This window comes from Agrobacterium sp. 20P9.1.2 (assembly GCF_057799395.1).
Map to the genome: position 1 here is coordinate 689543 of NZ_JBYOKI010000002.1, position 57671 is coordinate 747213.

General features: G+C 57.9%; 50 protein-coding genes (1 of these 50 cut by a window edge). 32 read left to right on the forward strand and 18 right to left on the reverse strand.

Going from position 1 to position 57671, the window contains the following annotated elements; all coding sequences use genetic code 11:
* Positions 1–19: 19 nt before the first annotated feature.
* Positions 20–1438, reverse strand: a complete 1419-nt coding sequence (locus AC27VJ_RS09020; RefSeq protein WP_488683731.1) for an FAD/NAD(P)-binding protein — start codon at positions 1436–1438, stop codon at positions 20–22.
* Positions 1439–1798: 360 nt separating this feature from the next.
* On the opposite strand from AC27VJ_RS09020, the gene repA reads away from it, so the two are divergent.
* The 18 genes from repA (at position 1799) to AC27VJ_RS09110 (ending at position 19535) form a co-directional block, all read left to right on the forward strand.
* Positions 1799–3013, forward strand: a complete 1215-nt coding sequence (repA, locus tag AC27VJ_RS09025) for a plasmid partitioning protein RepA (RefSeq protein ID WP_353577219.1) — start codon at positions 1799–1801, stop codon at positions 3011–3013.
* A complete protein-coding gene (gene repB, locus AC27VJ_RS09030) occupies positions 3010–4023 on the forward strand; it encodes a plasmid partitioning protein RepB (RefSeq protein WP_113086742.1) in 1014 nt (337 codons plus the stop codon). The genes repA and repB overlap by 4 nt, the downstream gene beginning before the upstream one ends.
* 193 nt (positions 4024–4216) lie before the next feature.
* A complete protein-coding gene (gene repC / locus AC27VJ_RS09035; RefSeq protein WP_488683732.1) occupies positions 4217–5494 on the forward strand; it encodes a plasmid replication protein RepC in 1278 nt (425 codons plus the stop codon).
* Between the two features lie 97 nt (positions 5495–5591).
* Complete coding sequence (locus tag AC27VJ_RS09040) at positions 5592–6206, forward strand: biliverdin-producing heme oxygenase (protein ID WP_488683733.1); 615 nt, start codon at positions 5592–5594, stop codon at positions 6204–6206.
* 99 nt (positions 6207–6305) lie between these two features.
* Positions 6306–7295 (forward strand): Bug family tripartite tricarboxylate transporter substrate binding protein, encoded by a 990-nt coding sequence (locus AC27VJ_RS09045; RefSeq protein ID WP_488683734.1) that lies wholly within the window; start codon positions 6306–6308, stop codon positions 7293–7295.
* Between the two features lie 288 nt (positions 7296–7583).
* The gene (gene rutA / locus AC27VJ_RS09050; protein WP_488683735.1) at positions 7584–8675 is read left to right on the forward strand and encodes a pyrimidine utilization protein A; all 1092 of its coding nucleotides are present in this window, start codon (positions 7584–7586) and stop codon (positions 8673–8675) included.
* Positions 8672–9412, forward strand: coding sequence for a pyrimidine utilization protein B (gene rutB, locus AC27VJ_RS09055; RefSeq protein WP_353577224.1), 741 nt, complete (start codon positions 8672–8674; stop codon positions 9410–9412). Before rutA ends, rutB begins: the two co-directional genes overlap by 4 nt.
* A gap of 26 nt (positions 9413–9438) precedes the next feature.
* Complete coding sequence (gene rutC, locus AC27VJ_RS09060) at positions 9439–9825, forward strand: pyrimidine utilization protein C (RefSeq protein WP_488683736.1); 387 nt, start codon at positions 9439–9441, stop codon at positions 9823–9825.
* Positions 9826–9846: 21 nt separating this feature from the next.
* On the forward strand, positions 9847–10632 hold the full coding sequence (rutD, locus tag AC27VJ_RS09065; protein ID WP_488683737.1) for a pyrimidine utilization protein D: 786 nt from the start codon (positions 9847–9849) through the stop codon (positions 10630–10632).
* Between the two features lie 15 nt (positions 10633–10647).
* Positions 10648–11232 carry a malonic semialdehyde reductase gene (locus AC27VJ_RS09070; protein WP_488683738.1) on the forward strand — a complete coding sequence of 195 codons (585 nt, stop codon included), beginning with the start codon at positions 10648–10650 and terminating at the stop codon, positions 11230–11232.
* Between the two features lie 25 nt (positions 11233–11257).
* Positions 11258–11782: a flavin reductase gene (locus AC27VJ_RS09075; RefSeq protein ID WP_353577227.1), complete on the forward strand. Its 525-nt coding sequence runs from the start codon at positions 11258–11260 to the stop codon at positions 11780–11782.
* Between the two features lie 218 nt (positions 11783–12000).
* The gene (locus AC27VJ_RS09080) at positions 12001–12702 is read left to right on the forward strand and encodes a FadR/GntR family transcriptional regulator (RefSeq protein WP_488683739.1); all 702 of its coding nucleotides are present in this window, start codon (positions 12001–12003) and stop codon (positions 12700–12702) included.
* A gap of 75 nt (positions 12703–12777) precedes the next feature.
* Positions 12778–13752, forward strand: coding sequence for a sialic acid TRAP transporter substrate-binding protein SiaP (locus tag AC27VJ_RS09085; protein ID WP_488683740.1), 975 nt, complete (start codon positions 12778–12780; stop codon positions 13750–13752).
* Between the two features lie 60 nt (positions 13753–13812).
* Positions 13813–14388 carry a TRAP transporter small permease gene (locus tag AC27VJ_RS09090; RefSeq protein WP_488683741.1) on the forward strand — a complete coding sequence of 192 codons (576 nt, stop codon included), beginning with the start codon at positions 13813–13815 and terminating at the stop codon, positions 14386–14388.
* Between the two features lies 1 nt (position 14389).
* Positions 14390–15796: a TRAP transporter large permease gene (locus tag AC27VJ_RS09095; protein ID WP_353577231.1), complete on the forward strand. Its 1407-nt coding sequence runs from the start codon at positions 14390–14392 to the stop codon at positions 15794–15796.
* 63 nt (positions 15797–15859) lie between these two features.
* On the forward strand, positions 15860–16909 hold the full coding sequence (locus AC27VJ_RS09100; protein ID WP_488683742.1) for an L-idonate 5-dehydrogenase: 1050 nt from the start codon (positions 15860–15862) through the stop codon (positions 16907–16909).
* Positions 16910–16927: 18 nt separating this feature from the next.
* Positions 16928–18124, forward strand: coding sequence for a mannonate dehydratase (gene uxuA / locus AC27VJ_RS09105; RefSeq protein ID WP_488683743.1), 1197 nt, complete (start codon positions 16928–16930; stop codon positions 18122–18124).
* 4 nt (positions 18125–18128) lie between these two features.
* Positions 18129–19535, forward strand: coding sequence for a mannitol dehydrogenase family protein (locus tag AC27VJ_RS09110; RefSeq protein WP_488683812.1), 1407 nt, complete (start codon positions 18129–18131; stop codon positions 19533–19535).
* Between the two features lie 126 nt (positions 19536–19661).
* Here AC27VJ_RS09110 and AC27VJ_RS09115 read toward each other — a convergent pair whose 3' ends face one another.
* On the reverse strand, positions 19662–21548 hold the full coding sequence (locus tag AC27VJ_RS09115; RefSeq protein ID WP_488683744.1) for an MFS transporter: 1887 nt from the start codon (positions 21546–21548) through the stop codon (positions 19662–19664).
* 501 nt (positions 21549–22049) lie between these two features.
* Between AC27VJ_RS09115 and AC27VJ_RS09120 the strand changes: the two genes are divergently transcribed.
* Together AC27VJ_RS09120 and AC27VJ_RS09125 are read left to right on the forward strand one after the other, a co-directional pair.
* Entirely contained in the window at positions 22050–23084 is a 1035-nt protein-coding gene (locus AC27VJ_RS09120; RefSeq protein WP_353577236.1) for an aspartate-semialdehyde dehydrogenase, read from the forward strand.
* 193 nt (positions 23085–23277) lie between these two features.
* Entirely contained in the window at positions 23278–24093 is an 816-nt protein-coding gene (locus AC27VJ_RS09125; RefSeq protein ID WP_113086760.1) for a lytic murein transglycosylase, read from the forward strand.
* An 81-nt stretch (positions 24094–24174) separates the two neighbouring features.
* On the opposite strand, the gene AC27VJ_RS09130 is transcribed toward AC27VJ_RS09125, so the two are convergent.
* From AC27VJ_RS09130 to AC27VJ_RS09140, 3 genes are all read right to left on the reverse strand, one after another.
* Positions 24175–24816: a carbonic anhydrase gene (locus AC27VJ_RS09130; RefSeq protein WP_113086761.1), complete on the reverse strand. Its 642-nt coding sequence runs from the start codon at positions 24814–24816 to the stop codon at positions 24175–24177.
* A gap of 75 nt (positions 24817–24891) precedes the next feature.
* Positions 24892–25767, reverse strand: coding sequence for a pyridoxal kinase PdxY (gene pdxY, locus AC27VJ_RS09135; RefSeq protein WP_488683813.1), 876 nt, complete (start codon positions 25765–25767; stop codon positions 24892–24894).
* Positions 25768–25892: 125 nt separating this feature from the next.
* Positions 25893–26540, reverse strand: coding sequence for a GntR family transcriptional regulator (locus tag AC27VJ_RS09140; protein WP_488683745.1), 648 nt, complete (start codon positions 26538–26540; stop codon positions 25893–25895).
* 255 nt (positions 26541–26795) lie between these two features.
* Between AC27VJ_RS09140 and AC27VJ_RS09145 the strand changes: the two genes are divergently transcribed.
* From AC27VJ_RS09145 to AC27VJ_RS09165, 5 genes are read left to right on the forward strand one after another with little or no spacing between them, the layout of a single operon-like run.
* Complete coding sequence (locus tag AC27VJ_RS09145; RefSeq protein ID WP_113086763.1) at positions 26796–28037, forward strand: NRAMP family divalent metal transporter; 1242 nt, start codon at positions 26796–26798, stop codon at positions 28035–28037.
* A 10-nt stretch (positions 28038–28047) separates the two neighbouring features.
* Positions 28048–28815 (forward strand): LamB/YcsF family protein, encoded by a 768-nt coding sequence (locus tag AC27VJ_RS09150; protein ID WP_488683746.1) that lies wholly within the window; start codon positions 28048–28050, stop codon positions 28813–28815.
* A 9-nt stretch (positions 28816–28824) separates the two neighbouring features.
* Positions 28825–29634 (forward strand): putative hydro-lyase, encoded by an 810-nt coding sequence (locus tag AC27VJ_RS09155; RefSeq protein ID WP_488683747.1) that lies wholly within the window; start codon positions 28825–28827, stop codon positions 29632–29634.
* Between the two features lie 7 nt (positions 29635–29641).
* Positions 29642–31261 (forward strand): 5-oxoprolinase subunit B/C family protein, encoded by a 1620-nt coding sequence (locus tag AC27VJ_RS09160; protein WP_488683814.1) that lies wholly within the window; start codon positions 29642–29644, stop codon positions 31259–31261.
* Complete coding sequence (locus AC27VJ_RS09165) at positions 31258–32982, forward strand: acetyl/propionyl/methylcrotonyl-CoA carboxylase subunit alpha (RefSeq protein WP_488683748.1); 1725 nt, start codon at positions 31258–31260, stop codon at positions 32980–32982. The genes AC27VJ_RS09160 and AC27VJ_RS09165 overlap by 4 nt, the downstream gene beginning before the upstream one ends.
* 214 nt (positions 32983–33196) lie before the next feature.
* Here AC27VJ_RS09165 and AC27VJ_RS09170 read toward each other — a convergent pair whose 3' ends face one another.
* Complete coding sequence (locus AC27VJ_RS09170) at positions 33197–33589, reverse strand: response regulator (RefSeq protein ID WP_488683749.1); 393 nt, start codon at positions 33587–33589, stop codon at positions 33197–33199.
* Between the two features lie 158 nt (positions 33590–33747).
* Here AC27VJ_RS09170 and AC27VJ_RS09175 point away from each other — a divergent pair, with 158 nt between their 5' ends.
* Positions 33748–34317 (forward strand): GNAT family N-acetyltransferase, encoded by a 570-nt coding sequence (locus AC27VJ_RS09175; protein ID WP_488683750.1) that lies wholly within the window; start codon positions 33748–33750, stop codon positions 34315–34317.
* Positions 34318–34400: 83 nt separating this feature from the next.
* Here the strand turns inward: AC27VJ_RS09175 and AC27VJ_RS09180 are convergent, their stop codons facing one another.
* Both AC27VJ_RS09180 and AC27VJ_RS09185 read right to left on the reverse strand, forming a co-directional pair.
* The gene (locus AC27VJ_RS09180) at positions 34401–36872 is read right to left on the reverse strand and encodes a glycoside hydrolase family 3 C-terminal domain-containing protein (protein WP_488683751.1); all 2472 of its coding nucleotides are present in this window, start codon (positions 36870–36872) and stop codon (positions 34401–34403) included.
* Between the two features lie 72 nt (positions 36873–36944).
* Positions 36945–38228 carry an MFS transporter gene (locus AC27VJ_RS09185; RefSeq protein ID WP_488683752.1) on the reverse strand — a complete coding sequence of 428 codons (1284 nt, stop codon included), beginning with the start codon at positions 38226–38228 and terminating at the stop codon, positions 36945–36947.
* A 182-nt stretch (positions 38229–38410) separates the two neighbouring features.
* Here AC27VJ_RS09185 and AC27VJ_RS09190 point away from each other — a divergent pair, with 182 nt between their 5' ends.
* Together AC27VJ_RS09190 and AC27VJ_RS09195 are read left to right on the forward strand one after the other, a co-directional pair.
* Positions 38411–39070: a TetR/AcrR family transcriptional regulator gene (locus AC27VJ_RS09190; protein ID WP_488683753.1), complete on the forward strand. Its 660-nt coding sequence runs from the start codon at positions 38411–38413 to the stop codon at positions 39068–39070.
* Between the two features lie 116 nt (positions 39071–39186).
* Positions 39187–41295 carry a carboxy terminal-processing peptidase gene (locus tag AC27VJ_RS09195; protein WP_488683754.1) on the forward strand — a complete coding sequence of 703 codons (2109 nt, stop codon included), beginning with the start codon at positions 39187–39189 and terminating at the stop codon, positions 41293–41295.
* A gap of 120 nt (positions 41296–41415) precedes the next feature.
* On the opposite strand, the gene AC27VJ_RS09200 is transcribed toward AC27VJ_RS09195, so the two are convergent.
* The 8 genes from AC27VJ_RS09200 to AC27VJ_RS09235 all read right to left on the reverse strand — a co-directional run bounded on the left by AC27VJ_RS09200 (position 41416) and on the right by AC27VJ_RS09235 (position 50732).
* On the reverse strand, positions 41416–43698 hold the full coding sequence (locus AC27VJ_RS09200; RefSeq protein ID WP_488683755.1) for an FdhF/YdeP family oxidoreductase: 2283 nt from the start codon (positions 43696–43698) through the stop codon (positions 41416–41418).
* Positions 43699–43889: 191 nt separating this feature from the next.
* Positions 43890–44969 carry an LLM class flavin-dependent oxidoreductase gene (locus tag AC27VJ_RS09205; RefSeq protein WP_488683756.1) on the reverse strand — a complete coding sequence of 360 codons (1080 nt, stop codon included), beginning with the start codon at positions 44967–44969 and terminating at the stop codon, positions 43890–43892.
* Positions 44966–45976: a C-terminal binding protein gene (locus AC27VJ_RS09210; RefSeq protein WP_488683757.1), complete on the reverse strand. Its 1011-nt coding sequence runs from the start codon at positions 45974–45976 to the stop codon at positions 44966–44968. Before AC27VJ_RS09210 ends, AC27VJ_RS09205 begins: the two co-directional genes overlap by 4 nt.
* A gap of 19 nt (positions 45977–45995) precedes the next feature.
* The gene (locus AC27VJ_RS09215) at positions 45996–46898 is read right to left on the reverse strand and encodes an ABC transporter permease (protein ID WP_488683758.1); all 903 of its coding nucleotides are present in this window, start codon (positions 46896–46898) and stop codon (positions 45996–45998) included.
* Positions 46891–47721 carry an ABC transporter ATP-binding protein gene (locus AC27VJ_RS09220; RefSeq protein WP_488683759.1) on the reverse strand — a complete coding sequence of 277 codons (831 nt, stop codon included), beginning with the start codon at positions 47719–47721 and terminating at the stop codon, positions 46891–46893. Before AC27VJ_RS09220 ends, AC27VJ_RS09215 begins: the two co-directional genes overlap by 8 nt.
* 83 nt (positions 47722–47804) lie before the next feature.
* The gene (locus AC27VJ_RS09225; RefSeq protein ID WP_488683760.1) at positions 47805–48845 is read right to left on the reverse strand and encodes an ABC transporter substrate-binding protein; all 1041 of its coding nucleotides are present in this window, start codon (positions 48843–48845) and stop codon (positions 47805–47807) included.
* Positions 48846–49094: 249 nt separating this feature from the next.
* On the reverse strand, positions 49095–50006 hold the full coding sequence (locus AC27VJ_RS09230) for a transglycosylase SLT domain-containing protein (protein WP_488683761.1): 912 nt from the start codon (positions 50004–50006) through the stop codon (positions 49095–49097).
* Between the two features lie 63 nt (positions 50007–50069).
* Positions 50070–50732 carry an SDR family NAD(P)-dependent oxidoreductase gene (locus tag AC27VJ_RS09235; protein ID WP_488683762.1) on the reverse strand — a complete coding sequence of 221 codons (663 nt, stop codon included), beginning with the start codon at positions 50730–50732 and terminating at the stop codon, positions 50070–50072.
* A 226-nt stretch (positions 50733–50958) separates the two neighbouring features.
* On the opposite strand from AC27VJ_RS09235, the gene AC27VJ_RS09240 reads away from it, so the two are divergent.
* On the forward strand, positions 50959–52629 hold the full coding sequence (locus AC27VJ_RS09240) for an FAD/NAD(P)-binding protein (protein ID WP_488683763.1): 1671 nt from the start codon (positions 50959–50961) through the stop codon (positions 52627–52629).
* On the opposite strand, the gene AC27VJ_RS09245 is transcribed toward AC27VJ_RS09240, so the two are convergent.
* Entirely contained in the window at positions 52630–53370 is a 741-nt protein-coding gene (locus AC27VJ_RS09245; RefSeq protein ID WP_488683764.1) for an MOSC domain-containing protein, read from the reverse strand. It lies immediately after the preceding gene.
* Positions 53371–53440: 70 nt separating this feature from the next.
* On the reverse strand, positions 53441–54769 hold the full coding sequence (locus AC27VJ_RS09250; RefSeq protein ID WP_488683765.1) for an aminotransferase-like domain-containing protein: 1329 nt from the start codon (positions 54767–54769) through the stop codon (positions 53441–53443).
* Positions 54770–54869: 100 nt separating this feature from the next.
* Between AC27VJ_RS09250 and AC27VJ_RS09255 the strand changes: the two genes are divergently transcribed.
* The 3 genes in view from AC27VJ_RS09255 to AC27VJ_RS09265 are tightly spaced (at most 54 nt apart) and all read left to right on the forward strand, a layout consistent with a single transcriptional unit that may run on beyond the window.
* Positions 54870–55832 (forward strand): substrate-binding domain-containing protein, encoded by a 963-nt coding sequence (locus tag AC27VJ_RS09255; protein WP_488683766.1) that lies wholly within the window; start codon positions 54870–54872, stop codon positions 55830–55832.
* Between the two features lie 54 nt (positions 55833–55886).
* Positions 55887–56777, forward strand: coding sequence for an ABC transporter substrate-binding protein (locus AC27VJ_RS09260; RefSeq protein WP_488683767.1), 891 nt, complete (start codon positions 55887–55889; stop codon positions 56775–56777).
* Positions 56774–57671 carry the 5' portion of an amino acid ABC transporter permease gene (locus tag AC27VJ_RS09265; RefSeq protein ID WP_113086782.1) on the forward strand. 26 nt of this gene lie beyond the right edge of the window, so the window shows 898 of its 924 coding nt (coding positions 1–898); it begins with the start codon at positions 56774–56776; the stop codon falls past the right edge of the window. Before AC27VJ_RS09260 ends, AC27VJ_RS09265 begins: the two co-directional genes overlap by 4 nt.

Here is a 57671-nt window from a genome sequence, read left to right on the forward strand (position 1 = left end):
AACGAAACCTAAGCGGCATTTACATTTCACCACTTCGTATGGACAAATCTGTATGTTCCGGAAGAGCCTGCGCGTGAGACTTGGCTGAAAGTTCGGCTATCTCTTCAGCCACTTTGCGAGTCTGTATTCTTATGTCAGGCACAGCAGTAATTTCCCAAAACTGCCCCGCTGTCAAGGCACCCACTGCAAACAACCCCTGCCGCGTATCACCCTCACAGGACAGAACGCGGGAATGATCGTCCACACGAATGCCCAATCCAAGTGCATCCGTGTCGAGCATATTTTGTTTCTGCATATCCTGCAGCAACGGTGAATGACCAATCCCGGCGCGCTCCATACCGGTACAATTCACAAGCCAGTCAAAGGCCAGCGATGTCTCCTCAGTTGAGCCACGCTGACGGAAGGTCAGGATGTTTTGGTCCCCGCTGCGTGAAATCTTGGAGACGAAACCAGCATGAACCATGACCGTCCCATCTTCCATGAGTTCATCGAAAACTTCATGGACCTGGGGAGCGACCCGGTGGCGATGGATGTTCCACCATGCCAGGGCATGGCGGAGAAAGCGTGAGCGTTGCTCTTGCCCCAGGCCTTGCCAGAGTGTTTGCGTCTTCGGTCGCAAACCATCCATGACCGCTCGCCACGCAACACCTCCCCTCACCTGCGCCTTGAGCCCGGCCAGGATCTGGCTGATCTCAAGCCGCGACATATCGATGGAAGGCTCAACGGGTGGAACGGGCACGGTGATGTGCGAATGCGGCACGAGCCCGCGCCGGGACAGGACGTGGATTTTGCCGCGGTGTCCTTTGTTGCGCAAAGACAGCACCTGATCGATCATCGTCAGCCCTGACCCAAGGATGGCGACAGTATCATCAGGCTTCACCCGCGACAGCCAACTCAGCCGCCATGGATTTCGAACCACGCGTCGCAGCAGCGCGATGTCCGCATCGGAAGTTAGCCGCGGCAAACTTGCGGTGCCAACACCAAGACACAGCGCAACATTGAGTGCTCGGAACTCGCGACCGTCACCCAGTTTGAAAACCGACCCTTCATCACTATGCGACAAGCAGGACACGGCTTTGGCCTTGATGAAATCCACCCGCGCGCGCTGCTGCTTGCTTCTCAACAGGGACGCCAATGTGTCCCTCAGATAAAGACCGTAGTCATTTCGCGAAGCAAAGCTGCTCCCATCGACAGTGCGCCCTCTCTTCGTCAGCCACTCCAGAAAATCATTCGGCTTGTCCGTAAAGGCACTCATACGCGCAGCTGGCACATTGAGGCGATGGAGATGTAACTCCGTTCGATAAGCGGTACCGCGCCCGAAAGCGGAGTCGTCACCCACAATCGCAATTGACGCCGTGGCAGGAAGCAACTGGAGAAGATTGGTGACGAGACTGATTGCGGAAAACCCGGAGCCGACGACAGCGACATCATAGATCACTTAATATCTCCTCTTCATTCATGCGCCGCGCAGAAGACCTGAAAAGACCTTCAAAGGCAAACATCAATTCAATCAAGCCTACAAGGTTCCGACGTCGAAGGAGTGACAGCTGGGTTGCTGCTGAGGGGGAGTTAGCCGCGGCTAACTCGATACGTTTGTGATGAGACCAGATGAAAAACGCCGAGATATTTCAATCTCCAACATCAAAAATGACTCTTAGCCGGCTGAAAAGATTCATGTTTAGGCAGGACGAATGGCTATTGCACCAAAAAGAGAATCGGCGCTTATATCTCAGTTGCGGAAAAAACCGATTTCAGCGGAAAAAAACGCAACTGATCCAACAAGTGGAAAAGATGAGATATGACACAAAGCGCCGATCTGAAATCTGCTGACAAGGCACCCGATTTGACGGGCCTTATCCTACAGCATTCGGCCGCGCTGTCCGCGCAGCTGCAAGCGCACAACGCAAATACATTCGCACCGCTTGCGGAAAAAAGCATGCGGAATTTTTCGCCGTCCGAAACCGCCAAGCTTATCGGCATCGGGGAAGCCTATCTTCGCCAGATCGCCGCCGAGCAGCCGGACCTCAGCGCGTCCCAAAGCGGTGGACGGCGAAGCTACTCCGTCGAAGACATTCACGAGATCCGCAAGTTCCTCGATCAAGGCGCACGCGGCACGCGTCGCTATCTTCCGCACCGTCGTGAAGGTGAAGACCTGCAGGTCATTGCCGTGATGAATTTCAAAGGTGGCTCCGGCAAGACCACGACCTCTGCGCATCTTGCACAATATCTGGCGCTGCGCGGTTATCGCGTGCTTGCCATCGATCTTGATCCGCAGGCCAGTTTGTCGGCGCTCTTCGGTCATCAACCCGAACTTGATGTCGGGCCGAATGAGACGCTCTATGGTGCCATCCGTTATGACAGCGAGCAGCGCCCTATCGCCGAGATCGTTCGTGGAACCTACATTCCCGATCTCCACATCATTCCCGGTAATCTGGAACTGATGGAATTCGAGCATGATACGCCAAGGGCTCTCATGCGCCGCGCACCGGGAGACACATTGTTCTTCGCCCGTATTGGCCAAGCTATCGCCCAAGCGCAAAACTTTTATGACGTGGTCGTTATCGATTGCCCGCCGCAGCTCGGTTATCTGACGCTGTCGGCTTTGACAGCTGCAACATCGGTTCTGGTGACGGTTCATCCGCAGATGCTGGACGTCATGTCCATGAACCAGTTTCTGGCAATGACCGGTGATCTCTTAGCCGAAATCGGCAGAGCCGGTGCGCGTTCGGATTATCATTGGATGCGTTATCTCGTGACCCGCTTTGAACCCAGCGACGGACCGCAGAACCAGATGGTCGCGTTTCTGCGCTCGATCTTCGGTGAGCATGTGTTGAACCATCCCATGCTGAAAACCACCGCCGTTTCCGATGCCGGACTGACGAACCAGACCTTGTTCGAGGTGGAGCGCACGCAGTTCACCCGGTCGACCTATGACCGCGCGCTGGAATCCATGACCAATGTAAATGCCGAAATTGAAGGCTTGATCAAGAAAGCCTGGGGTAGGGCCGCATGAGCAGAAAAGAAATCTTTGCCAATCTGGGCGGTAAGTCCAACGAAAACACGGAAGCGCCTGTTGAGCGCGCACGTCCACGTATCCGTCCAATCCTCGGTTCGCCGGAGTTGGTCACGGATGTCGTGAATTCTCCCGTTGGTATGATCGGTCAATCGCTGAACGAAGTTTCAGAGCGCTCCAAACGCGCCGAAGAGATCGAGAAGAAGCTTGCCGAAGGCCTGACCATCGTTGCGCTTGATCCTGCTGATGTCGATCCATCCTTTATCCCTGACCGTATGCCGTCCTCCATCGAGGCTGATGTCGGTCTGGTGGAAGCCATTCGTGAGCAGGGCCAGCAGGTTCCGATTCTCGTTCGTCCTCACCCTGAGCACGCTGGTCGTTATCAGGTCGCCTTCGGTCACCGCCGTCTGCGTGCCGTGGCTGAGATCGGTATTCCCGTTCGCGCTGTCGTTCGTAACCTGACGGATGAGCAGCTCGTCGTTGCGCAGGGACAGGAAAACAACGAACGCCGTGACCTGAGCTATATCGAGAAGGCGCGCTTTGCCCAGAAGCTTCAAATGCGCTTTACCCGCGAAACCATCATGGCGGCCATGTCTCTCTACAAGGGCGATTTGTCCAACATGCTCTCGGTTGTGGGTCGCATACCTGATGACATCGTTGACAGCATCGGCCCTGCGCCTGGTGTTGGACGGCGCAACTGGATGGATCTGGCTGAACAGCTTTCCTCTTCGAAGGTGAACGAGGCTGCACGCGCCTATCTGCGCGACGAGACCGTTGCTCGGCTTCCTTCTGAAGAGAAGTTTAAATCTATTCTCGAGTTTCTGAAGCCCAAGGCAGAGCCGAAGAAGACCGGCGTTCTGTCGACTGAAAGCGGCCAGAAACTCGCAAAGATCGTCGAGACCGACAATCGTCTCGATATTTCCATCGACCGTAGGCAAGCGCCAGAATTCGCTGCCTTCGTTCTAGAGCATCTGCAATCACTGTTCGAAGAGCATCGCTCCAGACAGTAAGCAGCCATTTCGATTGAACCACTAACAGGAGCAGCAAGCACAAAAGAAAAAAGCCCCCGAACGTTGCCGCACGGAAGCCTTTCTTTGATCTAAGCACCCAAAGAATCTCATTTCCGCGAATCATAGTCAAGAGTCTTGGCATCGATATTTCTTCGGTGAGCGATTTTCTTTTGCCTTTTTGAAGGTGAAAGACATGAATAGCCATATTGTAACGACGCCTTTCGGGCGGCGAGGGGTTTCTGTTGGCCTTCTCGCAAACCAGTTCGCGTCGAAAGACATCGATCCTGCGCGGTCGATCGATAAATGGAAACTGTTTCGCGCCACTTGCGAAGCCCGTCCTCTGCTCGGTATCTCCGACAGATCGCTGGCTGTGCTCAACGCGCTGATCAGTTTCTACCCCAAAGCGGAACTGTCCGAGGAAAACGGCCTGGTGGTCTTTCCATCGAACCAGCAGCTTTCTCTTCGCGCCCACGGTATGCCGGAACAAACTTTGCGTCGTCATCTCGCAGCACTTGTCGAAGCCGGTCTCATTCTGCGCAAGGACAGCCCCAACGGAAAACGCTATGCCCGCAAAGACCGAAGCGGTGGCATTAGCGATGCCTATGGATTTTCGCTCGCTCCGCTGATTGCGCGGGCGGATGAAATCCAGTCGATTGCCGAACAGGTCGTCGAAGAACGTTTGCAGCTCCAAAGACTACGCGAAAAGATCAGCCTCTGCCGTCGCGACATCATCAAGTTCGGTGAGATCGCCATTGCCGACGGCATCGACGGTGATTGGGATCGCTATCGCCAGCAATATCTCGTCGTCACTTCGGCGCTCGATCGTAAATCCAAGGCTCCTTATCTGGCACTGGTGCTGGAAGATTTGAGCCTTTTGCGCGAGGAGATGGCTAACCAGTTGGAAAAACACGTAGAAAAACAAAAAATAAGCGCCAATGCCTATCAAAATGAGCGGCTTATACATAGTTCAGAATCCGAATCCATTATTGAAGTGCAACATGTGGATAACGAGGAAAGCCACGCGACTGCCGAGCAATTGGAGAGGCAGGCGGCTTTGGAAAAGTGGAATGCGGGAAACAATCAGATCGACGTGACCAAACCAGCCAGAGGTGAAGGTTTCGATCTTCAAACGCTGCTGAAGGCCTGCCCGGAGATCGCTTTCTACGGCCCAAATGGCACCGTGAGGAGCTGGAACGACCTGAAACAAGCCACCAATGTGGTCAAAACCATGCTCTCCATCAGCCAGTCTGCTTATGATGAGGCGGAGAAAGCCATGGGATCACAGAACACGAACGCAATCATAGCGTGTATATTGGAGCGTTCCAGCGCCATTCAATCGGCAGGAGGATATCTGCGCAGCCTCACCGAGAAATCGCGAGCGAAGCAATTTTCGATCAAACCCATGCTAATGGCGCTGCTGAGAACAAGGCTATCGCCAACATCTTCGAGCACTCATTCCCTTTGCTCATGAAAAGCATGTATTTAAAGAACAGATAGCGCCGATAAAATTTGACTCTGAAAGGAAAGATTTTTATGTGCGCTGGAGCGATGACGAAAAGGATCAAGACATGACTGCTGCAGAACTGGCCATTCAGACACCCGAGCTTGAACCAAGCCGGACGAAACGTCTGAAAGCAGCAACGCGTGAAGCCCATGAAGTGCTTGACGGTTTCATCATGTCTGCAAAACCTTTCGAAAGCCGCGAGAACTTCGGCAAATTCGTGCAGACACAATATCTGTTTCACAAAGACCTCGACGCCTTCTTTTTCAACGAAACTCTGGATGGACTTCTGCCCGACCTGAAGGGCCGCCGCCGTCTTGGTTTCATCGAGCAGGACCTTGCCGATCTGGAGATTTCGACACCTGAGAGCGAAAATGTCCGCTTCAGCCAGAATGATGCTGCTTTCGATCTGCCAGAGGCTCTGGGCTGGCTCTATGTCGTGGAAGGTTCGAACCTCGGCGCTGCCTTTCTCTTGAAGGATGCCGCGAAAATCGGTCTTGGCGAGACATTCGGCGCGCGCCATCTGGCTGGTGCACCGGAAGGACGCGGATTGCATTGGCGCACATTCGTGGCCGCGCTCGATGCCATCGAATTGAGCGAAGCGGAAGAGGGCAGGGTCATTGCCGGTGCCGAAGCCGGATTCCGCGCAGTGCATGCCCATGCAAAGCGTATGATGGCCTGATACCAGCGCGCGAAGGCATAGACTTTCGCGTGACTTGCTCTCAAGCGCTGTTGAGCTACACTGTTACGGTGGCGGGGAGGCCACTCTACAGGAGGTTCAATGACACATTCGCTTTTCAAACGGCGTGCTGCCTTGGCGCTCGCCGCATCTGCACTGTCCTTTCTTACGTTTAGCAGCACAGGGCAGGCACAGGCTTTCCCGGATCGAACGATCACGCTGGTCGTACCCTTCGCCGCCGGTGGGTCCACGGATGTGGTTGCTCGCGTCATCGCACAGAAAATGGGTGATGAACTCGGCCAGCAGGTCGTCGTTGAAAACGTGGCAGGCGCGGGCGGCAATCTCGGCGCAGATCGTGTCGCGCGGGCCGAGCCGGATGGTTACACGGTCTTGATGGGAACGGTCGCCACCCATGCGCTCAACCCGCTGATCCTCAAGACCAAGCCCTATGACCCTGAAAAGGATTTTGCGCCGATTTCGCTGCTGGTCGTCGTGCCCAATGTGCTGGTGGTCAACCCGCAGCTGAAGGTCAATAACGTTGCGGAACTCGTTGCGCTTCTGAAGGCAAATCCGGACAAATATGCCTATGCGTCCTCCGGCAACGGAACGCCGCTCCATCTTTCGGGCGAACTGTTCAAGGCGATGACGGGCGTCAGCATGCAGCATGTGCCCTATAAGGGCTCCGGGCCTGCGCTGAACGATCTTCTGGGCAATCAGGTGTCCATCATGTTCGATAATTTGCCATCGTCTTCAGGACACATGAAATCCGGCACTCTGCGCGCGCTGGGTGTCACGACGGCGGAGCGGGCTTCGTCCTTCCCGGATGTTCCGACGATTGCAGAAACGGTGCCGGGTTATGAAACTTACACCTGGAACGCTTTGTTTGCGCCAGCCGGAACCCCTCCGGAAGCGGTCGATAAGCTCAATGCGGCTGCGAAAAAGGCGCTTGCCGACCCCGGTGTTGCTGCGCGCATGGCTGATTTCAGTGCCAAGATCGTTGGCTCCTCACCGGACGAATTGAAGACCCATGTGGCGCAGGAAATTGCCAAATGGGGACCGGTCGTCAAGGACGCGAATGTTCAGATGGACTGAGGCGACTAAAGTAAGTGGCTGAGTTTTCTCATGGCGAGCGGTGTAAACCGTTCGCCATGATGCGTTTTGAGGTTCAGATACGCCCCAAATTTCCCTGAAATGACCGAAAACCAGCTGCCGAATTAATGGGCAATATTTTTATCAAACGGTAAAAAATTTATCATTTGATAAACGCCGCATTTCAGCTACCTTATAAATCATTGTTTTTGCTAGGCATCAGAGACTGGCACGGAACCTGCATTTTATCTTTCAAAAGTTCAACACGGGAACAGGAACTGGAGGATGCAAATGGAAATCGGTGTTTTCATTCCGATTGGAAACAATGGCTGGCTGCTTTCGGAAAACGCGCCGCAATACAAGCCAAGCTTCGAGCTGAACAAGCAGATCACGCTGGCGGCGGAAAGATACGGCTTCGATTTTGCGCTGTCGATGATCAAGCTGCGCGGCTTTGGCGGCAAGACGGAATTCTGGGACTACAATCTGGAATCCTTCACGCTGATGGCAGGGCTTGCTGCCGTGACCTCCAAGATCAAGCTTTTCGGCACGACGGCAACGCTGGTCATGCCACCGGCCATCGTTGCGCGCATGGCAACGACCATCGATTCCATTTCCGGCGGTCGTTTTGGCATCAACCTCATCACCGGCTGGCAGCGGCCAGAATATAGCCAGATGGGTCTTTGGCCCGGCGACGATTATTTTGGCGATCGCTACGAATATCTCAGCGAATATACCACCGTGCTTCAGGACCTGCTGACGACCGGCCAGTCCGACCTTAAGGGCAAATATTTCACCATGGATGATTGCCGGATGAAGCCGGTGCCGGAGGGAGATGTGAAACTCATCTGCGCCGGTTCGTCCGACAAGGGCATGGCCTTTTCCGCCAAGTTTGCGGATTACAGCTTCTGCTTCGGCGTTGGCGTCAACACGCCCACGGCCTTTGCTCCAACGAATACGCGCCTCATGGCCGCGACCGAAAAGACGGGCCGCGATGTGCGCTCTGTGGTGCTGACCATGGTGCTGGCAGAAGAAAAATCCGAGGATGCCTGGGCCAAATGGGAGCATTACAAGGCGGGTGCGGATCAGGAGGCCATCAAGTGGCTCGGCCTGCAAAGCTCCGTGGACACCAAGTCGGGCTCGGACACCAATGTTCGGCACATGTCCAACCCGGTCTCTGCCGTCAACATCAACATGGGTACGCTCATCGGCTCCTATGAAGAGGTCGCGGCCATGCTGGATGAGATGAGCGAGGTGCCGGGCACAGGCGGCGTAATGCTGACCTTTGACGATTTCGTGGAAGGCGTCGAGAAATTCGGGAAATATGTGCAGCCATTGATGAAAAGCCGCAAGCATGTGACGGCTGCTCTGGAGGCCGCAGAATGACGGACGCCGTTGTTGCTGGCTATCATCCACCCAAAAGCCGTTCCGAGAGCGTCACCCTTCCAGCGCGCCCCGAACCGATTTCGCTGAAACCAAGCGAAACCGCCGTCGTGGTGGTTGATATGCAGAACGCCTATTCCACCGAAGGCGGTTATGTCGATCTCGCGGGCTTCGACATATCGGGCGCGAAATCGACCATCGCCAATATCGGCAAGACGCTGGATGCCGCTCGCGCGGCGGGTGTGCAGGTCATCTATTTCCAGAATGGCTGGGACAGCGATTATGTGGAGGCGGGTGGTCCCGGCTCTCCCAACTGGCATAAGTCCAACGCGCTGAAAACCATGCGGGCGCGACCGGACTTGCAGGGAAAATTGCTGGCCAAGGGCACATGGGATTACGCCATTGTCGATGAACTTCAGCCGCAGCCGGGCGATATTCTGGTGCCGAAAACCCGTTATAGCGGCTTCTTCAACACCAATATGGACAGCGTCTTGCGGGCGAGGGGCATTCGAAACCTCGTCTTCGTCGGTATCGCCACCAATGTCTGCGTCGAAAGCTCGCTTCGCGATGCCTTCCACCTCGAATATTTCGGCGTGATGCTGGAAGACGCGACCCACCATCTGGGCCCGGATTTTATCCAGCAGGCGACGGTCTACAATGTCGAGAAATTTTTCGGCTGGGTGGCGACGGTCAATGATTTCTGCGCCGTCATCTCGCAGGCCGCGCCCATAGAAGACTGACCAACGCTATAAGAGGAGAACAGACCATGCCGAAGACCATTATCGTCCCTGAGGGTACATCCAAGCCAATCGCGCCCTTTTCGCCGGGAACACTGGCGGATGGTGTCGTCTATGTGTCGGGCACGCTGCCCTTCGACAAGAACAATGATGTCGTCCATGTGGGCGATGCCGAGGCCCAGACCCGGCACGTGCTGGAAACCATCAAATCTGTGATCGAAACCGCTGGCGGGACTATGGAAGACGTGACCATGAACCACATCTTCATTACCGACTGGGCCAATTATCAGGCCGTGAACAAGGTATATGCGGAGTATTTCCCGGGCGACAAACCAGCGCGTTATTGCATTCAGTGCGGATTGGTGAAGCCGGATGCGCTGATCGAGATCGCAACTGTCGCCCATATCGGCAAATAAGGGACGGCGGGATCGGTGACGATGTATTTCGAGGTTCAGGGCCGAAAAGAGCCGGACGCACACACCATTCTTCTGTCGTCGGGTCTTGGCGGATCGGGCAGCTATTGGGCGCCGCAGATGGAGATGCTGCAACAGCATTTCCGGGTCGTCACCTATGATCATCGCGGCACGGGCCGAACCGGTGGGGAGGTGCCGCAGGATGGCGGCATTTCCGCCATGGCGGATGATGTGCTGGAGATTGCCAGCGAGCTGAACCTCGATAAATTTCACTTCATGGGCCATGCGCTCGGTGGTCTGATCGGGCTCGATATTGCGCTTCGCAAGCCCGGTCTGATTGACCGTCTAGTGCTGATCAACGCCTGGAGCAGGGCGGATGCCCATTCCGGGCGCTGTTTCGACACGCGCATTTCGCTGCTGGAAAATTCCGGCGTGGAAGCTTTCGTGAAAGCACAGCCGCTGTTTCTCTATCCGGCGGTTTGGATGTCGGAAAATGCGGAACGGCTGGCCAAAGACGATGCGCATGGCGTCGCGCATTTTCAGGGCAGGGATAATGTGCTGCGCCGGATCGCGGCATTGAGGGCGTTTGATGTGGATGAAAGGCTGGCGGAAATCGAGAACAGGGCCCTCGTCATCGCCGCAAAAGACGATCTGCTGGTGCCTTACACGCGCTCTTTACGGCTGGCCGAGGGCTTGCCAAATGCGGAGCTTGCCGTGTTCGATGAGGGAGCGCATGCGGTGAATATTACCGACGTTGCTGGTTTTAACGCGGGGCTGGAGAAATTTCTGCTCGCCCCGGCATCGATATAGAGCGAGGGTTTTTTCATGACATTGGATCATCAGGCGCTGGCCACTTTGTTTACGGAAGCACGCACTCACAATGGCTGGCTGGACAAGCCGGTCAGCGATGCGCTGCTGCGCGAAGTTTACGATCTGACCAAGATGGGCCCGACATCGGCAAATTGCTGCCCGGCGCGCTTCGTTTTCGTGCGCTCGCCCGAGGGCAAAGAAAAGCTGAAACCGTCGCTGTCGTCAGGCAATCTCGAAAAGACCATGGCCGCACCCGTGACCGTCATCGCCGCCATCGACAGCGAGTTCTACGAAAAGCTTCCGGCCCTGTTTCCGCATGCGGATGCTAGATCGTGGTTCACCTCCAGCCCGGCGGTGGCGGAAGAAACGGCGTTCCGCAACGCCACGCTTCAGGCTGGTTATCTCATTCTGGCGGCGCGGTCGCTGGGGCTGGATACGGGCGCGATGTCGGGTTTCGACAAGCCTAAAGTGGATGAAGCTTTTTTTGCCGGCACGACATGGAAATCCAATTTCCTGATCAATCTCGGCTATGGCGATCCATCGAAGCTGTTTGGTCGTCTGCCGCGTTTGCCGTTCGAGGACGCCTGCATACTGGCTTGATGAAGTTTTAGGAAAGGTGGGTTAGATGCAGACATTGTCTCTCAAAGAGGAAGCCGTCATGGAGACGAAGACTGCGGAACAACGCGGCCTGGATTACCGCAACGCCATGTCGCAACTGGCCGGTGCCGTCAACATCGTCACCACCGATGGGCCGGAAGGCAAGGCTGGTTTTGCGGCAACCGCGGTCTGCAGCGTTTCAGATAACCCGCCGACCTTGCTCGTCTGCCTCAACCGCAATTCCTCGGCCTATAAATATGTGGTGTCCAACGGCGTCGTCTGCATCAACACGCTGGCCGCCGATCAGGAGAATCTAAGCAGCCTGTTCGGCGGTAAAACCCCCATCGATGCGCGGTTTGCGGCTGGCGAATGGACGACACGTGAGACAGGCGCGCCGCTGCTCGTCGGCGCACTTGCCTCTTTCGATTGCCGCATTCGCACCATTCATGATGGCGGCACCCATGACATTCTGATTTGCGATGTGATGGATACCGTCATCAATGGCGGTGAAGAGGCTCTGATCTATTTCAAACGGGCTTATCGTCATCTGTGACCGCTCGGTCCGTCGGGGCAACTGAACCCGGCGTACCACACTGATTATGGCACAGATATCGCCTGAAAGACCTTGCACCGAATGGCGCAAGGCGTGGTACCCGCACGCCCGCAAATATTAACAATCGATAAATCAGCAATTGACTTTGATGAAATCTCGTCTTTACTGGGTTGCAATTGGTAAGACCATTTTACCAGATGGGATCGCGGGAGGATTTCATGTTCGTGGCATTGGAGCCGCGCCGGCTGCACAGGCAGGTCGCGGACCAGATTCGTGCACTCATTGAAGCGGGAGAGCTGCCGCCTGGGGCAAAACTTCCGGCCGAGCGTGATCTTGCCGAACGGTTTGCCGTGTCCCGCCCCACCATCCGTGAAGCGCTGATCGTTCTGGAGGTAGAAGGCCATATTCAGATCCGCGTTGGATCGGGCGTCTATGTCAGCCAGCGCCCCAGCCAGACATCCACTGTTCTGCCAGTGGACGAAAACGACAGCCCATTCGAAATCCTGCAAGCCCGCAGCATCATCGAAAGCGCGATTGCCGAGGAAGCAGCTCGCGTGGCAACGCCCGAAGGTATCAAGCGTCTGGATGAATGCCTTCGGCAGATGGAGAAGGCGATTGGCGATCCGGTCGATATGCTGGTTCAGGACCGCGCCTTCCACACCGCGATTACCGACATCATCGGCAATGCCACGCTGCACCGCCTGACCGGCCAAATCTTCGACCGGCGCATGACGCCCTATTTCGAGCGACTGGCCAGCCATTTCGAAGGCCCGCACACATGGCGGCTGGCACTGGAAGAACACCGCATCATCCGTGATGCGATTGCGGCCCATGATGGCATTGGTGCGCGTGATGCGATGCGCCGTCATCTGACGCTGTCGCAGAAGAGATTTTCTGAAAGCTTCGGAGAGGAGCCGTAAGAAAAAGATGGTGCCGTCAGGAGAGAGGGCGGTGCCGGAAAACAGACATATGACATCAATCCGGGAGGGAAAACGATGACATCGAGATTATACGCATTGCTGGGCGCAACGGCCATAGCACTGGCATCCGCCTGCGCCGCGCAGGCACAGACGGCGCTGAAATGGGCGCATGTCTATGAAACCACCGAGCCGTTCCACACCGAATCCGTCTGGGCCGCAAAGGAAATCGAGAAGCGCACGGATGGACGCTACAAGATCGACGTTTTCCCGGCTTCTCAGCTCGGCAAGGAAGTCGATATCAATCAGGGTCTGAAGCTCGGCACGGTCGATATGATCATTTCCGGCTCGAGCTTCGCCGCCCGTGACTACAAGCCTATCGGCGTGACCTATTTTCCTTACATCTTCCGCAATCCTGAGCACCTGATCGCCTATACCAAAAGCGATATCTTCAAGCGGCTCGCCAAGGGATATCAGGACAAGACCGGCAATGTGATTGCCGCCGTCAGCTATTACGGCACGCGCCACACCACCGCCAACAAGCCGATTGCCACTTGCGGTGATCTGGAAGGCGTGAAGATGCGCGTTCCCGATGTTCCGGCCTATCTCGCCATGCCACGCGCCTGCGGTGCCAACACCACGCCGATTGCTTTTGCCGAGGTCTATCTGGCGCTTCAGAATGGCACGGTCGATGCGCAGGAAAATCCGCTGACCACCATCGAGGCGAAAAAGTTCTTCGAAGTGCAGAAGAACATCGTTCTCACCGGCCATATTGTCGATCACCTCAACACGGTGATTTCCAAGAGCCGCTGGGCAAGCCTCTCCGATGAAGACAAGAAAATCTTCGTTGACGTCATGCAGGAAGCGGCGACCAAGACGACCAAGATCATCGAAGAGCGTGAAAAAAAGCTGGTCGATGATTTCAAGGCCCGAGGCCTGTCGGTGACGGAGGTCGACAAGGCCGATTTTGAGAAGAACGTGCTCGAGAAAGTGAAGTTCGAGGACTTCGGTTACGACAAGGCCGATTGGGAAGCCATTCGCGCCATCCAGTAAAGCCGCGTCCGGCGCGGTTTAAGGGCCGCGCCGCCCTTCCTTCTCAGCAGGGACAATTCAATGTCGCAGGAAACTCATACTCAGGTGACACCTGAGGAACTCGCCCATACATTCGATGAAGCACCGCCCGATGCCGATCTTTCCGTCTATGCCTTTGAAGACTGGGTCACGCTTGGCCTGTTCTGGGGCATGACTGGCTGCGTGTTTTTGCAATTCTTCACCCGCTATGTGCTGAACGACAGCTATGCCTGGACGGAAGAAATCGCCGTCAACTGCCTGATCGGCGTCGTGTTTCTGGGCTCGGTCATGTGCGTGCGCATGTCGCGCCATATTCAGGTGGATGTGCTTTACCATTATCTGCCTGCACATCTGACACGGGTCATGTCGCTGGCCGTCGATGTGCTGCGCATCGGCTTCTTTGCCTACGGATCATGGCTGATGTGGCGCTATCTGGAAATCGTTGCCGATGAGGAAATGGTGACGGTGGCGCTGCCGCGCGGCATCGTTTTCTACACGGTGTTTGCCGCTTTCGTTTTGATGTTCCTGCGGTCCATTCAGGTCTTCGTCGCCAATCTTCGGCGCGGTTATTCCGTGCTGGAACGGCCTGAAGAATTCCAGAACGTGGAGGAGCTGTGACATGCTGGTTCTGATCGGTTCATTCCTTCTTCTGATGCTTATCGGCCTGCCCGTTGCCATCTCCATGGCGGTGTCTTCGCTGCTTTACATCGTCTCCTACAATGTCGCCCCCGATATCATCGCCGCGCAGCGGTTGATCGCCGGTGTGGAAAGCTTTCCGCTGCTGGCGGTGCCCTTCTTCATTCTGGCCGGAAATCTCATGAATGTGGCGGGCGTCACGGGCCGTATCTATTCCTTCGCGGTCGCCCTCGTTGGCTGGATGAAGGGCGGTTTGGCGCAGGTCAACATCATCGGCTCGGTGATTTTTTCAGGCATGTCGGGCACCGCACTTGCCGATGCCGCCGGTATTGGCACCATCGAAATCAAGGCCATGAAGGACCATGGTTATCCTGTGGAGGCTGCCGTTGGCGTCACCGCCGCCTCGGCTACGCTGGGCCCGATCTTTCCGCCATCTTTGCCATTCGTGATCTATGGCATGATGGCGAATGTCTCCATCGGTGCGCTGTTCATGGCGGGCATCGTTCCCGGCGTCGTCATGACGCTGTTGATGATGATTACCGTTGCCGCCTTCGCCTATATCAAGAACTGGGGCTCGGACACGCCTTTCAGCCTGCGCACCATCTTTGGCGCATCGCTGGAAGTCATCGTCGTCATGCTGGTGCCGATCAGCATTTATCTGCTGACGATGTTCGGCATGTCGCTCAACCTTGCCATCGTCATCGTGCTTGCGGTGCTGATTGCCTGTGACTGGTATTTCGACTTCTCCGCCGTCATGGCGTTGATGACCCCGGTCATTCTGATCGGCGGCATGACCATGGGCTGGTTCACACCGACGGAAGCCGCAGTCGCAGCCGTTCTCTGGTCCCTGTTCCTCGGCCTTGTGCGCTATCGCACCATGACGTTCAAGACGCTGGCAAAAGCCACCTTCGATACGATCGAGACCACCGCTTCGGTTCTCTTCATCGTGGCGGCGGCTTCGGTCTTTGCCTGGCTTTTGACGGTCAGTCAGGCGGCGCAGGTGCTGTCCAGCGCCATTTTGACGCTGACGGACAGCAAGTGGATATTCCTCGTGCTGGTCAATCTGCTGATGCTGTTTGTCGGCTGCTTCCTGGATACGATTGCGGCGATTACCATTCTGGTGCCGATCCTTCTGCCGCTTGTGCTGCAGTTCGATATCGACCCGGTGCATTTCGGCCTCATCATGACGCTGAACCTGATGATCGGCCTTCTGCATCCGCCGTTGGGCATGGTGCTTTTCGTCCTGTCACGGGTGGCACGATTGTCGGTGGAGCGCACGACAATGGCCATTTTACCATGGCTGGTACCACTCTTCGTGGCGCTCATCCTCATCACGTTCATTCCGGCCATCACATTGTGGTTGCCAACGGAAATGGGGCTGATCCGCTAAAAAGCGACGCCCGCGCGATCCCTCGCGCGGGTTTCTTCATCCACACACAGGAAAGCAAAGTGCATGTTGACCCGCGTCGCGCTTCTTTACGGCAAACAGGATATCAAGGTCGAAACACAGGCTGTGCGGCAAGCCGGTGCCGGGGAGGTGCTGCTGCGCATGGCATCAGGTGGCATTTGCGGATCGGATCTGCATTATTATCAGGACGGCGGTTTCGGCCCCATTCAGGTGCGTGAGCCGATCATTTCAGGACATGAAGCGTCAGGCTATATCGAAGCGCTGGGTGAGGACGTCAGCGGCCTTGCCATCGGCGCGCTGGTGGCGGTCAACCCGTCGCAACCCTGCGGCACCTGCCATTATTGCCAGGTCGGTCAGCCGATTCATTGCCTCGACATGCGCTTCATGGGCAGCGCCATGCGCCTGCCTCATGAACAAGGCATGTTCCGCGACTGGCTGGTGGTGCCCGCCAAACAATGCTTCGCTTTTGACGGGAACTCCACGCCCGCAGAAGCAGCCTGCGCCGAGCCTCTGGCCGTCTGCTTGCATGCCGTGGCCCAAGCGGGTGATCTGACCGGACGTCGGGTGCTGGTTACCGGTGCCGGTCCCATCGGACTATTGACGGTGGCTGCTGCGCGCCATGCCGGTGCCGAGGAGATTGTCGTGACCGATCTTGCCGATGCGGCGCTTTCACGCGCGCCTGCCATGGGGGCGAGCCGCACCGTCAATGTTCTGAACGATCCGCAGGGGCTTGCGCCCTATCAGGAAGGAAAAGGCGTCTTCGACGTCGTGTTCGATTGTTCAGCCGCAGGACCCGCGCTGCGCGCTGCCTTTGCCGCCGTCAAGCCACGCGGTACCATCGTTCAGGTGGGGGTGACGGGGGATATGACGATCCCGCTGAATGCGCTGGTCGGCAAGGAAATCGTCTGGCGCGGTTCGCAGCGTTTCGATCAGGAATTTGCGCAGGCCGTCAAACTCATCGCGTCGCGCACCATCGATGTGCGCCCGATCATCTCCCACGAATTTCCGCTTGAAAAGGCCGTCGAGGCTTTCGAACAGGCCGGTGACCGTTCCGTTGCCTGCAAGGTGCAGATCACCTTTGTCGGCTCTAACTGATATCTGAAGGACAAGACAATGAAGCATACATGGCGCTGGTTTGGGCCGGTGGATAAGGTCACGGTGCGGGATGCGGCGCAAGCGGGCGCTGAAGGCATCGTCAGTGCGCTACACCACATCGCAACCGGTGCCGTTTGGCCCGTGGAGGAGATTGCCAAACGGCATGAAGAGATCAGGGCCGGTGGCCTCTATTGGGATGTGGTGGAAAGCGTGCCGGTGTCGGAAGATATCAAGACCCAGACCGGTGACTGGAAGTCCCATATCGCCAACTGGCAGGAAAGCCTGAGGCGGCTGTCAGCAAGCGGCATTCGCACGGTCTGCTACAATTTCATGCCGGTTCTGGACTGGACACGCACCGACCTGCGTTCAGAAGCGCGCCACGGTGCCAAGGCCATGCGCTTCGATCTCACCGATTTTGCCGCCTTCGACATTCATATTCTGAAACGGCCCGATGCGAAGGTCGATTATCCGGACTGGCTGGTAGAGGAGGCTGCGAAGCGTTTTTCCGACATGCCGGACACCAAGATCATCGCGCTAGGCCTCAATATCGGCGCAGGCCTTCCCGGTTCGGCGGATGGTTATACGCTGGATCAGCTGCTGGAAAAGCTCAGAACCTATCAGGGGGTCGATCGCAAAAGGCTTCAATCCAATCTGGTGGATTTTCTCTCAGAGGTCGTGCCGGTCGCCGAGGAGGTGGGTATCAATATCTGCGCCCATGGTGACGATCCGCCCTGGCCGCTCCTGGGCCTGCCGCGTATTCTCTCCACTGAGGCGGATTATGCGCATATGTTGGGTCAGGTCGATAGCCGGGTAAATGGCGTGACGCTGTGCACCGGTTCGCTCGGCGCGCATAAGGACAATGACCTGCCTGCCATTGCCAAGCGTTTTGCCGATCACATTCATTTCGTGCATCTGCGCAATGTCATGCGCGATACCGACACAGTTCCATGCTCCTTCTTCGAGGACGAACATCTCGAGGGAGCAACCGATATGGTGGCCGTCATTGCGGCGCTGCTGGAGGAGGAAAAGAGAAGGCGTGCCGAGGGTCGGGAAGACCACCGCATCGCTATGCGCCCGGACCATGGACAGGAAATTCTCGATGATCTCTCACGCGGCGCACAGCCCGGTTATCCAGCCATCGGGCGGCTGAAAGGACTGGCGGAACTGCGTGGCATCGAGCGCGCGCTTCTTCATCCCCAATTCGGTCGAGTGTAACGCCATGAACAGACTTTCCAACTCCACCGCCCTGCCTGCGGCCGTCTCGGTTCCAGCCTTTGATCGCAAGGCGCTGAAACCGGGCATCGTCCACATCGGGCTCGGCGCGTTTCATCGGTGCCATCAGGCGGTCTACACACAAAAAGCGCTCGAGACGAGTTTCGGCCCCTGGGGCATCGTTGCCGTCAATCTGCGCTCGGCTCAGCCGGTCAAGGCGCTGGCTGAGCAGAACGGGCTTTATTCCATCATGGTGCGCAGTGCCGAAGGTGACAGCGCCGAGGTCATCGGCGCAACCGTTGACTGGCTGTGCGCAGCGGACCGGCGGGAGGATGTGCTCGACTATCTCTCCAGCCCCGACATCCGCATCGTGACGTTGACGGTGAGCGAAAAGGCCTATGGGCTCGATCCTGTGACGGGCGGCCTCGATGTCAAGCATCCTGCCATCGCTGCGGATCTTGCAAACCCGCAGGCACCTGTCGGTGGCATAGGTTTTCTGGTGGAGGGGCTGGCTAGACGCCGGGAGCGCGGCATTCCCCCTTTTACGGTTCTGTGCTGCGATAATCTTCCATCCAATGGCCATGTGGTGCGCCGTCTGGTGCTGGACATGGCGCGGCGGCGGGATGCCGGGCTGGCGCGCTGGATAGAAGAAGAGGGCAGGTTCCCGTGCAGCATGGTGGACCGCATCGTGCCGGCTGCAACAGATGAGACGCGCGCGCGCGCAGCCCAAGTGCTGGGCGTGGAAGACAGTTTAGCGCTCGACACCGAACCCTTCATGCAATGGGTGATCGAGGATGATTTCGTGTCCGGTAGACCTCAATGGGAGGTGGCAGGCGCGGTGTTTGCGCGAGCCGTTGCCCCTTACGAAGACATGAAGCTGCGATTGCTCAACGGTTCCCACACGCTGATTGCGCATCTGGGCATTCTGCATGATCTGGAATTCGTGCGCGATGTCATGGCGGTGCCGGAATTCGTTGAAATCGTCGAACGGCACATGCAGGCGGCTGCGGCAACGCTGGAGCCGGTGCCCGGCATCGATCTGCCATTTTACAGAAACCAGCTTCTCGAACGTTTCGCCAACCCAACCATTGCACATCGCAACGAACAGATTGCCATGGATACGAGCCAGAAACTGCCGCAACGCATTCTGGCTGCGGCGATGGAAACCTTGGGGGCTGGCGGTGACGCTGCCGAATTCGCTTATGTCGTCGCGCTCTGGATCGCGTCCATCCACAAGCGTGGTGATTTGAACGATCCGCGCCGCGATGAGATTCTGGCGGCGGCGAAGCAGGTGGATGTCAATGATCCTTCAGCCGCATTTTTCGTTGTCGAGGGGTTGTTCTTGCCGGAACTGGTTCAGAACCGTGGCTGGCGGGATTTGGTCAATGGTGAGTTGCAAAAGCTTTCAGCTTGATTCAGCAACAAAAAACCCGGCGAGATCATTGCCGGGTTTTTTATTATTAGCTTTTCCTCTTTCGTCATCCTCGGGACAAGCGCGAGGATGACGTTGGGGGCAAGGCATGCCTTCATTTCAGCAAGACTACTCCATCTTGTGGATATCACGGTCCTTGGTTTCCGGCAGGAACAGCAGGCCGAAGACCAGTGTGATGCCTGCGAAGACGATCGGGTACCAGAGGCCGTAGTAGATATCGCCCTTGGCGGCACTCATGGCGAATGCGGTTGCGGGCAGAAGGCCACCGAACCAGCCGTTACCGATGTGGTAGGGCAGGGACATGCCGGAGTAACGAATACGGGTCGGGAAGAGTTCGACCAGCAATGCTGCAATCGGGCCGTAGACCATCGTCACATAGATGACGAGTACGGTGAGAACAGCGATGATGACGATCCAGTTGACCGCCGCAGGATCGGCAACCATGGCAAAAGCGCCGCCGCCAGCCACGGTGTAGACAGCCATATCTGCAGCACCATTCAGTTCCGCAGGTGTCAGCAGCTTGTCTGCCACCAGCTTGTCGGCAGGCACCGTCTTTGCCGGTGTCGCGCGAACCGCATCGGCATTGAGGCCGAGTTCAGGGTTTGCAGCAATGAAGGCGTCGAGCTTTGCAGCCGGCACCTGTGCGGCACCACGCACCAGCGGATAACCGCCGTCATGAAGTGCGATGTTGATCTGCTTCTGGAACGCCCGGTCATTGGCGGCGGCATTGGCACCGGCTGCGACTGCGTCGTAGCCAGTGATCGTCTTGTCACCGATCTTGACCGTTGCGGGCTGGCCTGCAGGACCATTCACCACATCGTATGGCACCGAGTTTCTGGTGAGGAACGAGGTCGCGATATCGCAGGACGTGGTGAATTTCGCCGTCCCTGTCGGATTGAACTGGAAGCGGCAATCGCCAGGCGCAGCAGTTACGGTCGCACGAACCGAGGCCTGAGCCTGAGCGAGTGCAGGGTTACCTGCCCATGTCAGTGCCTTGAACAGCGGGAAGTAGGTCAGCATGGCCAGAACGAGGCCTGCCATGATGATCGGCTTGCGGCCGATCTTGTCGGAGAGCCAGCCGAACAGAACGAAGAAGCCGGTGCCGAGAAGCAGGGCGCAGGCAACCATGATGTTGGCGGACTGCCCGTCGACCTTCAGAATGCTTTGCAGGAAGAACAGGGCATAGAACTGACCTGTGTACCAGACGACGGCCTGACCGATGACGGCGCCAACGAGGGCGATGATGGCGATCTTGGCGTTCTTCCACTGGCCGAAGGCTTCGCTGAGCGGTGCTTTCGATGTCTTGCCCTCTTCCTTCATCTTCTTGAAGGCAGGGGATTCGTTCATCTTCAGACGGATCCAGACGGAGACGCCGAGCAGGATGACGGACAGCAGGAATGGAATACGCCAGCCCCAATCGGCAAAGGCTTCACGACCAACGGCAAACTGGACGCCCAGAATGACGACGAGAGACAGGAAGAGACCGAGCGTCGCGGTGGTCTGAATCCACGAGGTGTAATAACCGCGCCGACCATTGGGTGCATGTTCGGCCACATAGGTTGCCGCACCGCCATATTCACCGCCCAGCGCAAGGCCCTGAAGCATGCGCAGGATGATGAGGATGATGGGGGCTGCGATGCCGATCTGCGCCGCGCCCGGCAGAATGCCGACGACGAAGGTCGAAAAACCCATGATCAGAATGGTGATGAGGAAGGTGTATTTACGTCCGACGATGTCGCCCAGACGCCCGAACACCAGCGCGCCGAAAGGACGGACGAGAAAGCCTGCCGCAAAGGCCAGAAGTGCGAAGATGTTGCGCGTCGTTTCCGGATACTGGCTGAAGAAGTTCGCGCCGATATAGATGGCCAGCGAGCCGTAAAGATAAAAGTCGTACCACTCGAACACTGTTCCCAGAGAAGAGGCGAAAATCACCTTCTTCTCTTCCCCCGTCATGGGACGGGCCTTCTCCGCTGTCGCGGTTGCTACATTCGCCATTGTCTGTCCTCCACAGATGTCAAAACGACACATCGCAGCAGCCCTACTCTCCTCCAGGCTGCCCTTTCGGCGCGATGCACCTGACCACAGATTGACAGAAAATTAACAAAAGGAAGAGCGATGCTTTCGGCTTATGACTTTAGTCTAATGTTGAGCATCGTAAATGTTGCGCTACCGCGTGGCTTTGCCCGCGTCCGAACGGAATTGCCATCTGTTTGCGCTTGACAGAAAATACAAACACCATAATAGCTTTGCCACGAAAAGGAGCACGATCTTGATCAGACATGTCCACGACATGGTTGTCATGCACAATCCGGCAGAGCCTGCCGGTGATCTGTCGCGCTTTTCTGGTTTCATCCGAATTACGGCCAAAACGACGATTAAAACCGTCTAACGTCTCTGGCCCGCCGCTCTCTCCCCGGTTTGGTCGGGGAAGAAGGAAGCCGCAGTTATGCGGGTTCCCCTCACCAAAAAGAGGAGAGGCAGAAAGAGAGCTTTATCATGGGTTTCAAAGTTGCAATCGCAGGCGCCACCGGCAATGTCGGTCGTGAAATGCTCAATATTCTCGCCGAGCGCGGGTTTCCAGCAGACGAAGTCGTTCCTCTGGCCTCTGCCCGCAGCCAGGGCACGGAAGTTTCTTACGGCGACCGCACGCTGAAGGTTTCCAATCTGGAGAATTACGATTTCTCCGATACGGATATTTGCCTGATGTCGGCTGGTGGCGATGTCTCCAAAAAGTGGTCGCCAAAGATCGGCGCGCAGGGCTGCGTCGTCATCGATAACTCGTCCGCATGGCGTTACGATCAGGACGTTCCTTTGATCGTGCCGGAAGTCAACGCCGATGCCATCGAAGGCTTCACCAAGCGAAACATCATTGCCAACCCCAATTGCTCCACGGCGCAGCTCGTTGTTGCCCTAAAGCCGCTGCATGATTTCGCCAAGATCAAGCGCGTCGTCGTCTCCACCTACCAGTCCGTTTCCGGCGCTGGCAAGGAAGGCATGGACGAGCTGTTCCAGCAGACCCGTGCGGTCTTCGTGGCCGACCCGATCGAAGCCAAGAAGTTCACCAAGCGCATCGCCTTCAACGTCATTCCGCACATCGATGTGTTCATGGAAGACGGTTACACGAAGGAAGAGTGGAAGGTTTTGGCCGAAACCAAGAAGATGCTCGACCCGAAGATCAAGGTCACATGCACCGCTGTGCGCGTTCCCGTGTTCATCGGTCACTCGGAATCGGTCAACATCGAATTCGAAAACGAAATCACTGCCGATCAGGCCCGCGACATCCTGCGCGAAGCACCGGGTTGCCTCGTCATCGACAAGCATGAAAACGGCGGCTACATCACCCCCGTCGAGTGCGCTGGCGAAGATGCGACCTATATTTCGCGTATCCGCGAGGACGCAACCGTTGAAAATGGCCTCAACATCTGGGTCGTCTCGGACAACCTTCGCAAGGGTGCAGCCCTCAACGCCATCCAGATTGCCGAGCTGCTCGTCAATCGTGGCCTGATCAAGCCGCGCAAGGCCGCAGCCTGATACGGTTTTTTAATAAACATTAACTATAACCCGTCCATTACACTGCTGGAATGGGCGGGTTTTCTGGTGTTTTGTTATCACGGGCAGTTTATTTGCCGGTTATGACATAGCTAGGCAATTTGAAACTCGGCGAATTCTCTGTGGTGTTGCGACAGGGCTGGGTATAATCCCAAAATATTGAAGGCAGATTCTGATGCGGGCAATGAAAGCTTTTTCCGTTGGCGTGGTAATGGTTGCGGCACTGGCGGCGACGCCGGTTCTGGCGGCGCAATGCGGCAATACATCGGCAGGCTTCAATGCCTGGGTCGGCGCGTTCAAGCAGGAAGCGGCTGGTCGTGGCGTCAGCGCCTCCGTTCTGGACCGTGCCTTCTCGAATGTATCCTATAATCAGGCAACGATCCGTGCGGACCGTGGCCAGCACAGCTTCAAACTCTCCTTTGACCAGTTCATGCAGAAGCGTGGCGGTCAGGCTATCATTTCTCGTGGCAAGGCCATGAAGAAGAACAATGCAGCGCTGTTTGCCAATATCGAGCGCGCTTACGGCGTGCCGGCAGGCCCGCTTCTGGCCATCTGGGGCATGGAAACCGGCTTCGGCGGCTTCATGGGCAACCAGCACACGCTGTCTGCCGTCGCCACGCTGTCCTATGACTGCCGTCGCTCGGACTACTTCACCGAACAGCTCTACGCAGCCCTGAAACTGGTGGGAAGCGGTAATCTGAGCATCACGGCCAAGGGCGCTGCCCATGGCGAAATCGGCCAGACGCAGTTCCTGCCGCTCAACGTCGTGCGCTACGGCGTCGATTTCGACCGTGACGGTCGTATCGATCTGGTCGGCTCGCGCGCCGATGCTCTGGCATCCACTGCAAACTTCCTCGTCGGCCACGGCTGGCAGCGCGGTGCGGGATATCAGCAGGGTCAGACGAACTTCTCTGCCATTCAGGGCTGGAACGCGGCAAGCGTTTACCAGCAGTCTATTGCTTACATCGGCAAGGCTATCGACGGTCAATAGGCCTAGAGGTCTCTTCCGTCACCCCGCATCAACTGCGTGGTGACGGCGTCGTGAGCATAACGATAGCGTCAATCTTCTTGATCAGGCATTCGGGCGGCGAAAGTCGCCTGTTTTGCCGTCCATCACCCACAATTCGCCGGTGGAAATATCGAACCAGGCGCCGTGTAGCTTCACTTTGCCCGCCACTTCCTGCGCCTTGACGAAGGGGAAGGCGCGCAGATTGCTGATGGAATTGCGGATGGACACACGTTCCAGCGCGGTCTGACGCTCGGAGGCGGTCATCACGTCGTTGCTCTGGATTTGCTCGGCGGCTGACTTGACCATGTTCATCCATTTGCCGATGAAATCACCAGGAGACAGGGATTCGAAGTTGGGGTCGAGCGCGGCCTGAATACCACCGCAGCGACCGTGGCCCATAACCACGATGTCTTTGACCTTCAAAACCTGCACGGCATATTCGATGGCCGCGGATGTGGCGTGGAACTGGCCGTCGGGCTCGAAGGGCGGCACCATATTGGCGACGTTTCTCATGACGAAGAGTTCTCCCGGGCCGCAATCGAAAATGGTTTCCGGTGCGGAACGGGAGTCACAACAGGCGATAATGAGGGTCTGCGGCTTTTGGCCGGTATCTGCCAGTGCGCGATATCTCTCGCGCTCATCGGTGTAACGCCCGGTCATGAAGTTGGTGTAGCCGGTGAGAAGGTATTCTGGAAAATCGCTCATGATATCGCAGTACCGTTGTCTTGTGGCCGGGCTCGTCAATGAACCGGCCTATGTTGAAACCCGTTTTTCGCTCCGCTATTTGCGCTTGCTTCGCGAAGGATGCAAGAGATGACGCATGTGAACCATGGCCATGGGTGTGGAAAGACTGGACGCATCCGTCTCCAAAGTCAGCTCGTTGACGCCGCGTTTCATGGTGCGCGCCAGCACTTCGAAGACGCTGGCGGTTGCCAGTTGTAGCGCTTTTTCATCGTCCATGCCCTGCAGCAGCCGTGCCAGAAACAGCGCGGCGAGAAGATCGCCGAGACCATTCGGCACATTCTCAATTGCGCGATGCTCGGCCAACAGCGCGTGACGACCGCTGAGGAAAAGATTGCCGATGCCGCCCGACATCATCGGCACGGCTGATGTTACCAGCATTTTCGCCGGTCCAAGCGCCAAAGCCGCATCCATGATTTCATTGTTGGTTTCAAGCTCTGCACCGCTCATCCATGCCAGCTCATAGCGGTTGGGCGTGCAGACACTTGCCAACGGCACAAGTTCGTCGCGAATGGCCTGCGCCGTTTCAATCGGCACATAAAGCCCGCCCTTGTCTCCCATCACGGGGTCGCAGACATAGATGAGATCGGGGTTGCGCTCTTTCATGCTTCGAATGAGCCGGGCGACGGAGCGCACCTGATCGGCACTGCCGAAATAGCCGGTCAGGATGGCGCGGACTTCACCGGCCCATGTGGAGCCGGCCAGATCCTGCATGGCCTTGTCGAACTCGCCATTATCGAAGCGCAACCGTGTCGAAGGGCCATGGCCGGGGTGCCAGGGCATGACGATTGTCGGAACGGCCCAGACCGGGAAACCAAGGGTCTCCAGCCCAAACACGACGGCCCTGTTGCCGACGGAGCCACGCATGACGTGGCTGGAAATAACGATGACGGAGCCGTTGGTGTTTTCCTGCATGGCGTACTCATTCAGTTTGGCAACCGGTGCCGCGTCTGACGTCACGTCTTCAGCAGCATCCTGGCCCGTCATGGCATATTGGCCCGCCGCTTTCCACTGCTATGTCGCAGTGCAGGATAGGGCAGCTATTTCCCGGCGCGTTCCAGCGCTTTCAGCACGGTCCGCTCGGAAAGGTTCAGATAAAGCTCCATCTGCGATGCCGCTTCCGCCACTTTGCCGATTTCAACGAGGCCGAGGATTTGGTCATTCATATCCACGAAGGGAGAATGCAGCTGTTCCGGGTCGTTCAGAAGTCCAAAGCTGAGGCGCAGTTCTGCCGCGACACGCGCATAAAAATCGCTCAGGCGGCTGCTGTCGGAAAGATCGACCACGGCGGCGTGGAAGCGCATATTGGCGCTGCCGACTTCACGCCAGTCACCCAGTTCGCGCTGTTTCTTGGCATGTTCAACCGCCTGCCGCATGGTGGCGACCGACGGATGTTTCTGCCATGCCTGACGCAGGGCGCCACATTCCAGCATGCGCCGCACGCGATAGATATCGATGATCTGTTCCGTGCTAGGCACTGAGACGAACACGCCGCGATTGGCCTCGTGCCGCAGAAGCCCATCCTTGGTCAGAAGCCGAAAGGCCTCCCGCAGGGAGTTTCGCGAGACATCCAGACGTTCGCTGAAGGCGGCTTCCGACAGTCTTTGGCCGGGCGTCAGCGCACCAATGATCAGAAGATCGCGAATGTCTTTGGCCACGCGGTCCGCTAGCGGCAAAGGTTCAGTCATGGCGGTCCTTCATCTGATCGTCTGTGGCGGGCAATCGCGGTTGTTGGCGTCCTGTATATCGGTTGCAATACCACAAATTATGAGCAGTACACGTAAAAATCCTGCTTATTTTCAACGCATTCGTCCCAAATATTGCGCAGAATGAAAGAACGATAGAATTTAATTGTTCAACAATATTGACAATTTTGTAGATGCGGCCAAAATCCCCTCGATGCATCCGCGAGGGGCGGATTGCCAATGGAGCGGAGAAAATCCATGGAGCAAACAAAAATTGCCCAAACTGTCGAATTTGCCAAATCAAGGCGCGCGTCTCTAACGGCCGCGATCTTCCTGATGGCGACGTCGGCCATCGGGCCCGGTTTCATCACGCAGACGGCGACATTTACCGCAAAGCTCGGATCGGCCTTCGCGTTCGCCATCCTTGCGTCGATCCTGATTGATTTCGTCGTACAGCTGAACATCTGGAGAATCGTCACGCTGACCCGCATGCGGGCCTCCGATATCGCCAATGCAGCGATACCCGGCTCAGGTTACGTTCTGGCCATTCTGGTCATCGTCGGCGGTCTCTTCTTCAACATCGGCAATATCGGTGGCTCCGGCCTCGGCCTTAATGCCATGCTGGGTCTCGATCCGAAATGGGGCGGGGCGCTCAGCGCACTTCTGGCCATTGGCATCTTCCTGTCAAAACGCGCAGGCATGGCGGTTGACCGGTTCATCATCTTCGCGGGTATTCTGATGATCGTTCTGACGATCTACGTTGCCTTTGCTTCCGGCCCGCCGGTGGGTGAAGCCCTGTTTCAGACCTTCCTGCCATCGACTATCGATTTCGCAACGATCACCACGATCGTCGGGGGAACCGTCGGCGGATACATCACCTATTCCGGTGCGCATCGCTTGCTCGACAAGGGCATGGTCGGCGCTGAGAACCTTGGTGCCGTCAATCGTGCTGCCCTGACGGGGATCGCCGTCACAGGCGTCATGCGCTACGTGCTGTTCCTTGCCATTCTGGGTGTGGTTGCCAGCGGCGTTGTGATCGACGTTTCTGGAAAAGGTGCCAATCCTGCGGCGCAGGCCTTTCAGGTCGCGGCAGGCGATATCGGTCTGAGAATATTCGGCGTGGTTCTGTGGGCCGCTGCCATCACCTCCGTCATCGGCGCTGCCTATACATCCGTTTCCTTCATCACCGTCTTCAACAAGGACATTACCGAGCGCGGTCGCAATATCGCAACCGTGATCTTCATCGCTGTCTCGCTGTTCTTCTATCTGGTCATCACCACGCCGCCAGCACAGATGCTGGTTTTCGTTGGTGGCCTCAACGGTCTTATCCTTCCAATCGGTCTGTCCATCTTCATATACGCGGCGTGGGCAAGGTCCGATCTGATGGCTGGTTATCGTTACCCGCGTTGGCTTCTGGTGCTCGGCATCATCGTTTGTGCACTGACCTGGTACATGGGCTACAACTCCATCGGTCCCATTTTTGCACTTTTGACGGCATGAGGAGAGAGACATGGCTTCCATCGATCTGAACAGCGATCTTGGCGAAAGCTACGGTGCATGGAGCATGGGAGACGATGGCGCGATGCTGTCAGTCGTTTCCAGCGCCAACATCGCCTGCGGTTTCCATGCGGGTGATCCGGCGGGCATTTACCGCACGGTCAAAGCCGCCGCCAAAAACGGTGTTGTCGTTGGAGCCCATGTCTCCTATCCAGACCGCGTCGGCTTCGGTCGGCGCGATATGGATGTGACGTCGGAAGAACTGATTGCCGATGTCATCTACCAGATCGGCGCGCTGCAAGGCATTGCAGCCGCTGCCGGAACCAAGGTGCGTTATGTCAAGCCGCATGGCGCGCTCTATAACCGCATTGCCAATGATGCGCGCCAAGGCAAGGCGGTTATCGATGGCATCAAGGCCATCGACCCCTCACTGGTGCTGATGGGACTTGCCAATGCACCCATTCTCGATCTTGCCCGTAAATCCGGCCTGTCGGTGGTGGCGGAAGCCTTTGCCGACCGCGCCTATACGCCGCAAGGCCAGCTCGTGTCCCGCCGTGAGGCCGGTGCGGTGCTGCATGATGCGGAGAAAATTGCCGACCGGATGGTGCAGCTTGCCCGCGAAGGCACGCTGGAAGCCATCGATGGCAGCATTATCAAGATCGAGGCGCAATCCATCTGCGTTCATGGCGATAGCCCCGGCGCGGTTGCCATTGCCCAGCAAATCAGGCAGCGGTTCGAAGCCGAAGGCATCGATATCCGTTCTTTCGCTTCGAACACATAAGGAGCGTCCATGACGATCCCGACATCTTATCTCAACCACACGGATGCGACAGCCGCCCGCAAGGCGCGGGCCGATTACCGCAACGGTCTGGTCGCGCCGACATCCGGCATCGCCCCCGGTTTTACGCAGGCCAATATGATTGTGCTGCCGCGCGACTGGGCCTTCGATTTCTTGCTTTACGCACAGCGCAATCCCAAGCCTTGCCCGGTGTTGGACGTCTCCGACCCCGGCGTGCCGACCACCTTGCTTGCGCCCGGTGCCGATCTTCGCACCGATCTGCCGCTCTACCGAATCTGGCGGGATGGCAAGTTGGTCGAGGAAACGGCGGATGCCACCAGCGCATGGGCCGAGCGGGACGATCTCGTCGCCTTCCTCATCGGCTGCAGCTTCACCTTTGAGACGCCGATGGTGGAAGCTGGCATCGAAATTCGCCACATGACGGACAAGTGCAATGTGCCGATGTATCTGACCAATCAGCCCTGTCGTCCGGCAGGTCGGTTGAAGGGCAACATGGTCGTTTCCATGCGTCCCATCCCCGCCTCGCGCGTGGCGGATGCGGCAACGATTTCCGGGCGCTTTCCCGCCGTCCATGGGGCGCCGGTGCATGTCGGTTCCCCGGCAGAAATCGGCATTGCCGATCTTGGCAAGCCTGACTTTGGTGACGCGGTACGCATCGAACCTGGCGAAGTGCCGGTCTTCTGGGCGTGCGGAGTAACGCCGCAGGCGGCGGTCATGGCGTCGGGTGTGCCCTTTGCGATCACCCATTCTCCCGGCCATATGTTCATCACCGACATTCCCGATGCCGCCTATCATGCGTGAGGACAAGATGCGCTTTTTACCCGTCAGCCTCACCACCATTCTGGTGGAGCTCGCCGATCTCGATCAGACGCTTGCGCTCTTCGCATCGCTTGAGGCCAATCCTATCGACGGTATCGAGGAGACGGTTCCGGCTGCCCGCACGCTGATGATCAGGTTTCGGCCAGAGAGGATCAAGGCGGAAGCCTTGGCTGGCGAAATCGCCACGCGCGACCTCTCCGCAAAGATCGCGCCGTCCGACAAGCTGGTCGAAATTCCGGTGCGTTATGATGGCGAGGATCTGGCCGATGTCGCCGAGTTGACAGGGCTTAGCGTCAAAGAGGTTATTCGTCGCCACACGGACAGCGAATTCACCGTTGCCTTTTGCGGCTTTGCCCCCGGCTTCGGTTATCTCGTGGGTGGCGATCCCGCGCTGCATGTGCCCCGCCGCCAAAGCCCGCGCACCCGCATTCCAGCCGGTTCTGTTGCGCTCGCCGGTGCCTTCAGCGGCGTCTATCCGCAAAACAGCCCCGGCGGCTGGCAAATCCTTGGCACCACGCCGTTGAAAATGTGGGATATCGAACGCGAGCCAGGCGCGCTTTTCCAGCCCGGTTACCGTGTCCGGTTTTTCGACATGGACAAGGCGGGACGCAGCATCGAGGCTCCCGCTGCCAGACCTGCGGCTCCAAAAGCCGTCACGAACAGCGATGCCGCACATTTCGAAGTGCTGGCAGCGCCGATGCCTGCGGTGTTTCAAGACCTCGGCCGTTTCGGGCAAACCGGGCAGGGCGTTTCCGCCTCTGGCGCTCTCGACCGCTCTGCTTTCAACACGGCTAACCGCATCGTTGGCAACCCGGCGAATGCTCCATGTCTGGAACTGACGCTGGGAGGCTTTTCCTTCAGAAGTTCAAGCCGTGCCGTGATCGGCGTTGCGGGTGCGTCCTGTGTCATAACAGTCAAATCCGAAGCTTACAGCTTCGAAGCCACTCCCTATGCACCGATCTCGCTGGAACCGGGTGATGTCGTAACGTTCGGCAATCCCTCGGCTGGCATGCGCTGTTATCTCGCTGTCCGTAGCGGTTTCGATGTCGCGCCGGTTCTGGGCAGTTCTGCTACCGATACACTCGCCGTCGTTGGACCGGAGAGTGTCGTAGCCGGTTCCGTGATTACTCTGCGCAACGAGAAGAACGGACTTTCCAGCGTCTCCATCGATGAGGTCCCGGCCTTCGATCTGCCCAAGGCAGGCGACGTCGTAACGCTTGATGTCGTCTATGGTCCGCGCACAGACTGGTTCACGCAAACGGGCATCGAAACGCTGACAAGCCAGCACTGGCAGGTTACCCCACAATCCAGCCGCGTCGGCATTCGCCTTGCAGGCGAGGTGCCGGTGGAGCGCAAGGACAGCGCGGAACTGCCGAGCGAAGGTACGGCCACCGGTGCAATCCAGATACCGCATAGTGGTCAGCCGGTTCTGTTCCTGGCCGACCACCCGCTGACGGGTGGATATCCTGTCGTCGGCGCCGTTGCGGAATATCACCTCGATCTGGCGGGTCAGATACCCATCAACGCCAAAATCCAGTTTCGCCCGCTCGGGCCATTCACGGACATTCCGGCAAAAAAGAACACAGAAATTTCGGGAGACAAGCCATGAAAAAAGTGCTGATCGCCAATCGCGGCGAGATCGCGGTGCGCATCATCCGCGCCTGCCGAGATTACGATATCGCCTCCGTAGCCGTCTATGCCGATCCCGATCAGGATGCGCTTTTCGTGCGTCTGGCCGATGAGGCCTATGGGCTGGAAGGCGTGCGCCCTGCGGAAACCTACCTCGATATCGCAAAGCTGATCGCCATTGCCAAGCGCTCCGGTGCCGATGCGGTTCACCCCGGCTACGGCTTCCTGTCTGAGCGCGCAGAATTTGCGCAGGCCGTTATCGACGCAGGGCTGATCTGGATCGGTCCCGATCCTGAGGTCATCAAGGTGCTGGGCGACAAAGTCGAAGCACGACGCATCGCCACCAGCGTTGGTGCCCCGCTCGTTGCTGGCAGCGACGGGCCGGTTTCGACCTCGGCTGAGGTCATCGCCTTTGCCGAACAACACGGCCTGCCGGTTGCCATCAAGGCGGCGCATGGCGGCGGCGGGCGTGGCATCAAGGTTGCGTGGAAAATGGAAGAGATCGCCGATCTCTACGAATCCGCCGTGCGTGAAGCCACGGCTGCCTTCGGACGCGGCGAATGTTTTCTGGAACGGTTCCTGGACCGTCCTCGCCACATCGAAGCGCAGGTCATTGCCGACAAGCACGGCAATGTGGTCGTGCTGGGCACGCGCGATTGCTCGCTCCAGCGCCGTAATCAGAAGCTCATCGAAGAAGCGCCAGCGCCCTTTCTGACGCCTGAGCAGCGCCAGAAAATCCACGATGCGGCGAAGGCCATTTGCGCCGCAGCGGGCTATTCCGGTGCCGGCACGGTGGAATTCCTGCTGGGCGTCGATGGCACGATTTCCTTCCTCGAAGTCAACACCCGCCTTCAGGTGGAGCATCCGGTGACCGAGGAGACGACGGGCATCGATCTCGTCATCGAGCAGTTCCGCGTTGCGGAAGGTCATCCGCTGCGCATTGTGGAAACGCCGGAGCCGCGCGGCCATTCCATGGAATTCCGCATCAATGCCGAAGACCCCGGTCGCGGCTTTCTGCCGACCCCCGGTGCCATTACGGTTTTCGATCCGCCATCCGGCCCCGGCATCCGTCTGGATAGCGGTGTTGTATCAGGCTCCACCATTCCCGGCGTTTTTGACTCGCTGATGGCAAAGCTCATTGTCACGGGAGTGGATCGCGACCAGGTGCTGCGCCGCGCCCGTCGCGCGCTGAGGGAGTTCCGCATTGACGGCATCGCCACGGTTCTGCCCTTCCACCGCGCCGCAATCGATACGGATGATTTCATAGGCACGGATGGCTTCAAGGTTCACACCCGCTGGATCGAAACCGATTTTGCCGCCATGCCCGATGCGATGGAGCGCCCCGCTCCGGCAGACGATGCCTCCGTCACCCGTACATGGTTGGAAATCGATGGCAAGCGCGTCAGCGTCGGCCTGCCGCATCTGCTGCTTTCGGGCCTTGGCGGAGTGGGCAGCAATGGCCCTGCTGCTACCTCATCCGCAAAGCCGCAGGAAGATGGGATCACGGCGCCGGTCTCCGGCACGTTGCAGTCTTTCAAGGTGGCGGATGGCGATGCCGTGTCAGAGGGTGATCTCGTGGCTGTCATGGAAGCCATGAAAATGGAAACGCAACTGACCGCGCCGAAATCCGGCAAGGTCCGCTTGCGCGTCAAGGAAGGTGATTACCTTCAGGCAGGTGATGTGGTGCTCGTTTTCGAATGATGGGCGGTTAGCTGCTCTTAAACAAGGGTCACGACGCTGGCCCTTCATTCCTCCGGCGGCAGCTTGAGATATAGAGATGCTCCAAGAACAGAGTGGCAGCGATATATTGCAAAGGGTGGATAGAGGTTTCGGTTTGGCTCGCTAAGCGAGAAGACCGAAGCCGACCCGCTTCCGTTGATCGCCGCGACCTCCTGCAAAACCCCAACCCTCACGCTCAGACGCCGTTTGCTTCACTCTGCGGTCCAACCGACTGGAGCAGGGAAATAAGGTCAGCCGTGCGGTAAGGTTTGGACAGGAGCGGCGTCGCCGCAAAAGCTTCCGGCATTGAAATATCTTCAAGGCCGGAAATGAATACGAAGGGCGTTTTGTGCTTTATCAGCAATTCGGCGGCAGGAAAAACCATCTGCCCTCCCAGATCGATATCGAGAATGGCGGCGTCCAGTTTGAAGCCGGGATCGGCCAGCACCTCAACCGCCCGTTCTACATCCGAGATCGGCCCGAAGACTCTGGCGCCTGCCTCCTCAAGGGTCATCAATATGTCGGAGGCTATGAGATATTCGTCCTCCACCACGAGAAACTGACGTCCCGCAAGAAGCTGTGTCGACATGGTTTTTCCTCCCGTCTTGAAAACCGGGCAAACACCGAAAAGTTCGCTGGGCAGAGTGGCTATAATCGTTAAAAATGATGCTGGGCGTGCAGATAACCCGCAAAGACGACGATTTTATAAAGCGGTGAAACACCAAAATCATCAGGAGATGACGCAAGTTGACAGAATTCGAAACGCTGCCGATCAAGCGCTTGAGCGGTGAGGGATGTGCCGAGACCGGGGCGGATGCCCGGGCCTTTTGCCTTGGCGTCATCCAGCAGGTCTATGGCATCGCCTATCATCCAGACTGGCATGCCGATCTCGATTCGCTTGCTCTTTCGGTTGCTGACAGCTGGTTTTCAAACGAAAACCGCGGTGCTTTCTTTCTCGTCCGCAATCTTCAAGACGAGATCATAGCGACCGGAGGCCTCTATGATCTGGCGCGAAAGCCGAACACGGCAAGTCGTCTGGCGCAGCGTTATGATGCGATGGAAAATGTCTGCCAGATCGTGCGCGTCTATCTCGATGCATCCGTGCGGCGCATGGGTCTTGGTAGCCGGATTGTGCGCATCTTGGAAAACGAGGCGAAGACCCTGAATTACAATGCCGCCTATCTGCATGCGGATGCCCAGACTGCGGGCACGTTGCGGTTCTGGAGCGACAGCGGCTACCGGGAGTTCGACCGCTTTTCCTATCCGTCCCCGACAGGAACCGACACCAGCGTCGATTTCGACAAGCTTTTGGCGTGATAAAAAAAGCCGCCCGATTTTTCCGGGCGGCTTTCTGTTTTGAAACGTCTATTCCCAAGACGGGAAGCGGCGGGGGCACGCCCTTAGATAGATGTGTCCGAGACCGGACCGAGCCATAGCGTCGGGTTGTCGATCGCGATACGACCGCGAACATCGCCAGCGTTTGCGGCGATCACCAGCTCATATTGACCTTCATCCGAACGGAAGGCTTTCGCGTCCACATCGAAGAAGCTGAGATCGCGTTGTGTTACCTTCAGCGTTGCTGTCGCGGTTTCGCCCGCTGCCAGTTCGAGCTTGGCAAAGGCTCGCAGCTCTTTCTCCGGTCTGGAGACGGAAGAACCGAGCGCACGCACGTAAAGCTGCACGACATCAGAGCCCTTGCGCGCACCCGTATTGGTCACATCGACAGTGACGGTAATACCGTCCTCGCTCATGACGCTGGTGGAGGCCTTGGCCTCGCCCCAGGCAAATTGCGTGTAGCCCAGACCGAAGCCGAAGGGGAAGAGCGGCTCCACGCCGTGGGTATCGTGGTGACGATAACCGACGAAGACGCCCTCGTCATAACGCACATGCCCATCCTGACCGGGGTAGACGAGAGGATTGCCGGTGATCGCGGAATTGTCCGAAAGCGATTTCGGGAAGGTCTGCGGCAGACGCCCGCCGGGCTCCGCATCGCCGAACAGAACGTCGGCCACGGCGTTGCCGAGTTCCTGGCCCGGATACCACAGTTGAAGAACGGCTTTGACCTTGCCCAGCCACGGCATTTCCACCGGCCCACCGGTTTGCAGCACAACAACGGTGTTGGCGTTGACGGCGGCGACCTTTTCGATCAGCTCTTCCTGACGACCGGGAAGGCGCATGTCGGGCAGATCGAGGCCTTCGGTATCCCACTGGCCTTCACGTCCGACAAAGAGAAGTGCGACATCGCAAGCAGCAGCCTTGGCAACGGCCTCTTCGATCGCCGCATCGCCCAGCGGCTTTTCGACGCCGAAGCGAATGGCCGTCAGGTGAATGCCGTCGGCAGTGGCAGCAGGGGAGCAATATTCGATTGTCACCGTATAGCTGCGCCCGGCTTCCAGCTTCAGGGACTGCCGCTGTTCGCTGTTGGCGGTGCCGAAATAGTTGTCGCCGGGTGCCCAGCCATCATAGCCGTTCACCACCAGTTCGCCATCCACATAGAGCTTGGCAAGGCCTGCATTGGTCATGCCGAAGACATGTTCGCCGCTGTCGGACGGTACGTAGCGCGCGGTGATCCGGGCGGAAAAGTCTGCCGGGTTGAGCTCCGCCGAGGGCAGATCGAACCAGAAGAACTCGCCCTTAACAGCCGTTTCACTGTGAACCGGCGTGCCTTCCAACTGCCTGCCCTTGAAGTAATCGACCTGCATGTCGCTTGCGAAAACTTCGATCAGGCGGTTGTTGCTGCAGCCTGCGGCGTGGTGCACGCTGTTGGCATTGGAAAGGGCAGCTTTGATACCCTGAAGTGGGCTGACCGTATAATGCGCGGCAATCTGTGCGCTGCCACCACCCATCACGCGGGCTTCGGCGGCATTGGGGCCGAGAACGGCGATGCTGTCTAGCGTGGTCTTGGCCAGCGGCAGAATGCCATCGTTCTTCAGCAGCACGGCACCTTCGGCACCGATCTGGCGAATAAGCGCGCGGTCTTCGGGAAGATCGAGCGAGCTTTCGGTGAGATCAGGTGCATTTTCGAAGGCACCGACACGCTTGAGAAGCGTCAGAATACGGCGCGCAGCCTCGCGCACGGTTTCCGCCTTGACCTCGCCGTTGTGGACGGCCTCAACCAGCTTTTCCCCACGGTCACGGCTTGGGCCGGGCATTTCAAGGTCAAGACCGGCATTCACCGTTGGTGCAGTGGAGTGCGAGCCGAACCAGTCGGACATGACGACGCCGTCAAAGCCCCATTCCTTGCGCAGCACCTGTGTCAGCAGCCACTCATGTTCGCTGGTATAGGTGCCGTTGAGGCGGTTATAGGACGACATGACGGCCATCACGCCAGCCTTCTTCACCGCCTGCTCGAAGGGCAGCAGATAGAGTTCGCGCAGGCTGCGCTCATCGATATCCGAAGACATGGTCTGACGTTCGATTTCGGATTCATTGCCGACGAAATGCTTGATCGTCGCAGCAACGCCCTTGCTCTGTACGCCCTGAATATAGGCAACGGCGAGAGCCGCCGTTAGCAACGGGTCTTCGGAATAGCATTCGAAATTGCGGCCATTGAGGCCCGAGCGATGAATGTTGACGGTGGGTGCCAGTAGAACGGACGCGCCCTTGCTTTTCGCCTGACCTGCCAATGCAACGCCCATACGCTCCACGAGCGCCGGGTTCCATGTGGCACCCAGCGCGATGGCCACGGGAAAGCAGGCTGCCTTGACGCCGGCGACCAGCGACCCGGCGCCGCGCGCGCCATTGGGGCCATCCGTGACCTTGATCTTGGGAACGCCAAGACGCTCAACCGGCACTGTCGTCCAGAAATCGGCACCGGCAAGCAGCGAAACCTGCTCTTCAAGCGTCATTTGGTTCAGGATATTCTCGATCATACGAGCCTCCGATATTTTTCATGCGAGTGAAAAAGAGACGCGCCATCATGAACGGCGCGTCCTGACATGGTGTCAGCGAACCCCGCGCACGGGGGCGATGGCCAGTGCGCCGAGAAAGGCGCTGATGGCCGCAGCAGCATAGAGGACGCCATAATTCTGGCCTCCCGCATTGCCGATGGCTAGAAGAAAGGGTGCCACAGCCGGGGCAATGGATTGCGGCACGGCATTGGCGATGTTGAGAACGCCGAGATTTCTGGCCGCATGGGTTTCCCGGTCTGGCAAGATATCCACGACGAGGGCCTGATCGACCGCCATATAGACGCCAAAACCGATAGAGGTGACCGCGATGCCGCTGTAGAACATTGTCAGGTCTTTTGCGAAAACGATGACCACGATCCCCAGCGCATAGGTCAGCGCCGCAACCAGCACGAAAGCCTTGCGCCGACCGATGCGGTCGGACATGGAGCCGGAAACGAAGGACGAACCGACAACGCAGATGGCGGTGATCAGTGTCGAAACGAACATGATGTCGCCAATGTCAGCTTCGGCAATCTTCAAGTGGTCCATCAGATAGTAGACCTGATAGGACGTCAGCACGGCAAAACCGAAGAACACCAGAAAGCGGCTGAGCCAGGCATAACCGAAGTCCGGATGCTTGACCGGGTTGACCCAGAAGCTGCCCAACAGTTCGGACAAGCCGGGCGCTGTTTTCTTCGGTGCATCCGTCAAAGGGCGATCTTCGATCACCAGAACGAAGACAAAAACCGAGATCAGACCGATGGCTGTTGGGATCAGAAACATCGCATTGCTGGCAGTTCCCGTCAGCGCCAGAATGCCGCTGCCGATCAAAAGCGCGATATAGATCGACATGCCTGCAAGGGCGGAAACGAGACCGCGCTGATGTTCCGGCACCTGATCCGGCACGGTTGCCACCAGCGCTGCCAGCATGGCGTTGTAAGCGGTCTGGATAACGCACCAGGCGATACCGATGACAATAAGACTGGATGTATAGGCCATCACGATCTGGGCAAGGCTGCCGACGACGACGCCGGCCACTAGCCAGGGTTTACGCCGACCGAAGCGGGAGCGCGTGCGGTCTGAAAGCTGACCGAAAATAGGGTTCGCCAGAAGAGCGAAAAGCGCACCGAGCCCTAGAATGGTGCCAAGACTTGCGCCCTTGCTCACCGGGTCGAGCGTGTTGACCCGAATGGCCAGCGTCATCGCAACCGGCGTCATGACCGCCGTGAAAAAGCCGACACTCGCAAGGCCATAAGTGAGAATGAATGGCAGGCCGACCGAGCGCTCATCGCCCGTTTTAGACGCCTGCGCACCGAGATTTGGGGTTGCAATACTCATTTTTGAAAACCTCCACCGCAATACATTCGATAACAACGTCGTCCTCCACCGAACTTCGTGTTAAACCTACCGACTACTCGGTTATGGCGGGGAGTCAACTTTTTTTTGTGCCGCAACGGACCATCGCATGGTTCTTAAAACGTTTACGTGCAGGGCCTTTCAAGGCTAAAGGTGCAGTTGGAATGGGGGAAACAGCAGATATGACGGATGAAATGAAAGAGGCGATGTCGCCGGATTTGGCACCCGGCAAAAAGCGGAAATCCCCCAAAGGCAGGATTCGCCGGGAGGCCATTCTCGCCGCCGCCATGCAGCATTTTGCCAAGGATGGCTATCAAAACGCGTCCTTTGCAGCCATCGCCGCAGAGGTGGGACTGTCGCTGCCGGGCCTGCTCCATTATTTCCCGACGAAAGTTGATCTGCTCCTCGCCATTCTGGAAAAGCGCGACATCGAAAGCGCGTCTGCCGTGGGTGAAGAATATGCGGACTGGCGCAAAGTGCTGCTCGGCCTTGTCGAAATCGCCAGAGCCAACCAGAAAATCCCCAGCGTCGTGCAAGTATTTGCCGTTCTCAACGCCGAGAGCCTGACGACAGACCACCCCGCCAGCGCATGGTTTGCCGCCCGCGTCAGCCACCTGCAGAAAAACCTCGTCTCTTCCTTTCAAAAAGGCATGGCGGCTGGCGAGTTGAGGCAAGACATCGATCCCCATTCCATCGCCGCCGAACTGATCAGCATGATGGACGGACTTCAGATGCTGTGGCTCAGATCACCGGACGAGTTCGATATGGTGACGGTGTTTTCCGCCTACGTCGGCCGACTGATCGAGGCTATTGAGGCTCGCTGAAACAAAAGCTTTGCAGCTATCACCGAAAAGCGATCCGTTAACGGGTTCTAAATATCGCAATTCTGCGTCAAGATAGGATAAGAGCTGTTTCAGCATAACAATCAGGATCATGCGGAATGCGCATAAAGTACCTCGTCTTTGGCCTCATCCTTTCCATCGCGTTGCCAGCCTACGCTCAGGAACCCGCCGCGCCGCCAACGCTGGAGCCGGTGCCGAGCCAGGCTCAGGCCGCTAATCTGAGTGCGCAGTTTCTGGAACGATATGCCTACAAGCCGGTCGCGCTTGATGATGCTCTGTCCGTCAAGGTCATGAACAAGTTCATCAAATCGCTGGACCCGGATCGCATGCTGTTCATGCAGGCCGATATCGACCAGTTCATGAAGGACAGCAAAAATATCGATGATGCCATCGCCAGTGAGGATCTGGAGATTCCGTTTTCGATCTTCAATAAATACACACAGCGCGTCGTGGAGCGCATGACCTATGCGCGCAGCCTGCTCAGTCAGGGCTTCGATTTTACGGTCAATGAAGATTTCCCGATTTCCCGCGAAGACGCGCCTTGGGCGCAATCCGAACAGCAGAGCCACGAGCTTTGGCGCAAGCGCGTCAAGAATGACTGGCTGCGTTTGAAACTGGCGGGTCAGGCGGATACGGCCATCCGCGATACGCTCGACAAGCGTTACAAGAACATTCTGGACCGCGTTTATCCCTATAAGAGCGACGATGTGTTCCAGTCCTTCATGGCCGCCTATACGACGGCGGTTGATCCGCACACGGATTATTTCGGCGTTTCCGCATCGGCGGAATTCGATATTTCCATGAAGCTGTCGCTTGTCGGCATTGGTGCCGTTCTGCAGGAGCGTGATGGTTACACCACCATTCGTGAGCTGGTGGCGGGTGGCCCGGCGCAACTGTCCGGCAAACTGGCCATCGGTGATCGCATCATCGGCGTCGGTCAGGGTGAAGATGGCGCCATCAAGGAAGTGGTCGGCACCCGTCTCGATGAGGTGGTGCAACTGATCCGTGGTGCGACGGGATCCGTGGTCCGGCTCGACATTTTGCCTGCGGAAACCGGCGACAGTGCAGGCCACCGTGTCATCAGCCTCGTGCGTGACAAGGTCAGCCTTGAAAAACAGGCCGCGAAGAAGACCATTCTGCCGGTCAAGGACGGTGATGTCACACACCAGATCGGTGTCATCACGCTGCCGACTTTCTACGAGGATTTCGAAGCGCGTCGCAACGGCGACAAGAACTATAGAAGCGCCAGCCGCGATGTCGCCAAACTGCTGGGCGAGTTGAAGCAGGACAACGTCGATGGCGTTCTGATCGATCTGCGCGACAATGGCGGTGGATCGCTGGCTGAGGCGATTGAACTCACCGGCCTGTTTATCGGCAAGGGCCCTGTCGTGCAGCAGCGCGATGCACAGGGCACGATCAAGGTCGAAAGCGACGATCTTTCCGCAGCGGTCTGGAAAGGCCCGCTTGGCGTGCTGATCAATCGCGGCTCGGCCTCGGCCTCTGAGATTTTCGCCGCAGCGATCCAGGATTACGGTCGCGGCGTGATTGTGGGCGAACCAAGCTTCGGCAAGGGTACGGTGCAGACTGTCGTGGACCTCGACCGTGCGGCTGGCAACAACAAGCCGCAACTCGGCCAGCTGAAACTGACGATTGCGCAGTTCTTCCGCGTGGATGGCGGCACGACGCAGTTGCGCGGCGTAACGCCTGATCTGCCGCTGCCGGGCTTTTCCGATCCCAAGGTTCTGGGAGAGGCAAGCTATGACAACGCCTTGCCATGGACCCAGATCAAGCCTGCGAAATACGCCACCGAAGGCAATATCGCGGCACTGGTTCCGCAGCTGAAAAGCCGTCACGATGCCCGCATCAAGGATGATCGCGATTATAAGCGCTTTGTCGAAGATGTGGCCGACCTGAAGGCTCAGCGCGAAAAGCGCACCATCTCTCTCAATGAAGAGGAACGCCGCAAGGAAATGGCTGCCACGGCAGCCCGCCTCAAGGCGCGTCAGCAGGCAGGCGATGGAACGGTGCCTGAACAGGACGATGGTCTGCAAGCCAATGAACGCAGCTTGAGCGCCAATATCGCGATTGAAAACGCGCGCAAGAATGCAAAGGACGTTCTGCAAAACGAAGCTGCAGCCATTGTTGGCGATGTGGTGGATTTGACGTCCAATGGTGCCAAGCGCCAGACGCAGAAGGTCGTGCAGTAACGAGCTTCTACACACCTCTTTTATTGGTCTTCAAAACACCCGCGACACATGTTTGCGGGTGTTTTATTTTTCACTGATCAAGGCTCGTATCCGTTAGGTTTCGGCAGGCTGCGAAACTACTCAGGCCCGCTCGACCCGCACCGGCACGGATTTGGCGGCAGGCGTTTTGCTTTCTTCCGCATATTGCCACAGCGGAATAAGCGCATTGCATTCCGGGTAATAGGCAGCGCAGCTTCCGGATGGGATGTCGTAGTCGATGACCTGAAAGTCGGTCATGGTGCGCAAAATCCCGTCATCGACAGCTGTCGTCATCCGCGCAAGCCCATCCTTTTCGATGCCCAGTCGAATGCGGTCATCGGCATTCATCATCACGATCATTCGGGATTTGTGGATGCCGCGCAGGCGGTCGTCATAACCATAGACAGTGGTGTTGAACTGATCGTTCGACCGCAGGGTGATGAGGCGCAGAATGTTGTGATCGTCACTGGCTGCGAAGCTGGAACAGAGCGATTTCGGCAGTTTGAAATTCGCCTTGCCCGTCTCTGTTTCCCATTCCCGGTGTCTTGCCGCCACGGGGCGGGGGAAGCCCCCGGGCGTATCCAGTCTGGCGTTGAAGTCCTTGAACGGTTCGGGATAGGTCGCCTCTATTGCGTCTCGCACCAGCGCATAATTATTGACCCATTCTTCCCATGGCACTTTGGGATTGGGCGTGAGTGTGCTTTTCGCAATCTCGGCCACGATCCGCGGTTCGGAAAGCAAGGCTTCGTGCGCGGGCTTGTATTTCCCGCGTGAGGCGTGAATGCAGGTGGTCGAATCCTCCATGGTGACGATCTGCGGGCCGGACAGTTGCTCGTCGATTTCGGAGCGCACAAGGGTCGGCAGAATATAGGTCGTCTTCGCCACCACCAGATGGCTGCGATTCAGCTTCGTCGCGATCTGGACGGAGAGGTCCATCTCCCGCCACTTCTCCTCCATCAATTCGCGCTCGGGAATGGCGCGCACGAAATTGCCGCCAAGGCTGATAAAGGCTTTGACCGACCCGTTGACGATGCCTTCGCAAGCCTCGACCGTGTTCAGCCCGTCTTCCCTTGGAGGCTCGAAACCATATTGCTCGGCCAGATGGTCGAGCGGGACCAGCTTGGTCTTTTCGGAAATGCCGACCGTTCTCTGGCCCTGAACATTCGAGTGGCCGCGCACGGGACAGATGCCAGCGCCCGGCTTGCCGATATTGCCGCGCATCAGCAAAAGGTTGATCAGCATCTGCACATTGCTGACGCCGTAGCGGTGCTGGGTCAGACCCATGCCATAGATGGCAATGACGGCATTGGCTTTCGCATAGGTCTTCGCCGCAGCCTCGATGGATGCGTAGCTGAGGCCAGAAACCTGCAGGATTTCGGTCCACTCCGCCGCGCGAACCCGTTCCTCGAACTCTTCGAAACCGTGGGTGTGGCGTTCGATGAATTCGACATCCAAAACGCGGCTGTTACCCTGTGCCTTGGCTTCATCGTCCCAGGTAAACAGCAGTTTCGCCATGCCCATCATGACAGCAATGTCACCACCGGCGCTGACCTGATAATATTGGGTGGCGATCTGCGTCGGCTTGTTGGTCGCCATCTGCACGGGGCTTTGCGGATTGACGAATTCCTGCCAGCCTCGTTCTTTCAGCGGATTGAAGACGATGACCGGGGCGCCGCGCTCGCGCACTTCCTGAAGGCTATGCAGCAATCGCGGCGCGTTGGTGCCGACATTCTGCCCGAAGGACAAGATGCAGTCGGTGTGGTCGTAATCTTCCAGAAGAATGGTCCCGACCGGCGTGCCTATGCTCTGCGGCAACGCGACAGATGTCGTCTCGTGGCACATGTTGGAACTGTCGGGCAGATTGTTGTTACCATAGAGCCGCGCCAGCAATTGATACATATAGGATGTTTCGAGCGACGCACGTCCGGAGGCATAAAACACCACCGAGGCCGGGACGTAACCTTTCAGCTTCTGGCCGATATCGGCAAAGGCTTCCGGCCAGCTGACCTCGACATATTTATCGCTTGCCACATCGTAGCGCATGGGGTGGGTCAGGCGGCCCTGGTTTTCCAGATCGTAATCCGGCCAGTTGAGAAGCTCGCGAACCGTGTGGCGCGAGAAGAACTCAGGCGTCGTGCGCTTGGCGGTCAAATCCCAGAAGGTCGCTTTGGCGCCGTTTTCGCAGAACTCGACCAGATGCGGCTTTCCCGGCTTGGCCCATGCGCAGCTGGTGCACATGTAGCCGCCCAGCTTGTTGTGGTCTTTGAGAAGCCCCGGCGCTGTGCGGATCGCGCGTTGCTGAATGGCATCTGCGAAGACAGATTTGAGAGAACCCCACCCGCCTGTCGGCATCGTATATTGCTTGTATTTGACTTTACGGTCCATGGCGTTCACCTCATGCATGTCATGCACAGCGAACCGCCCAACCGCATGTTGGTTCCACCTTGGAACACTTGGCCCATCAACCAATTGATCACAGTGCCGTTAGGCCTGCGAACAAAGCTCAAAACGCATCTGGTGCCCTTTGAAAAAGCGGGTCATTTCCTGCTCGTCTTAACAAGAAACATGGGGCAGCTTCAGGGTGCCGTGGGTTTCAGAAGCGGCAGCAACTGGTCGCCCTGCCGCTTTATTTCCTGAAGATAGGGCGTGTCTGAGAGTACGAAGTGGGTGATGCCCAGTTCTTCATATTTGCGCAGCGATCTCGCCACATCCTCGGCTGAGCCGACAAGCCATGTCGTTCCCGCGCCGCCACCGCCATATTTGCCCGGCGCGGTGTAGAGGTTGTCATCCAGCACATCGCCCCGGCTGCTCAGGTCCAGAAGGCGCTTCTGCCCGATGGCTATTCCTTCGCGGTGATCTTGCCAGTTTCCAGCCGCACCCTCGGCCATTTTGGCCACCTTGGCTTCCGCATCCGCCCAAGCCTGTTCGGTGGTGTCGCGCACAAGGGTCGTTATCCGCAAGCCGAATTCCAGCGGCGGGATATCCCGGTCGAGCGTCTTGCCGAGATACTTCAGCCGCGCGATCCGCTCGCGCACGCCATCCAGCGGCTCACCCCAGAAAAGCTGGACGTCCGCTTCGGTGGCCGCTACCTGTTCAGCGGCTTCCGAAGCGCCGCCAAAATAGAATTTCGGATGCCGTCGCGCACCTCTGGCCGCCAGTCGCGGCTCGACCGTTGAGCCTGCAACCTGAAAATGCTCGCCATTAAAGGTTACGTCTTCTTCCGTCCACAGCCTGCGGACCAGACGCATGAATTCCTTGGTGCGCGCATAACGATGGGCCTGATCACCCTCTTCGTCGCCATAGGCGGCCAGATTGTCCAGCCCGGAGACGACATTGACGCGCACGCGACCGCCGCTCAGATAATCGAGCGTGGCAGCGGATGACGCAAAATTCGCTGGCTTCCAGTAGCCCGGACGCACCGCGATCAGCGGCTCGAAAGTCTGGGTGCGAGCAACCAGCGCGGTTGCAAGGGTAAATGTATCGGGTCGCCCCCAGCCGGTGCCGATCAGTGCGCCTCTCCAGCCATGGTCTTCCAGCGCCTTGGCCTGCGTTGTCAGCGTATCCAGACTGTTATGGTCTGCGTCTGCGACATCGCCGCGATGCCCCGCTTTGACGTCATTGGGAATATACCAGAGAAACTCGGAATGATTGCTCATGATGGGTCCGTGATCTGATTTCGAAGCTTGCCCTCATCGAGCAGGAGCCTAACGGTCTTTGCCGCATTGCGACGCATCTCGATGGCCGCATGGTCTGAATAAAAGGCGTTGTGCGGGGTAATCACCAGCCGACCCGCAAGCCAGTCGGCGCGTTCGCGCCATGCCGAAAGCAGCGGATGCTCACGCGGTGGCTCCTGCGCCAGCGTATCGATGGCCGCTGCCGCAACATGCCCGCTCTTCAGCGCGGCCTCCAGCGCATCCAGATCATCCAGCAATTCGCCGCGTGCGGTGTTGACGATCATGACGCCCGGTTTCAGACGGGCAAGACCGTCAGCGTCCAGCAGCCCTCGCGTTTGCGCATTGGCCGGGCAGTGCAGGGTCAGGATATCGGACTGCGCGAACAGCGCGTCCAGCGTCTCTACCCGCTCATAGCCAATGGCCTTTTCGTGTCCCGGCGGCTGACCGGGATCATAGCCCAGAATACGAAAGCCGAAGGGTTTCAGCCGGTTGACGACGGCGGTTCCTATCCGGCCCACGCCAACGACACCCACCGTGGCGCGGTTGGAGCGGGACAGGGGTTTCAAGCTGTGCACCTGCCACCCGGATGAATAGCCACGGGCGCGGGCATCATGCTCCCAAAGCCGCCGATGCAGCGAAAGGATCATTGCCACGGCGTGGTCTGCCACCTCTTCCGTGCCGTAATCGGGATTGTTGGCGAAGGGAATGCCGGCGCTTGAAAGTGCTGCCAGATCGATCTTCTCGTAACCGACGCCGTAGCGCACCACGCCCTTGCACCGGGTCAGGTGCTTTATGCTCTGGGCTCCCAGCCGCGCACCCCAGACCATCAACGCATCAAGCCTTGCCAGACGGGCGGGATCGAATTTCGCCTCATCGGTCGTGGCGAAGAAGTCGATCTCGACGTCTGCACCCAGCACATCTGCTTCCCGATCGGGTGCGCCGATCATGTGGTCGGTGATGCCTACCACATATGTCTTGTTTCCTGTCATTTCTGCATGTCCCTGCGCGCTATCGCGTCATTCCCCATTTGGCCACGGTGCGCTGTTCCAGCTGGCGGAAGAGAACATTTTCGACCAGAAGGCCGAACAGGATGACCATGATCAGCCCGGCAAACACCCGGTCCGTGTAAAGCTCGTTGCGGTTCTGGAAAATGTACCAGCCAAGCCCGCCCTTGCCGGATGATGCGCCGAACACCAGTTCAGCGGCAATCAGCGTGCGCCATGCAAAGGCCCAGCCGATCTTGAGGCCTGCAATGATGGAAGGCAGGGCGGCTGGCACGAGGATGATCAGCACATAGCGCAGGCCTTTCAACCCGTAATTGCGCCCGCCCATGCGCAGGGTTTCCGGCACGGCGGTAAAGCCCGTATACATGTTGAGCGCCAGCGGCCACAAAACCGAATGGATCAGCACGAAGACCAGACTTCCCTGACCCAGCCCGAACCAGAGCAGCGCCAAAGGTAAGAGCGCAATCGGTGGCAGCGGATTGAGCATGGATGTCAGCGTCGAGAGAAGATCGCGCCCGATCTGGGTGGAAACGGCAAGCGATGTCAGCACGAAAGCGAGAATGACACCGGCCAGATACCCCTTGATCAGCACATTCAGCGAATTGATCGCCCGGTCGGGAATGACGCCGCTGGCAATGTCTTCGAACAGCGCCTTGATGGTCGCGGAAAAGGGCGGCAGCAGCAGCTCATTGTCCTGAAGTCTGGCCGCCACTTCCCAGAGCAACGCAAGACAGATCAGAATAACGCTTTTGCGTATCCACGCATTCTGCCACAGCCGCTGATAAAGCGGCAGGGCCTTATCGACCGTGGCTGCCGACAGCGGTTCCAGCGGCAACTCATATTCGGGGCGGATCGGCGGTGTGGAGTGCGCGGTGGTGGCGACGTCTCTGGTCAATGTCTCAGTCATGGCTGGCTCCATCGACACTGTCGGCCTCTTCGAACAGAAGTCCGTGAATGCGGTTTGCGGCGGCCTGAAATTCCGGACTGCCGCCGCTTTTTAAGTCCCATTCGTGGCTGTTGATTTCCGCCCGCATCCGGCCTGGATGCGGCGACAGAAGTGCTATGCGGTTGCCGACGACCAGGGCTTCCTCGATGGAATGCGTCACGAACAGGAGTGTGAAGCGTGCCTCTTCCCAAAGCGCCAGAAGCTCCTCCTGCATCTTGCGACGCGTCAGCGCGTCGAGAGCGGCAAAGGGCTCGTCCATCAGCAGAATGCGCGGTTCCATCGCCAGCGCGCGGGCAATCGCCACGCGTTGCTTCATACCGCCGGACAACGTGTTGGGATAGGCGTCGGCAAAGCGGGTCAGGCCGACCTTTTCGATATAATAATCGGCGCGTTCCGCCGCTTCTCTGCGGTTCAGCTTGCCTGAGATACGCACCGGAAAGGCGACATTTTCCCGCACCGTTTTCCACGGCGGCAACTGGTCGAATTCCTGAAAGACGACCACACGGTCGGGGCCGGGGCCTGTCACCGGCTTGCCATCCAGAACGATGCGGCCTTCACGCGGCGCAATGAAACCGCCGACGGCTTTCAGCAGGGTGGATTTGCCGCAACCGGAAGCGCCCAGCAGGATGAACCGGTCCGCCTCCCACACATCGAAACTGACATTTTGCGTGGCGCGAACCACGCGTTCAGCGGTGCGATATTCCAGCGTGATGCCTTCGACCGAAAGAAGCGGTCGGGACGACGGTTCTTCGTGGCTGCGAAGCGGTGCGGTCATGCCATGCATTGTCAATCCATCTGATCTTAAAGCCCATGACCGGCTTGCCGCGACAAACCGGTTATGGGCTGTTTTAGGTTGGATGAGCGTTATCAGCCGCCGTTATCGCCATAGGCTTCAGGGAAGAAATAATCCTTCCAGGAGCTGGCCTCGTTCTTCAAAACGCCCAGCTTATGCAGTTCCTGCGCATAGACGAAGGTGTTCTGCGGAACGATGGTGAAGTCGTTTTCCGGGTCGTTGATGATCTCAAGCACGAGCTGCGGCGAAAGCTTGGAATTCTGCTGGCGAATGAAGGTCTCGGCAGCCTTTTCCTTGTTGGCGTTGATCCACTGTGCCGCTTCGCGCAGGGCAGCGTAAAAAGCCGCATAGGTCTTCGGATTTTCATCGTGGAAGGCTGCGCTGCTGTAAAGCACGTTGAAGGTCGCCGGGCCGCCTAGAATGTCATAGGAGCTGATGACCTTGTGCACCGCCTTGTTGCCCTGCAAAGCCTGATAATAAAAGGGCGCGGACGAGAAGTGCGAATTGACTTCCGTACCGCCTGAAATCAGCGCGGCGGTGGCGTCCGGATGCGGCAGGCTGATGGAAATTTCGTCCAGCTTCTGGAAATTGTCCGGGCCAAACAGCTTGGCAGCTTCGATCTGCAAGGTGCGTGACTGGAAGCCGACACCGGCAGCAGGCACCGCGATACGATCCTTGTTGCTGAAATCCTTCAGGCTGCGGACATCGGGATTGGTGGTGATGAGATAGTTGGGCAGAGAACCGAGTGCGGCCACCAGCTTCACGTCCTGACGACCCTTGGTGCGGTCCCACATGGTCAAGGCCGGCGGCACGCCTGCGGACACGATGTCGATATTCTTGGCAAGAAGCGCTTCATTCATGGCGGTTGCGCCGGAAATGCTGGCCCATTCGACGTCGATATCGACACCGGCCTCCTTGCCGTGCTTTTCGATCAGTGCCTGATCGCGAACGACATCGAGGATGAGATAGGCAATGCCAAATTGCTGGGCGATCCTGATTTTGCCCTCGGCGGCGGCCTGTCCGGCAAACAAAGTGGCCACGATACCGAAAGCGGCGCCAAGCAGTGAGTGACGATTCCGTTTAGCGGTAGATGTCGAAACGCGACGTGCCGTCATAAAAACTCCATCCAGCAAAAGACCAAAACAAGGGGCTAGCAGCGCTGTCCCTCACGCAGCCGGGCAAGCCTCATCTTCGCTGAAGCGTGAAGCCAGCCCATGCTTAAGGCTATGGTTCCCCACTAAATCCATCAACATCGTCGCGTTCTATTCTGCCGCCGGAAACGAGAACAAAATCGCCCCGTTTTACCGAGCGGCCGAATAAATTGCCGGGAGTGGAGATTCGTTAGCGTGCGCTTGCGCGGAGCCTCAGCGGTTTCGAAACACCGTGCAGGGAACATTGGCGGCGCGAATTTGCTCGCACAGATGGTTGGCTTCTGCCCGTGTTTCACGCCCCAGCCTTGCCGCATAACGCGGGCGGTTGCCGAAATTGCCGCCGCGCTGGCGCACAATCAGGGCGCGCTCGTCGTTGAGAGGCGCGGGTAGGCGCAGGACGGCGCGGGTAAACAGTTGTTCGACCACCGAGGGGCGATAATGGGCCGCAAGCTGCACGCCCCAGGGTGCCCAATCCGCAGACCCGGCGAAGACAGGTTCCTGCATGCGCCGTGTTTCGGCAAGAACCACGCAGGCTTTCTGGAAGGGCAGGGCCGTGTCGAGTTCCGGCGCGGCAATCTTTGGCGGAGCATCGCGCCAGGTTTCCGCAGTCTGGCCGGTAATGGCAAAGACATAGTCGCGGGTTTCAATCGGCAACCGTCCCTCGGAGAGAAAGCGCGCCAGCCCGTTTTCCCCGGCATTGTAGGCAGCGGCGGCAAATCCGAAATTGCCGAAACGGGTTTCAAGCTCCTTCAGATAGGAAGCGGATGCCTCCAGCGCGTCGATGACATCGAAACTGTTGCGCAGCCCCCGGCTCCGCGCCGTGCCGGGCATGAACTGCGCAATGCCTTCCGCCCCCTTGTGGCTCACGGCTTCGGGGCGAAACAGGCTCTCGCGCCAGATCAACCGCGCAAAGAAGGCAGGCGGCACCTCATGCGCTTTCGCGAAATGCTCGATGGTACGGCACAGATCGGCATTGAAGGTTTTGCGGCTGATGCATATCGCATCCCTACCGTCCGACCGCTCATAAAGGCAGGCCAGATTCTTCTCTTCCTCAAGTGCAAAAACAGCCTGCGGCGGCGAAACGGCCAGCAGACACATCACCATGCGTGATGCGATCAACCCCATCGATCTCAGACTTCTGATGTCCATGTGGGAGACTATACACCCCTTCCAGCGTTGCTCGGCAAGCTACCAGACAATGGTGCTGCCATCATAGGCAATGAACGATCCGCTTCGATCCGCCGTCAGCCCATCCAAAGCCTGCAATATCGAACACGCGGCTTCCTCTGGCGCGACGGTCTTGTGGCCCGCGGCAAAGGGCTCCGACAGTTTGGTTCTGACGGTGCCGGGGTGGATGGCCGTTACCACAGCCTCGGGATGCGTTCTGGCATATTCTATCGATGCGGTGCGGACGATCTGGTTGAGTGCTGCCTTGGCTGCCCGGCAGGAAATCCATCCGCCCAGACGGTTATCGCCAATGGAGCCGACGCGAGCCGATAAAAACGCGGCGATGGAGCGTTGTTTGCGGTCCAGCAAGGGCAGAAAATGTTTCGCCACCAGCGCGGGGCCAACGGCATTGATCGCAAATTGCCGCATCATCCGGTCGGGGTCGATCTGGCGCAGGGCCTTTTCCGGCGCGTGGCCATCGGTGCCGAGAATGCCCGTGGCGCAGATCAGCATATGGATCGGCTCACCCTCAAGCGATTGTGCCGCTGCGGCGATGCTCGCTTCATCGGCAAGATCGAGCTGGTTGTCGCTGCGAGACAAGGGGATGACATTCCCGACATGCGGCTCCTCACGCAGGCGCTGGCACAGGGCAGCTCCTATGCCGCCAGTTGCGCCGATCACCACGGCGCGGAATCCGTGGGGCAGGGAGGAGAGAAGAGTGTCGTGCGCAGTTTCCATGGGAAGAGAAACGAAGATGACCGCCCTATGTTCAAAATTTTGAAGGATTTAACGCAGACGCAATTACATCATAATCTTCTAATGTCAGCGTAACCCTTCAAGGGAACTTCGAAGCCTGCTCTTGGTTTGTAAGGTGCGTCATCCGGCGTTGCTTACGGGGTTCATTCTACTTATGACATCGAAAATTGCCATCATTGGGTCGGGCCCAACGGGAATCTATACGTTGAAGGGTCTGGTCGGAAAATCCGAACCACTGTCCATCACCGTTTTTGAAAGTGAAGCCGACCCCGGAAAAGGCACGCCCTATCATCCAGACCTCAACGACCGGGCCATGCTGTCCAATATCGCCAGCATCGAGCTTCCGCCGATCTGCGAAACCTTGAACGAATGGCTGCGCCGCCAGCCGGATGAGGATTTGCAGCGGTTCGGCATCGTGCGGGATTTGATCGCGGACCGGGAGTTCTACCCGCGCGTCGTGTTGGGCGAATTCCTGCATGCGCAGTTCGTGCAGCTTCTCAACATCGGCAAGGCCAATGGCCACACGATCGAGGTCAAGGCATCTCACCGCGTTGCCGATATCGAGCTGCGGACGAAGGATATCCGGTTGAGCGTCACGGCACCGGAAGATGTGACCGAAGAGTTCGCCTTCGACCATGTGGTCATGGCAACCGGCCATGACTTTCCCGAAACGACCGAGGTCAAGCCTGGTTACTTCATGTCGCCATGGCCAGCACCTGCGCTGAAGAAGATCGAACCCTGCAAGGTCGGCATCCTCGGCACGTCGCTCAGCGGCATTGATGCGCTGATTACGGTCGCCACGGCGCATGGCACCTTTCTTCTGGATGAGCAGGGCGTGCTGCAATACCATGCCATGCCGGAAACAGAGGGCCTGCACGTCACCATGATGTCGCGAAAGGGCGTTTTGCCAGAGGCGGATTTCTATTGCGAAATTCCCTATCGTCCGCTGCAGTTCTGCACCGAAGCTGCCATTGAAAACCTGATTGCCACCCGGCGTCATGATCTGCTGGATGCTGTTTTCGATCTGTTCAAGGCCGAGCTTTTGTTTTGCGATCCGGAATATGCTTCACGCATCGGCCTGTCGATGCTGGATGTGGAAACCATCTCCAAGGCCTATTTCCATGATCGCGAAACGACGCCACCTTTCGTCTGGGCCGCGCGCAATCTGGCCGAAGCCGAAGCCAACAAAAAGCGCCATTATACAGTCGAGTGGCGCTACGCCATCTTGCGGATGCACGAGGTCATCGCCCTTGCGATCCCGCATCTGGATGAAAAGGATTTGAAGCGGTTCCACGCGCACTTCAAGACCGTCTTCGTGGATGATTATGCCACCGTTCCGCACGCCTCCATCCAGCGTCTGCTGGCGCTTTATCGCGCGGGCAAGCTGGATATCATGGCCTTGGGCAATGATGGCAAGATCGATAATGAAGGTGTCAGCCACGGCGCTGTCGTTCGCGCTCAGGGCCAGGTTCTGGAGTTCGATGCTTTCATCGATGCCACCGGCCAGCACACTCTGTCTGCCCGTGACATTCCCTTCCCAACCCTGAAAGAACAGGGTGTGATGCGCAAGGCGACGACCAGTGCCGTCTCGTCCTTGGTGGGCAATGAGGATCAGATGGTCCGCACCGGTGGTGTTGATCTGGATGAGAAGTTCCGGCCGATCTTTCAGGACAATCTCACCAACCGGCTCTATTGCGGCTCCATCGCCTTCCTTCTGCACAAGCTGCCCTTCGTGCAGGGCATCACCAGCGCCCGCGATATCGGCACTGTCGTGTCGCAGGCCATTCTGGAAACAAATGCAAAGCTGGAACTGTCGGCGGCCTGATCAGGCCTCGATCAGATCTGCACGATCTCCTATCGATATCGTGCCGGTCGTTTCGATGGAGGCATAAACGCCGAAATTCCTGCGGTTCTGCCGCAGGATGGATCGCAGAATTTCAGGGTTTTCGCTGACGTCAGGCTGCGCAATCAGCGTCAGCCCGCATCGTTTGGTTTCTTCGCCAATGTGGATCACGCTCGATCCCATCTGCAAACGCTTCCCAAGCCACGCTTTTTCCCGAAAATCCGCTTCGCCAGTCGTTCGAACCACGATGTTGGGACGAAAGCGCTTGCTTTGGACCTTTTCGGTGCCGATCAGGGCTGAAAGGTGATCCAGCGCACTGGTGGTGATGAGGTGAAGCGGGCTTGGCTCGTAACGATTGACAGCGACGGCGCGAGTATCGGACAACTCCGCGCCAGCCTTCGCATAAGGCCAAGCCGCTACGTCGAACCCGAAATGATACGATAACTTTGAGCAGAGGCCCTCATCCAGAACCGAAAGCCATGTGCCATCGGGAAAACCGATATCGGGCGTATTATCAGTCAGTCTCGATCTTAGAAAAACGGCAGCCCGCCAGCGCTCTTCTTTTTCAGGGGCCGCCGGTTGGCCGGTTGCCGCATCCACCACGCACCAGCTTCGGTCCCCGGCAATGCCGTCTGCCCCCAATTCCGCTGATGTCAGCCTCTCGCCACCAAGCGAACTGACGGAATAGCGCCAGATTTCCTCAATCGTCCCCAGTGCGTCCACGCTTTTCCGATCTTACTGTCATGTGTCGTGAACAGGGAACTGCATTGGGGGCCGCTGGTTCCCTGCAAGGTCACACCGAACTGGCAAGAGCGACGGCATCAGCAACGCTCTCCCATTTGTCTTCGGTCAGCGTCGAGGTGGCAATGCGGATGTAATCTCCCGGCAGCAGCGAAAATTTTCGGCCGGGATTGATGGCGATGTTGCGGGCGGCAAGGGTGACCATGGCGAACGGCTCGGCTGCAACCGGCAGCCATAGACAGAGGCCGCTGCCGGGATTGGACATGACACCGCGCTGTTGAAGCGCATGGGCCAGACCATTGCGGCGGGTCTGATAGGTTTCGCGCGCCTGTTTCACGATCTCCCAGCTTTGCGGGTTGCGCAGCAGCCATGCGGTCGCGCCCTGAAGCAGGCGGCTTGTCCATCCGGCACTGAAGGCGCGGTAGGATTGGATTTGCTCGACAATGGGCGCCGAACTCGACAGTACCGCAAGCCGCAGATCCGGCCCCAGCGTTTTCGAATAGGACAGAATGTGGATCGTCCGGTCTGGAAAGCGTCCGCCCAGCGAATGCGATGGCGCGGCCGAGATATCACCCATGCCATCGTCTTCGATAATCAGCGTATCGCTGCCATCGAGAATATTGCCCAGTTCCGCCAGCCGCTCAGGGCTCACGGTCTGGCCGGTCACGGAATGCAGGCGCGGCTGGAACACGAAGGCCGCCGGGCGGTCCTTCAGTGCGGCGTGAAGGGATTGCGGTGTCGGCCCCTCTTCATCGCACAGAACAGGAATGATCTTCACCCCGAAATCCTCGAGAATATCGAGAAGCCGCATGGCGGTCGGGCTTTCGATAGCAACGGCAGAGCCCGGGGAGACAAGCGCGCGGATTGCGGTGTAAACGGCATTGTAGCCGCCATTGGTCACCAGAAAGGCCTCCGGCTCATAGGGCCATCTCTGAAGCGCGGCATCATGAAGCTCGGGAATGATGCGGGTGCGCTCGTAATTGTTCAGCTTGTCCACGGTTGCGGCGTGGGCCAGCGCCTCTTCCAAGGGCGGCAGCAGTGACGGGTCCGGCACGGCCATGGTCAGATCCAGCGCATTGGGTCCGTAATTGCCGGCGCTGGCAAAGCGCTCCGGCTTGGCAATGAAGCGGTCGCCGCTGACCCATGTTCCGTTCCTGCCACGCCCGGTGATGATCTTATGGCGGCGCAGATCGGCCCAGGCCTCGGACAGCGTTGCCGGGCTGATGCCCAGTTCATAAGCCAGATCGCGGATCGAAGGCAGGCGTGTCCCGACAGGTAGGACACCGGCGCGGATCAGGGCGCTAGTTTCCAGCGCAATCCCGCGAATACTGCGATCGGCTATTTTTTCGGCAAGCCACTGTGCCGTGTAGAGATTGCCCATTAAATTGCCTTTTTAAATGTTCAATAACGTAATAACATTTGATCTTTGTAATTTGAACATTTAACTTTTTCCTATCGAGATTTTTTTGTGAGCATTCCGCATGACCGTAACGCTTCGCCTCGCTCTCCGTGACTGGGACTATATGACCCCGCTGGTCCTCGGAGACGTATCCTCGCCCCGCCTCAACATTCAGGTAGACCGCGTCGGCACGCTCATTTCCAATGTCGCGACCGATCCCGCCTATGATGCGGCCGAAATGTCGTTCAGCCGTTACGCACAGCTGCGCCATGATGGTGATGAGACCGTCGTCGGTGTGCCAAACTTCATCATGCGCGGATTTCGCCATCGTTGCATCATCACCAGCAAGGCCAGCTCCGTCCGTCACTTGTCCGATCTGGGCGGAAAGAAGATCGGCGTCACCGGCTGGCGGGATTCCGGCAATACCTGGACGCGTGCCGCCCTGCGCCGTGAAGGTGTGGGCGTGGAAGATGCCATGTGGTATGCGGGCCGCCTGACAGACGCCCATCCGATCACCGACCGTCTGGATGGCTTCGGTCGTCCCGGACGCATCGAAGCGGCCCCCGGCGAACGCCCCATGGTCGATCTGCTTCTGGATGGCGGTCTGGATGCCGTCTTCACGCCCTTCATGCCGAAAGGCTTTTTCGACAAGGATTCCCTGCTGCGTCAGGTGCTGGATGACTACCGCTCTGCCGAAGTCGATTACTTCAACGATGTCGGCTATGTGCCGGGCATGCATCTCATCGGCTTCAAGGCGGAAATCGTGCGCGAACATCCGTGGATCATGGATGAGCTGAGCGATCTTCTCGATGCATCGCAGCGCATGTGGCTGGAAAAGCGCGAGAAATATGCCGATACCACACCCTGGATGATCGATGAATTGCGCCGTTGCGCTGCCGATCTTTCTCCCGCGTGGAACGTTAATGGATTTGAGGCCAATGAGAAGATGATCGCCGACTTTGCGATGGAGCTTCATGAGCAGAAAATCCTGCCGCGCCTTCTTTCGCCTGCCGACCTGTTTCCAAAACACGCCGCTGGCCGCTGATGTAAGACTTCAGACAAGACACAGTTTCCGAGCCAATCAAAAAAGGGGAATGCCATGTACTCAAAATTGACCACTTCCGTCGCTCTTCTCGGCCTCTTGCTGGCTGCACCAGCACAGGCGCAGGATGCAGCCATTCCGCAACAGACCGTCAACAAGGAACTGAATGCCCGCCTGCCGGAGAAAATTCGCACCGAAGGCAAGATGATCTCCGTCAACAACGGTTCTTTTCCTCCCTATGAAATTGTCACCGGCACGGAAATGACCGGCGCCAGCGCCGATCTCACCGATGCGCTCGGCCAGCTGCTCGGCGTGAAGATCGAACACGCAACCGTTGGCGGTCTTCCGGCTCTGCTGTCGGGCGTCAATTCCGGACGCTACCAGTTCGCTTTTGGCCCTGTGGGTGATTTCAAGACCCGTCAGGAAGCCAACGACTTCGTAGACTGGGTGCAGGAATTCGTGGTCTTTGCCGTACAGAAGGGCAATCCGAAGGGCATCGTTTCGCTGGATTCGGCCTGCGGCACCCGCATCGCCGTCATGGCTGGCGGTTCGGCTGAAAAGGTCATCAAGACTCAAGCCGAAAAATGCACAGCCGATGGCAAGTCGCCGCTTGAAGTTCAGTCCTATACCGACCAGCCAAGCTCCATTCTGGCCGTCCGCTCCAAGCGCGCCGATGCCTTCTTCTCCTCGCAGGCACCTTTGACCTATTTCGTTTCGCAGGCCAATGGCCAGCTGGAACTGACGGGCGTTGGCGAAAAGAACGGCTTTGAAGACCTGTTCCAGGGCGCTGTCGTGCCAAAGGGCTCGCCGCTTGGCGAAATCCTGCGCGATGCGGTGAAGGTCCTCATCGATAACGGCACCTACGGCATCATCATGAAGAAGTGGGGCCTTGAGAACAACACCATCAAGACACCCGGCATCAACCTCGTTGGAGTTGAAAAGAAATGAGTGCGGCCAACGCAGAACTCGCATCGCCTTCGGGCGGTGCGGACCCGCGCGATGTGGCAAATGCCCATCGTCCATTTCAAACTGGGCGCGTCACGCTCTGGCTCGTCACGGTGCTGATCGCAGCCAACTTCGCCTGGATCGTTGCCAAAAACGAAAATTTCGGCTGGCCGGTCGTCGCGCAGTATTTCTTTGACAAGACCGTCATGCAGGGCCTGTCCGTCAGCCTCGGCCTCACCGTCGTCGCCATGCTGATCGGCGTCGTCATGGGGCTTTTGCTGGCCGTGGCGCGCATGTCGCAGGATGTGCTGGCAAGCTCGCTGTCGGGCCTGTTCATCTGGTTCTTCCGCGGCACGCCGCTGCTCGTCCAGCTGATCTTCTGGTACAATCTCTCCACGCTGTTTCCGGAAATCTCTCTGTCCATCCCATTCGGTCCAACCCTGATCAGCTGGGATACGAACTCGGTCATCACACCCATGACGGCGGCCATCGTCGGGCTCGCGCTCAACGAAGCGGCCTATATGGCGGAAATCATTCGTGGCGGCCTTCTGTCGGTCGACCGTGGCCAGGCCGAAACGGCGGAAGCATTTGGCATGACCCGGGCGCGCGCCCTGTGGCGCATCATCATTCCGCAGGCCATGCGCTCCATCGTGCCGCCCACCGGCAACCAGCTCATCAGCATGATCAAGGCCACCTCGCTGGTCAGCGTCATCGCCATGGCGGACCTGCTCTATTCCGTGCAGTCCATCTATAACCGCACCTTTGAAATCGTGCCGATGCTGATGGTTGCGGTCATCTGGTATCTGCTCATCACCTCCGTTCTCAACATCGGCCAGGGCTATATCGAGCGTTATTACAGCAAGGGCGAACGCCGCACCGCTGCCGCGCCCACGCCCG

What these genes read in the sequence shown, in the direction of transcription:
- rutC (WP_488683736.1), top strand. Translation starts at nt 9,439, where the DNA reads ATGCCGAAGACCATTATCGTCCCTGAGGGTACATCCAAGCCAATCGCG.
- AC27VJ_RS09255 (WP_488683766.1), top strand. Translation starts at nt 54,870, where the DNA reads ATGACCGTAACGCTTCGCCTCGCTCTCCGTGACTGGGACTATATGACC.
- AC27VJ_RS09205 (WP_488683756.1), bottom strand. Translation starts at nt 44,969, where the DNA reads ATGAGCAATCATTCCGAGTTTCTCTGGTATATTCCCAATGACGTCAAA.
- repA (WP_353577219.1), top strand. Translation starts at nt 1,799, where the DNA reads ATGACACAAAGCGCCGATCTGAAATCTGCTGACAAGGCACCCGATTTG.
- AC27VJ_RS09250 (WP_488683765.1), bottom strand. Translation starts at nt 54,769, where the DNA reads ATGGGCAATCTCTACACGGCACAGTGGCTTGCCGAAAAAATAGCCGAT.
- AC27VJ_RS09160 (WP_488683814.1), top strand. Translation starts at nt 29,642, where the DNA reads ATGCGCTTTTTACCCGTCAGCCTCACCACCATTCTGGTGGAGCTCGCC.
- AC27VJ_RS09145 (WP_113086763.1), top strand. Translation starts at nt 26,796, where the DNA reads ATGGAGCAAACAAAAATTGCCCAAACTGTCGAATTTGCCAAATCAAGG.
- AC27VJ_RS09130 (WP_113086761.1), bottom strand. Translation starts at nt 24,816, where the DNA reads ATGAGCGATTTTCCAGAATACCTTCTCACCGGCTACACCAACTTCATG.
- AC27VJ_RS09185 (WP_488683752.1), bottom strand. Translation starts at nt 38,228, where the DNA reads ATGAGTATTGCAACCCCAAATCTCGGTGCGCAGGCGTCTAAAACGGGC.
- AC27VJ_RS09100 (WP_488683742.1), top strand. Translation starts at nt 15,860, where the DNA reads ATGTTGACCCGCGTCGCGCTTCTTTACGGCAAACAGGATATCAAGGTC.
- uxuA (WP_488683743.1), top strand. Translation starts at nt 16,928, where the DNA reads ATGAAGCATACATGGCGCTGGTTTGGGCCGGTGGATAAGGTCACGGTG.
- AC27VJ_RS09220 (WP_488683759.1), bottom strand. Translation starts at nt 47,721, where the DNA reads ATGCATGGCATGACCGCACCGCTTCGCAGCCACGAAGAACCGTCGTCC.
- AC27VJ_RS09090 (WP_488683741.1), top strand. Translation starts at nt 13,813, where the DNA reads ATGTCGCAGGAAACTCATACTCAGGTGACACCTGAGGAACTCGCCCAT.
- repB (WP_113086742.1), top strand. Translation starts at nt 3,010, where the DNA reads ATGAGCAGAAAAGAAATCTTTGCCAATCTGGGCGGTAAGTCCAACGAA.
- AC27VJ_RS09190 (WP_488683753.1), top strand. Translation starts at nt 38,411, where the DNA reads ATGGGGGAAACAGCAGATATGACGGATGAAATGAAAGAGGCGATGTCG.
- AC27VJ_RS09170 (WP_488683749.1), bottom strand. Translation starts at nt 33,589, where the DNA reads ATGTCGACACAGCTTCTTGCGGGACGTCAGTTTCTCGTGGTGGAGGAC.
- AC27VJ_RS09195 (WP_488683754.1), top strand. Translation starts at nt 39,187, where the DNA reads ATGCGCATAAAGTACCTCGTCTTTGGCCTCATCCTTTCCATCGCGTTG.
- AC27VJ_RS09125 (WP_113086760.1), top strand. Translation starts at nt 23,278, where the DNA reads ATGCGGGCAATGAAAGCTTTTTCCGTTGGCGTGGTAATGGTTGCGGCA.
- AC27VJ_RS09045 (WP_488683734.1), top strand. Translation starts at nt 6,306, where the DNA reads ATGACACATTCGCTTTTCAAACGGCGTGCTGCCTTGGCGCTCGCCGCA.
- AC27VJ_RS09225 (WP_488683760.1), bottom strand. Translation starts at nt 48,845, where the DNA reads ATGACGGCACGTCGCGTTTCGACATCTACCGCTAAACGGAATCGTCAC.
- AC27VJ_RS09260 (WP_488683767.1), top strand. Translation starts at nt 55,887, where the DNA reads ATGTACTCAAAATTGACCACTTCCGTCGCTCTTCTCGGCCTCTTGCTG.
- AC27VJ_RS09085 (WP_488683740.1), top strand. Translation starts at nt 12,778, where the DNA reads ATGACATCGAGATTATACGCATTGCTGGGCGCAACGGCCATAGCACTG.
- AC27VJ_RS09210 (WP_488683757.1), bottom strand. Translation starts at nt 45,976, where the DNA reads ATGACAGGAAACAAGACATATGTGGTAGGCATCACCGACCACATGATC.
- rutD (WP_488683737.1), top strand. Translation starts at nt 9,847, where the DNA reads ATGTATTTCGAGGTTCAGGGCCGAAAAGAGCCGGACGCACACACCATT.
- AC27VJ_RS09070 (WP_488683738.1), top strand. Translation starts at nt 10,648, where the DNA reads ATGACATTGGATCATCAGGCGCTGGCCACTTTGTTTACGGAAGCACGC.
- AC27VJ_RS09230 (WP_488683761.1), bottom strand. Translation starts at nt 50,006, where the DNA reads ATGGGGTTGATCGCATCACGCATGGTGATGTGTCTGCTGGCCGTTTCG.
- AC27VJ_RS09080 (WP_488683739.1), top strand. Translation starts at nt 12,001, where the DNA reads ATGTTCGTGGCATTGGAGCCGCGCCGGCTGCACAGGCAGGTCGCGGAC.
- AC27VJ_RS09115 (WP_488683744.1), bottom strand. Translation starts at nt 21,548, where the DNA reads ATGGCGAATGTAGCAACCGCGACAGCGGAGAAGGCCCGTCCCATGACG.
- AC27VJ_RS09110 (WP_488683812.1), top strand. Translation starts at nt 18,129, where the DNA reads ATGAACAGACTTTCCAACTCCACCGCCCTGCCTGCGGCCGTCTCGGTT.
- AC27VJ_RS09165 (WP_488683748.1), top strand. Translation starts at nt 31,258, where the DNA reads ATGAAAAAAGTGCTGATCGCCAATCGCGGCGAGATCGCGGTGCGCATC.
- AC27VJ_RS09155 (WP_488683747.1), top strand. Translation starts at nt 28,825, where the DNA reads ATGACGATCCCGACATCTTATCTCAACCACACGGATGCGACAGCCGCC.
- repC (WP_488683732.1), top strand. Translation starts at nt 4,217, where the DNA reads ATGAATAGCCATATTGTAACGACGCCTTTCGGGCGGCGAGGGGTTTCT.
- AC27VJ_RS09200 (WP_488683755.1), bottom strand. Translation starts at nt 43,698, where the DNA reads ATGGACCGTAAAGTCAAATACAAGCAATATACGATGCCGACAGGCGGG.
- AC27VJ_RS09140 (WP_488683745.1), bottom strand. Translation starts at nt 26,540, where the DNA reads ATGACTGAACCTTTGCCGCTAGCGGACCGCGTGGCCAAAGACATTCGC.
- AC27VJ_RS09095 (WP_353577231.1), top strand. Translation starts at nt 14,390, where the DNA reads ATGCTGGTTCTGATCGGTTCATTCCTTCTTCTGATGCTTATCGGCCTG.
- AC27VJ_RS09180 (WP_488683751.1), bottom strand. Translation starts at nt 36,872, where the DNA reads ATGATCGAGAATATCCTGAACCAAATGACGCTTGAAGAGCAGGTTTCG.
- AC27VJ_RS09120 (WP_353577236.1), top strand. Translation starts at nt 22,050, where the DNA reads ATGGGTTTCAAAGTTGCAATCGCAGGCGCCACCGGCAATGTCGGTCGT.
- pdxY (WP_488683813.1), bottom strand. Translation starts at nt 25,767, where the DNA reads ATGCAGGAAAACACCAACGGCTCCGTCATCGTTATTTCCAGCCACGTC.
- rutA (WP_488683735.1), top strand. Translation starts at nt 7,584, where the DNA reads ATGGAAATCGGTGTTTTCATTCCGATTGGAAACAATGGCTGGCTGCTT.
- AC27VJ_RS09040 (WP_488683733.1), top strand. Translation starts at nt 5,592, where the DNA reads ATGACTGCTGCAGAACTGGCCATTCAGACACCCGAGCTTGAACCAAGC.
- AC27VJ_RS09215 (WP_488683758.1), bottom strand. Translation starts at nt 46,898, where the DNA reads ATGACTGAGACATTGACCAGAGACGTCGCCACCACCGCGCACTCCACA.
- AC27VJ_RS09240 (WP_488683763.1), top strand. Translation starts at nt 50,959, where the DNA reads ATGACATCGAAAATTGCCATCATTGGGTCGGGCCCAACGGGAATCTAT.
- AC27VJ_RS09150 (WP_488683746.1), top strand. Translation starts at nt 28,048, where the DNA reads ATGGCTTCCATCGATCTGAACAGCGATCTTGGCGAAAGCTACGGTGCA.
- rutB (WP_353577224.1), top strand. Translation starts at nt 8,672, where the DNA reads ATGACGGACGCCGTTGTTGCTGGCTATCATCCACCCAAAAGCCGTTCC.
- AC27VJ_RS09075 (WP_353577227.1), top strand. Translation starts at nt 11,258, where the DNA reads ATGCAGACATTGTCTCTCAAAGAGGAAGCCGTCATGGAGACGAAGACT.